The organism is Sphingomonas sp. Ant20 (assembly GCF_000783375.1).
Classification (GTDB): domain Bacteria; phylum Pseudomonadota; class Alphaproteobacteria; order Sphingomonadales; family Sphingomonadaceae; genus Sphingomonas; species Sphingomonas aerolata.
On the sequence record NZ_JRVI01000046.1, the window covers coordinates 113,928 to 170,719 of the forward strand.

At 60.5% G+C, this 56,792-nt stretch carries 49 protein-coding genes, 14 pseudogenes and 1 riboswitch (2 of these 64 cut by a window edge); of the genes and pseudogenes, 24 read left to right on the forward strand and 39 right to left on the reverse strand.

Going from position 1 to position 56,792, the window contains the following annotated elements:
* Together NI18_RS26700 and NI18_RS08240 are read right to left on the reverse strand one after the other, a co-directional pair.
* Window positions 1-469 carry the 5' portion of a cysteine peptidase family C39 domain-containing protein gene (locus tag NI18_RS26700; RefSeq protein ID WP_306286295.1) on the reverse strand. It extends 407 nt beyond the left edge of the window, so the window shows 469 of its 876 coding nt (coding positions 1-469); the start codon lies at window positions 467-469; its stop codon lies beyond the left edge, outside the window.
* Window positions 470-564: 95 nt separating this feature from the next.
* The gene (locus tag NI18_RS08240) at window positions 565-1,791 is read right to left on the reverse strand and encodes an HlyD family efflux transporter periplasmic adaptor subunit (protein ID WP_084215107.1); all 1,227 of its coding nucleotides are present in this window, start codon (window positions 1,789-1,791) and stop codon (window positions 565-567) included.
* 439 nt (window positions 1,792-2,230) lie between these two features.
* Here NI18_RS08240 and NI18_RS26705 point away from each other — a divergent pair.
* Window positions 2,231-2,509 (forward strand): annotated as a pseudogene (locus tag NI18_RS26705) (IS481 family transposase); the annotation flags it as partial.
* On the opposite strand, the pseudogene NI18_RS22225 reads toward NI18_RS26705, so the two are convergent.
* Together NI18_RS22225 and NI18_RS08250 are read right to left on the reverse strand one after the other, a co-directional pair.
* Window positions 2,501-3,613: pseudogene (locus NI18_RS22225) on the reverse strand (IS3 family transposase); the annotation flags it as partial. The pseudogenes NI18_RS26705 and NI18_RS22225 overlap by 9 nt on opposite strands.
* 29 nt (window positions 3,614-3,642) lie before the next feature.
* Window positions 3,643-4,095, reverse strand: coding sequence for a hypothetical protein (locus tag NI18_RS08250; RefSeq protein WP_128082136.1), 453 nt, complete (start codon window positions 4,093-4,095; stop codon window positions 3,643-3,645).
* 652 nt (window positions 4,096-4,747) lie between these two features.
* Between NI18_RS08250 and NI18_RS08255 the strand changes: the two are divergent.
* Together NI18_RS08255 and NI18_RS08260 are read left to right on the forward strand one after the other, a co-directional pair.
* A pseudogene (locus NI18_RS08255) lies at window positions 4,748-5,316 on the forward strand (recombinase family protein).
* Window positions 5,316-5,816: a hypothetical protein gene (locus tag NI18_RS08260; protein ID WP_306286296.1), complete on the forward strand. Its 501-nt coding sequence runs from the start codon at window positions 5,316-5,318 to the stop codon at window positions 5,814-5,816. Before NI18_RS08255 ends, NI18_RS08260 begins: the two are co-directional and overlap by 1 nt.
* Window positions 5,817-5,841: 25 nt before the next feature.
* Here NI18_RS08260 and NI18_RS08265 read toward each other — a convergent pair whose 3' ends face one another.
* Together NI18_RS08265 and NI18_RS08270 are read right to left on the reverse strand one after the other, a co-directional pair.
* Complete coding sequence (locus NI18_RS08265; protein ID WP_306286304.1) at window positions 5,842-6,231, reverse strand: transcriptional regulator; 390 nt, start codon at window positions 6,229-6,231, stop codon at window positions 5,842-5,844.
* A gap of 2 nt (window positions 6,232-6,233) precedes the next feature.
* Window positions 6,234-6,536, reverse strand: coding sequence for a type II toxin-antitoxin system HigB family toxin (locus NI18_RS08270; protein ID WP_037529302.1), 303 nt, complete (start codon window positions 6,534-6,536; stop codon window positions 6,234-6,236).
* A 155-nt stretch (window positions 6,537-6,691) separates the two neighbouring features.
* Here NI18_RS08270 and NI18_RS08275 point away from each other — a divergent pair, with 155 nt between their 5' ends.
* From NI18_RS08275 to NI18_RS23190, 4 genes are all read left to right on the forward strand, one after another.
* Entirely contained in the window at window positions 6,692-10,192 is a 3,501-nt protein-coding gene (locus NI18_RS08275) for a hypothetical protein (protein WP_198526970.1), read from the forward strand.
* A 279-nt stretch (window positions 10,193-10,471) separates the two neighbouring features.
* Window positions 10,472-10,792 (forward strand): hypothetical protein, encoded by a 321-nt coding sequence (locus NI18_RS25580; protein WP_198526971.1) that lies wholly within the window; start codon window positions 10,472-10,474, stop codon window positions 10,790-10,792.
* Window positions 10,789-11,853 (forward strand): restriction endonuclease, encoded by a 1,065-nt coding sequence (locus NI18_RS08280; RefSeq protein ID WP_037529304.1) that lies wholly within the window; start codon window positions 10,789-10,791, stop codon window positions 11,851-11,853. Before NI18_RS25580 ends, NI18_RS08280 begins: the two co-directional genes overlap by 4 nt.
* A gap of 125 nt (window positions 11,854-11,978) precedes the next feature.
* Window positions 11,979-12,971 carry a ParA family protein gene (locus tag NI18_RS23190; protein WP_084215108.1) on the forward strand — a complete coding sequence of 331 codons (993 nt, stop codon included), beginning with the start codon at window positions 11,979-11,981 and terminating at the stop codon, window positions 12,969-12,971.
* Window positions 12,972-13,037: 66 nt separating this feature from the next.
* On the opposite strand, the gene NI18_RS08285 is transcribed toward NI18_RS23190, so the two are convergent.
* Together NI18_RS08285 and NI18_RS08290 are read right to left on the reverse strand one after the other, a co-directional pair.
* Window positions 13,038-13,961, reverse strand: a complete 924-nt coding sequence (locus NI18_RS08285; RefSeq protein WP_052149077.1) for a nucleotidyl transferase AbiEii/AbiGii toxin family protein — start codon at window positions 13,959-13,961, stop codon at window positions 13,038-13,040.
* Window positions 13,954-14,835 carry a hypothetical protein gene (locus NI18_RS08290; protein ID WP_037529307.1) on the reverse strand — a complete coding sequence of 294 codons (882 nt, stop codon included), beginning with the start codon at window positions 14,833-14,835 and terminating at the stop codon, window positions 13,954-13,956. The genes NI18_RS08285 and NI18_RS08290 overlap by 8 nt, the downstream gene beginning before the upstream one ends.
* Window positions 14,836-15,182: 347 nt before the next feature.
* Here NI18_RS08290 and NI18_RS08295 point away from each other — a divergent pair, with 347 nt between their 5' ends.
* Complete coding sequence (locus NI18_RS08295; RefSeq protein WP_052149086.1) at window positions 15,183-16,442, forward strand: hypothetical protein; 1,260 nt, start codon at window positions 15,183-15,185, stop codon at window positions 16,440-16,442.
* Between the two features lie 184 nt (window positions 16,443-16,626).
* On the opposite strand, the gene NI18_RS23195 is transcribed toward NI18_RS08295, so the two are convergent.
* The 3 genes from NI18_RS23195 to NI18_RS08300 are packed head-to-tail and all read right to left on the reverse strand — an operon-like array spanning window position 16,627 to window position 17,793.
* Window positions 16,627-17,253, reverse strand: coding sequence for a hypothetical protein (locus NI18_RS23195; RefSeq protein ID WP_198526972.1), 627 nt, complete (start codon window positions 17,251-17,253; stop codon window positions 16,627-16,629).
* Entirely contained in the window at window positions 17,250-17,420 is a 171-nt protein-coding gene (locus NI18_RS25585) for a hypothetical protein (protein ID WP_198526973.1), read from the reverse strand. Before NI18_RS25585 ends, NI18_RS23195 begins: the two co-directional genes overlap by 4 nt.
* Before the next feature lie 22 nt (window positions 17,421-17,442).
* A complete protein-coding gene (locus NI18_RS08300; RefSeq protein ID WP_128082137.1) occupies window positions 17,443-17,793 on the reverse strand; it encodes a helix-turn-helix domain-containing protein in 351 nt (116 codons plus the stop codon).
* A gap of 91 nt (window positions 17,794-17,884) precedes the next feature.
* Here NI18_RS08300 and NI18_RS25590 point away from each other — a divergent pair, with 91 nt between their 5' ends.
* The 3 genes from NI18_RS25590 to NI18_RS08310 are packed head-to-tail and all read left to right on the forward strand — an operon-like array spanning window position 17,885 to window position 20,365.
* A complete protein-coding gene (locus NI18_RS25590; protein WP_198526974.1) occupies window positions 17,885-18,265 on the forward strand; it encodes a multiubiquitin domain-containing protein in 381 nt (126 codons plus the stop codon).
* Window positions 18,266-18,299: 34 nt separating this feature from the next.
* On the forward strand, window positions 18,300-18,980 hold the full coding sequence (locus tag NI18_RS25595) for an E2/UBC family protein (RefSeq protein ID WP_198526975.1): 681 nt from the start codon (window positions 18,300-18,302) through the stop codon (window positions 18,978-18,980).
* Window positions 18,980-20,365 carry a ThiF family adenylyltransferase gene (locus NI18_RS08310; RefSeq protein WP_037529309.1) on the forward strand — a complete coding sequence of 462 codons (1,386 nt, stop codon included), beginning with the start codon at window positions 18,980-18,982 and terminating at the stop codon, window positions 20,363-20,365. Before NI18_RS25595 ends, NI18_RS08310 begins: the two co-directional genes overlap by 1 nt.
* A gap of 639 nt (window positions 20,366-21,004) precedes the next feature.
* On the opposite strand, the gene NI18_RS26710 is transcribed toward NI18_RS08310, so the two are convergent.
* Window positions 21,005-21,523, reverse strand: coding sequence for a hypothetical protein (locus tag NI18_RS26710; RefSeq protein ID WP_037529310.1), 519 nt, complete (start codon window positions 21,521-21,523; stop codon window positions 21,005-21,007).
* On the opposite strand from NI18_RS26710, the gene NI18_RS23210 reads away from it, so the two are divergent.
* Window positions 21,487-22,449 (forward strand): DUF2235 domain-containing protein, encoded by a 963-nt coding sequence (locus tag NI18_RS23210; RefSeq protein ID WP_084215111.1) that lies wholly within the window; start codon window positions 21,487-21,489, stop codon window positions 22,447-22,449. The genes NI18_RS26710 and NI18_RS23210 overlap by 37 nt on opposite strands.
* Window positions 22,450-22,505: 56 nt before the next feature.
* Here NI18_RS23210 and mobF read toward each other — a convergent pair whose 3' ends face one another.
* From mobF to NI18_RS08350, 6 genes and pseudogenes are all read right to left on the reverse strand, one after another.
* Window positions 22,506-25,283 carry a MobF family relaxase gene (gene mobF / locus NI18_RS08330; RefSeq protein ID WP_037529314.1) on the reverse strand — a complete coding sequence of 926 codons (2,778 nt, stop codon included), beginning with the start codon at window positions 25,281-25,283 and terminating at the stop codon, window positions 22,506-22,508.
* Window positions 25,284-26,237, reverse strand: coding sequence for a type IV secretion system DNA-binding domain-containing protein (locus tag NI18_RS22230; RefSeq protein ID WP_306286305.1), 954 nt, complete (start codon window positions 26,235-26,237; stop codon window positions 25,284-25,286). It lies immediately after the preceding gene.
* Window positions 26,192-27,103: a type IV secretion system DNA-binding domain-containing protein gene (locus NI18_RS22235; RefSeq protein ID WP_084215112.1), complete on the reverse strand. Its 912-nt coding sequence runs from the start codon at window positions 27,101-27,103 to the stop codon at window positions 26,192-26,194. The genes NI18_RS22230 and NI18_RS22235 overlap by 46 nt, the downstream gene beginning before the upstream one ends.
* 111 nt (window positions 27,104-27,214) lie before the next feature.
* Window positions 27,215-27,448, reverse strand: coding sequence for a hypothetical protein (locus NI18_RS08340; protein ID WP_037529316.1), 234 nt, complete (start codon window positions 27,446-27,448; stop codon window positions 27,215-27,217).
* Window positions 27,449-27,766: 318 nt separating this feature from the next.
* A pseudogene (locus NI18_RS08345) lies at window positions 27,767-28,582 on the reverse strand (APH(3')-I family aminoglycoside O-phosphotransferase).
* 306 nt (window positions 28,583-28,888) lie between these two features.
* Entirely contained in the window at window positions 28,889-29,203 is a 315-nt protein-coding gene (locus NI18_RS08350; RefSeq protein WP_128082139.1) for a hypothetical protein, read from the reverse strand.
* A 293-nt stretch (window positions 29,204-29,496) separates the two neighbouring features.
* On the opposite strand from NI18_RS08350, the gene NI18_RS22240 reads away from it, so the two are divergent.
* From NI18_RS22240 to NI18_RS08360, 4 genes are all read left to right on the forward strand, one after another.
* Window positions 29,497-29,775, forward strand: a complete 279-nt coding sequence (locus NI18_RS22240) for a hypothetical protein (protein ID WP_128082140.1) — start codon at window positions 29,497-29,499, stop codon at window positions 29,773-29,775.
* 134 nt (window positions 29,776-29,909) lie between these two features.
* A complete protein-coding gene (locus NI18_RS08355) occupies window positions 29,910-30,779 on the forward strand; it encodes a hypothetical protein (RefSeq protein ID WP_037529322.1) in 870 nt (289 codons plus the stop codon).
* Window positions 30,780-30,783: 4 nt separating this feature from the next.
* On the forward strand, window positions 30,784-31,026 hold the full coding sequence (locus tag NI18_RS24230; protein ID WP_128082141.1) for a hypothetical protein: 243 nt from the start codon (window positions 30,784-30,786) through the stop codon (window positions 31,024-31,026).
* Between the two features lie 743 nt (window positions 31,027-31,769).
* Complete coding sequence (locus tag NI18_RS08360) at window positions 31,770-31,976, forward strand: hypothetical protein (protein WP_306286297.1); 207 nt, start codon at window positions 31,770-31,772, stop codon at window positions 31,974-31,976.
* A gap of 444 nt (window positions 31,977-32,420) precedes the next feature.
* On the opposite strand, the gene NI18_RS08365 is transcribed toward NI18_RS08360, so the two are convergent.
* From NI18_RS08365 to NI18_RS26720, 4 genes and pseudogenes are all read right to left on the reverse strand, one after another.
* The gene (locus NI18_RS08365; RefSeq protein ID WP_037529323.1) at window positions 32,421-33,374 is read right to left on the reverse strand and encodes a replication initiator protein A; all 954 of its coding nucleotides are present in this window, start codon (window positions 33,372-33,374) and stop codon (window positions 32,421-32,423) included.
* A gap of 43 nt (window positions 33,375-33,417) precedes the next feature.
* A complete protein-coding gene (locus NI18_RS24235) occupies window positions 33,418-33,717 on the reverse strand; it encodes a ribbon-helix-helix domain-containing protein (protein ID WP_128082142.1) in 300 nt (99 codons plus the stop codon).
* Window positions 33,718-33,720: 3 nt separating this feature from the next.
* Window positions 33,721-33,891: a hypothetical protein gene (locus tag NI18_RS26715; RefSeq protein ID WP_306286310.1), complete on the reverse strand. Its 171-nt coding sequence runs from the start codon at window positions 33,889-33,891 to the stop codon at window positions 33,721-33,723.
* Between the two features lie 98 nt (window positions 33,892-33,989).
* Window positions 33,990-34,409: pseudogene (locus NI18_RS26720) on the reverse strand (ParA family protein); the annotation flags it as partial.
* A gap of 218 nt (window positions 34,410-34,627) precedes the next feature.
* Between NI18_RS26720 and NI18_RS08370 the strand changes: the two are divergent.
* The gene (locus NI18_RS08370) at window positions 34,628-35,062 is read left to right on the forward strand and encodes a pyridoxamine 5'-phosphate oxidase family protein (RefSeq protein ID WP_037529324.1); all 435 of its coding nucleotides are present in this window, start codon (window positions 34,628-34,630) and stop codon (window positions 35,060-35,062) included.
* A 226-nt stretch (window positions 35,063-35,288) separates the two neighbouring features.
* Here the strand turns inward: NI18_RS08370 and NI18_RS08375 are convergent, their stop codons facing one another.
* Together NI18_RS08375 and NI18_RS08380 are read right to left on the reverse strand one after the other, a co-directional pair.
* Window positions 35,289-36,029, reverse strand: a complete 741-nt coding sequence (locus NI18_RS08375) for an SDR family oxidoreductase (protein ID WP_037529325.1) — start codon at window positions 36,027-36,029, stop codon at window positions 35,289-35,291.
* 105 nt (window positions 36,030-36,134) lie between these two features.
* On the reverse strand, window positions 36,135-36,533 hold the full coding sequence (locus NI18_RS08380) for a VOC family protein (RefSeq protein ID WP_037529326.1): 399 nt from the start codon (window positions 36,531-36,533) through the stop codon (window positions 36,135-36,137).
* A gap of 200 nt (window positions 36,534-36,733) precedes the next feature.
* Here NI18_RS08380 and NI18_RS08385 point away from each other — a divergent pair.
* The 3 genes and pseudogenes from NI18_RS08385 (at window position 36,734) to NI18_RS24240 (ending at window position 39,027) form a co-directional block, all read left to right on the forward strand.
* A pseudogene (locus NI18_RS08385) lies at window positions 36,734-37,512 on the forward strand (SDR family oxidoreductase).
* Between the two features lie 319 nt (window positions 37,513-37,831).
* Window positions 37,832-38,142: pseudogene (locus NI18_RS23220) on the forward strand (IS30 family transposase); the annotation flags it as partial.
* Window positions 38,143-38,352: 210 nt separating this feature from the next.
* Window positions 38,353-39,027, forward strand: coding sequence for a hypothetical protein (locus NI18_RS24240; RefSeq protein ID WP_128082143.1), 675 nt, complete (start codon window positions 38,353-38,355; stop codon window positions 39,025-39,027).
* Between the two features lie 50 nt (window positions 39,028-39,077).
* Here NI18_RS24240 and NI18_RS26725 read toward each other — a convergent pair.
* The 6 genes and pseudogenes from NI18_RS26725 to NI18_RS08420 form a co-directional block, all read right to left on the reverse strand.
* Window positions 39,078-39,877 (reverse strand): annotated as a pseudogene (locus NI18_RS26725) (transposase); the annotation flags it as partial.
* A 21-nt stretch (window positions 39,878-39,898) separates the two neighbouring features.
* Window positions 39,899-40,846, reverse strand: a complete 948-nt coding sequence (locus NI18_RS08400; RefSeq protein WP_037529328.1) for an IS110 family transposase — start codon at window positions 40,844-40,846, stop codon at window positions 39,899-39,901.
* A 211-nt stretch (window positions 40,847-41,057) separates the two neighbouring features.
* Window positions 41,058-41,766: pseudogene (locus NI18_RS08405) on the reverse strand (IS630 family transposase); the annotation flags it as partial.
* A 512-nt stretch (window positions 41,767-42,278) separates the two neighbouring features.
* The gene (locus NI18_RS08410) at window positions 42,279-43,319 is read right to left on the reverse strand and encodes an IS110 family transposase (RefSeq protein WP_037529412.1); all 1,041 of its coding nucleotides are present in this window, start codon (window positions 43,317-43,319) and stop codon (window positions 42,279-42,281) included.
* A gap of 133 nt (window positions 43,320-43,452) precedes the next feature.
* Window positions 43,453-43,719 carry a hypothetical protein gene (locus NI18_RS08415; RefSeq protein ID WP_037529330.1) on the reverse strand — a complete coding sequence of 89 codons (267 nt, stop codon included), beginning with the start codon at window positions 43,717-43,719 and terminating at the stop codon, window positions 43,453-43,455.
* A 20-nt stretch (window positions 43,720-43,739) separates the two neighbouring features.
* Window positions 43,740-44,304, reverse strand: a pseudogene (locus NI18_RS08420) (recombinase family protein).
* A 138-nt stretch (window positions 44,305-44,442) separates the two neighbouring features.
* Here NI18_RS08420 and NI18_RS08425 point away from each other — a divergent pair.
* Window positions 44,443-47,401, forward strand: a pseudogene (locus NI18_RS08425) (Tn3 family transposase).
* Between the two features lie 374 nt (window positions 47,402-47,775).
* Here NI18_RS08425 and NI18_RS08430 read toward each other — a convergent pair.
* The 4 genes and pseudogenes from NI18_RS08430 to NI18_RS08445 all read right to left on the reverse strand — a co-directional run bounded on the left by NI18_RS08430 (window position 47,776) and on the right by NI18_RS08445 (window position 51,614).
* Window positions 47,776-48,258: a cytochrome c gene (locus NI18_RS08430; protein ID WP_037529331.1), complete on the reverse strand. Its 483-nt coding sequence runs from the start codon at window positions 48,256-48,258 to the stop codon at window positions 47,776-47,778.
* Between the two features lie 12 nt (window positions 48,259-48,270).
* A pseudogene (locus tag NI18_RS08435) lies at window positions 48,271-49,505 on the reverse strand (molybdopterin-dependent oxidoreductase).
* Window positions 49,506-49,594: 89 nt separating this feature from the next.
* A complete protein-coding gene (locus NI18_RS08440) occupies window positions 49,595-50,677 on the reverse strand; it encodes a TDT family transporter (protein WP_128082144.1) in 1,083 nt (360 codons plus the stop codon).
* A 64-nt stretch (window positions 50,678-50,741) separates the two neighbouring features.
* Window positions 50,742-51,614, reverse strand: coding sequence for a LysR substrate-binding domain-containing protein (locus NI18_RS08445; protein WP_037529415.1), 873 nt, complete (start codon window positions 51,612-51,614; stop codon window positions 50,742-50,744).
* A 145-nt stretch (window positions 51,615-51,759) separates the two neighbouring features.
* Between NI18_RS08445 and NI18_RS08450 the strand changes: the two genes are divergently transcribed.
* Window positions 51,760-52,827 (forward strand): sulfite oxidase, encoded by a 1,068-nt coding sequence (locus tag NI18_RS08450; protein WP_037529332.1) that lies wholly within the window; start codon window positions 51,760-51,762, stop codon window positions 52,825-52,827.
* Window positions 52,824-53,336: an MgtC/SapB family protein gene (locus tag NI18_RS08455; RefSeq protein WP_052149081.1), complete on the forward strand. Its 513-nt coding sequence runs from the start codon at window positions 52,824-52,826 to the stop codon at window positions 53,334-53,336. Before NI18_RS08450 ends, NI18_RS08455 begins: the two co-directional genes overlap by 4 nt.
* A gap of 51 nt (window positions 53,337-53,387) precedes the next feature.
* Here the strand turns inward: NI18_RS08455 and NI18_RS08460 are convergent, their stop codons facing one another.
* The 5 genes and pseudogenes from NI18_RS08460 to NI18_RS08475 form a co-directional block, all read right to left on the reverse strand.
* Window positions 53,388-54,158, reverse strand: a complete 771-nt coding sequence (locus NI18_RS08460; protein ID WP_037529333.1) for an anti-sigma factor — start codon at window positions 54,156-54,158, stop codon at window positions 53,388-53,390.
* Entirely contained in the window at window positions 54,155-54,574 is a 420-nt protein-coding gene (locus tag NI18_RS08465; RefSeq protein WP_347574827.1) for a sigma factor-like helix-turn-helix DNA-binding protein, read from the reverse strand. Before NI18_RS08465 ends, NI18_RS08460 begins: the two co-directional genes overlap by 4 nt.
* Window positions 54,504-54,704: pseudogene (locus NI18_RS27935) on the reverse strand (sigma factor); the annotation flags it as partial. The pseudogene NI18_RS27935 and the gene NI18_RS08465, both read right to left, overlap by 71 nt.
* Entirely contained in the window at window positions 54,664-56,103 is a 1,440-nt protein-coding gene (locus NI18_RS08470; RefSeq protein WP_037529334.1) for a YncE family protein, read from the reverse strand. The pseudogene NI18_RS27935 and the gene NI18_RS08470, both read right to left, overlap by 41 nt.
* Before the next feature lies 1 nt (window position 56,104).
* A complete protein-coding gene (locus NI18_RS08475) occupies window positions 56,105-56,470 on the reverse strand; it encodes a DUF305 domain-containing protein (RefSeq protein WP_229668351.1) in 366 nt (121 codons plus the stop codon).
* A 164-nt stretch (window positions 56,471-56,634) separates the two neighbouring features.
* Window positions 56,635-56,711, forward strand: a riboswitch (Fluoride riboswitch).
* A gap of 62 nt (window positions 56,712-56,773) precedes the next feature.
* Here NI18_RS08475 and NI18_RS08480 point away from each other — a divergent pair.
* Window positions 56,774-56,792 (forward strand): annotated as a pseudogene (locus NI18_RS08480) (voltage-gated chloride channel protein) (its annotated part continues 245 nt past the right edge of the window); the annotation flags it as partial.

Here is a 56,792-nt window from a genome sequence, read left to right on the forward strand (position 1 = left end):
AAGGCGAGACCAAGGCGAATATCTGAATTACGAGGGACAGAAGTATAACCTGTGAAACCGCGCGCTTTAGGCCCCGTATCCTAGTCCATAGCTTCGACAGGCGTAGATGCTGATGGACGTCGCCCTTTTCGAATTCAGATGTTGGCTCAACCTCCAAGGCTACGCCCGTAAAGAACTTTGAGACCTCACTTAGCCGTATCCATCCGCTTTTACCTGCGGGATCATGAATTAAAGCCTTTCTATTGGAGAGCCTTTCCAGCACAACATAATGGTTCATGTTCCAATGAAGTATAGTTGGGAGCGCGAGTGCGCCTAGATCGTTCATTTCGACCTTAACCGCCCGCGACGTAAGCCCAAGACGGTCCGCGATCGTCATCAAGGATCGAAGCGAAGCACCGCGCGTCGAGGGCACGAACCTGCGGCGCATTACGGCCATGTCAATGTTGAGCCCATGGTAGCTCGCGACCATTGTCAGGCAAGCGAGCCCGCATTCTGCCACTTCTGTTTGGTGAACGTGCCGAACGCGCGCGCGCGCAAAGATACCAAGGTCGAGAGTGTCAGCTATCATTGTGCTGCCGCGAACAAGGGGTCGAACAGCCATTGGACGAGAGAACGGTTCTCAACGACGATCCGGGCGGTAAAGGTCATACCCGGAAGAAGCGCCTGTCGCCGACGATAAGCGGTCACAAACGGCGATCTTATCGAGGCCGTCGCAATGTAAATCGGCGTTGAGTTGCCTTCCTTGTCTGCCTTCATCAAAGGTGCATTCGATACGACTGCAATAACTCCCTCAACTGTGCCGAACCGTTCATAAGGGTAGGCGTCAATTGCTAGGCGGACCGATTGACCGTCTCGGACAAACCCGGCGGCTTTGCCAGGTATGTAAAGACGCGCAATCAAATGTCCGCTTGACGGCACGATCGCCATCGTTGCGTCCTCCGCGTTTACCGTATCCCCCATGTGGATATTCAATGCCGCGACTTTGCCATCAGCTGGCGCAACTAGCGAATAGCCTTCGTCGCTCCGGGAGGCTACGCGATCGCGATCCACTTGTGCGCGTGATGCGTCGAGCGCCGCCGTCGCGGCGAACGCATTTGCTGCAGCTTCGCTGCTTGCTCGTTTGGCCTGCTCTATGCTCGAGACCTTCGCAGCCTTTGTCTGTTTCAGGGCGGCCAGTTGCTGTTGACGCGACAACAAGATTTCTTCGCGGGCTGAAAGATCACGCCGACTTATGAAACCCCGGGTCGCGATCTGTGTGGCCTGTGAAAGGTCGGCTTGCGCCATGTCGATCAGTCTCTCTTCCGCAGCAATTTGAGCGTCGATATTAGCGATTTCTTCATGCAACCCGGTAATTTGAGCCGAATATCCTTGTTGTTGAGCAACGGCGGCGGTGCGCCCTAGTCCCTGCTGGTCCCGCAACCCTTGCCGCTGTTGCTCAATCGCAGACAGGATCGCGGTCTGCTTGCCGACGCCCGATCGATCGGCCTCCTCAACGCGGATCCACGCCAGCCGATCGCCCTTCCGAACGGATTGACCTTCTCGAACCGAAATGCCCTCCACTCGTCCGGATCGAGCCGGAACAATCTGCAGAATGCCGGCTACGGGTAGTATCGATCCGGATGCGATCTCGGTACGAGAATAGTTCGCCGACATTAGAAAAGTAGCTGCGGCTGCCATAATGGTAGCAAGAAACAATGCAATCAGCTGCCAACTCATGGGAATGGCGAGGTTGATAGTGCCTGGAAGGTCTTCCATCTTTTGAGTGAGAACTTCTTCGCGAAACAGATCCATCAATCCTCCGGTGCGTCTCGAGGCTACCCTCTTCCCGCTATTACAGTACCTTCAATAAGATCTTCAAATCAAATGCGAGTAATTACTTAACCCGCAGCTTAGCCATGTAGCCGCGTAGGGTGGAGGAGATTGTGCCAATATATTTTTACCGGGCGTGAGGTGCCTCGACGCTACGCGCGTCTCGGCGCCTCTGCATATTTAGGTGCGTTAATCGGCGTACTGCAACCGTCAACGAACGTAAACCGACCTTTCAACAGCCTCGATCGATTAAGGCGCGGGCGGCGGACCACCTGACTTCTCTGGTTTAAAGAGCAACTGGAGATTGGAGGCTGCAGCGGCCATGGTGAACTCTTCCGCGGCTCCAACGGGGGGCAAAGTCTAGGTGTTTGATCCCACGGTTTGATGGTGCGATCCTTTCGTTAGAATGGAAGGAAGCAGTATGGGACAGGTACGTCACGGGAGCGCCACGACCACGCACGCCGTCAGAGCAGCGATACAGCGATCGGAAGCTTCGCTCTCGACGCTGAGCCGGGAGCTTGGGATCAACCCGAAGACGGTGGCGAAGTGGCGTAAGCGAGCGACGTTTGAAGATTTGAAGACCGGGCGGAAGGCTCCTCACTCCACAACCTTGACCCAAGCCGAGGAGGCAGCGGTCGTCGCATTCCGGCGCCACACACTCCTGCCGCTCGACGATTGCCTCTATGCGTTGCAGCCGTCGATGGTTGTAGAAGGCGATCCAGTCCATCACCTCGTCCTTGGCCAGACGCCGCGTGTCGAAGCGCATGCCATGGAGCCGCTCGACCTTTAGCGAGCCGAACAGCGTCTCGGTCACGGCGTTGTCCCAGCAATCGCCTTTGCGGCTCATCGAGCTGGTCATCTTGAACGCAGCGATGAGCTTGCCGTAATCGTTGCTAGCATATTGGCTACCGCGATCGGAATGGTAGATCAGGCCCGGCGCGGGATGGCGCCGAAACCAGGCCATGCGCAACGCATCCATTACCAGTGTCCGTGTCATGCGCTCGCCCATTGCAAAGCCGACCACCTGCCGGTTGAACAGGTCGATCACCACGGCGAGGTAAAGCCAGCCCTCTTCGGTCCAGATGTAGGTGATATCGCCCGTCCATACCTTATTTGGCGCATCTACGGTGAAGTTACGCGCCAGCAGGTTCGGCGCCACCGGCAGATCATGTGCGCTGTTCGTGGTTGCCTTGAACCGCCGCTTGCCACGGGCGCGCAGGCCGCAGGCCTTCATCATTCTGCGAACGCGCTCCTTGCCTGCCCGGATGCCGCGCGTGGCAAGCTCGCGCCATATCCTGGGCCAGCCATAGGCCCCCTTCATCCCGGTGAAGACCGCTTTGATGTGAACCGCCAATGCCGTGTCGCTGAGCCGGCGGTTTGGCTGGTTCGGTCCGCCATCTGCGGCTTGGCGTAATCGGTGCTGGTGATAGCCGCTGGCGCTCACCTGCAAGACGCGGCACTGGACTATGATAGGCCAGATATCGCGATGTCGCTCGATAAAGGCGTACCTCACCGCGACTCCCTCGCGAAGTACGCCGTCGCTTTTTTTTAAGATGTCGCGCTCCATACGCACCCGCGACAGCTCCGCCTTCAGCCGCGCAATCTCCATCTGTTCGGCGGTCAGATCCTTGCCCCGAACGTCCCGGAGACGACCTGCGGCCTCTGCTTTTACCCAGTTATCCAGCGATTGCGCAGACACGCCCAGCGTCCGCGCCGCTGACGCCAGCGTCTCTCCGCCCCGCACCAACCGCACCGCTTCCTGTTTGAACTCAAGCGTGTAGCGCGCCCTCACTCCGTCCTTCATGCAAATATCCCTCTGCTGATCGATTCCTATCAGCCAAGGGAGACGTCAGGCAGGGGCAAGGTCAATTCATCGTTGGAAGAACGGGATTTTCGGAGCCTAGCCCGTCTTAAAGAGGTGATTGTCTGCACCATCGTGCGAACCAAGGCGATAGCGGAAAGGACCGCACAGGAAGCCACTACCGTAAGCTCGATCCAGAACTGAATCGGAGATTCCGATATCGTCTTGCCATGCGTGACCGTTTCGGACTGGACAGCCGACACGACCCATCCGGTAGTGGCTGCAAAACATGAGAAAAGCACCAGGTGCATCGTAATTCTGGGATGCTTAGCGAAGAACCCGTCGGGTTGCCGCTCAGGCGCGATGCTCTCTTCCACCCCCGTGGCCACATGCCATCCGGCTCTGAGTATCAGCACGATGCATATGACGATCAGGCTGCCAAACAGCCACATCAGCATTTCCGGAGATAGTTGGCCGTCACCCATGCACGTTCAATACCGGAAAGTTATAGGCTTCCGATTAATGGCAATTCGTGAACCGCGTCGGTCCTCCTCTAACGGCTACATTTAGGCGTTACCCGCCGATGATTTGGGATATCGCTAGATATGCAATCACCACAAACACTGGGCCGCATACAGCGACGGTGAGGCACGGATGACGGCGCGACCACTTGCCGAGAAGCTTCTCCCCGGCCACGCCCCCCGACTAGTCCTACGATGATATCGTCCAACATACCGCCTTCTCTCACGCTTCCGCCGAGGCGATCAACATCCATTGTTCAGGGGCCTTATCAGATTCAGCGTTCCCAATTAGGAAGGTCGAGTGGGAATCTCCAGCTCAACACCCTGAAGAGCACTGGCGTTTGGTGCCGTTTTCTCGAAATCTGTTCCCAAATCGATTTTCTCGAAATGGCCTAAACGACACGGGAAAATGGGAATTCTTAGCTGGCCGGTTTTGGCGACGCGGAACGACGTCCAGTTTCGAACCTGACCGTCCTTCATTGAGCGATCGCGGCCGTGCTTCAGTCGCGTATCTCCTAAGTTACGCGACAGTGTACTCGGCGTTTGTTCGTGCTCTTACGCTGATGTCGCAAATGTCTGTTGCACAATCTCTTTATTATGATACAATTTTTGCGACATGCTGATCGGCTACGCCCGTGTGTCCACTGACGACCAAGATCTCCGGCTGCAACGCGCTGCGTTGAAAGAGGCCGGATGCGAGCGGACGTTTGAGGAGAAGATCTCGGGCGCGAAGCGTGACCGGCCCGAACTATCCAAGATGATCGAGCAGCTGCGCAACGATGACACGGTGGTGGTGACGCGGCTCGACCGACTGGCACGCTCCACCCGCGACCTCCTCGACATTGCTGAGAAGCTAAAGGAGGCCGCGCCGGCCTGCGCTCGCTAGCTGAGCCCTGGGCAGATACGACCTCGCCGGCGGGTCGCATGGTGCTGACCGTGTTCGCCGGCATTGCCGAGTTCGAGCGCGAGTTGATCCACCAACGCACCAGCAGCGGACGGGTAGCGGCCAAGGCTAGGGGAGTGCGCTTCGGGCGCCCGCCCAAGCTAACCTTCGATCAGATCGCGCTAGGCGAGCGATTAGTGAGCGAGGGCACGTCCGTGCGGGAAGCTGCCAAGCTGCTCAAATGCCACCATGCGACGCTCTACCGGGCGCTGACCGCCGCGGCGTCGGGATTAGAAGCCTGATGCCGATCCGTCCCGAACACCTGTTCCTTTATCCAATCGACTGGCCGCAGCTGTCGCAGCTCGTGCGCTTCGTCAGGGCAAAGGGACGGTGCGAGCATTGCGCGCGTCCACATGGCCAGAGAGTCTTCCACCTGGGAGACGGGCGATGGTGGGATAGGAACCGGCTATGCTGGCGTAACGGCAGGGGCCGGCGCGTGGGGCGGCCGAAGGAGAACATTCTGATCCAAGGCCGGTGGACACCGGTGGTGCTGGCCTGTGCTCACCTCAACCATGATCCGAGTGACAGCGCACTTCGCCAGCTGGCGGCGCTTTGCCAGCGATGCCACATGATTTACGATGGCCCCGAACATCGTCGCCGACGCTGGATGAACGCGCATTATCAACGCGCGCTCGGCGACCTGTTCTACGGGCCATATCCGATGCGGGGTGCCGACTGGATCACACCGACCCCGATCAGCATGCTCGATGACAGCCGGTCTCTATACACTCAGGTACGATAGGGCCGGATCTCTCACGCGTTCCGAATTATGCCTTGGCTAGCGCATAGTCCTGAACCAGCACCTTCTCGGGCACATGCCATGCCCCAGCGATCTTGCGGATCATAGGGAGTGTGAGTGCGCGATGACGCGCTAGTATCTCAGTTGCCCGTGACTGGCCGATCAGCGCTGCCAATTCAGCACGCGTGTAGCCGTTCATCTCCATTGCCGCCTCGATCGCGCGCACCGGATCAAGAGGCTCGATAGGCCAGCGACGGCTTTCATAGCTTTCGACCAACGTGGCGAGCACGTCGAGCCGATCGCCGGCATCGCTACCTTCTTCTGCTCCCCACAGCGCCTCGATCTCTCGCAGCGCTGTTTCATGGTCTTCGTCGGTCCGGATAGGCCGAATATGCATCGCACCAGCTCCAATAGGCATCGTCAAAACAGGCTCACCGTCACGGCATCGATCTTATCGTACTCGGCATGCGTCCCAACGAACTTGATAAAGGCAATCGACCGTTTCCAATCAAACGCCACCACCATACGATAATCACCGCCTGCCACCTCGAACCGTACCCGCTCGCCGTTGAGCGACTTTGCTTTCCGGAGGTCAGCAACGACATCCAGGGGGCTTTCCCAACCAGCCGCCCCGACGACCTCATGCCAGTGCCTCAAAGAGGCTTCTGTAGTGGGGTGCTTCGTCCAGAACGCGATCAGCTTGTTCCTGGCGATAATCCTCATACCAATCACTTAAAATTTCCCGCCCCGGGAAGCAAGGGAAATTTCCCACCATGGGAAACAAGCTTGAGGCGATCGTTTGAAGCGGGCCAACCAAGGAGGATGCGCTGGTTTGACGAAGGATGCGGGGCTAGGGTCGGTTGGGGAGACAATTTGCCTTGACTGATACCACGCTGTTTACTGCCGGAAGCCTGCTTACCAGCGACTATCTGACACAAGGTATTACCGAAACTCCCGACTATGTCGCCGTCGACGTAACCGTGCTGACGGCTACGCTTGGCGCGCTGTTCGATGCCTTCCCCGCCACGACCCAGCCTAATGAAGCTCAGACGGAGGACGACCTGATCTGGCCAGTGCTCGCCGCGCTCGGCTGGACCAACGTGCTGCGTCAGCAGAACCTTACCGTGTCGGGCCGCGAAGACGTGCCCGATGGCCTGTTGTTCGCCGATGCCGCCTCCAAGGCGCTGGCCAATAGCGGTGCGCAGGAATGGCACCGGTACGGCCACGGCCTAGCGGTCGTGGAAAGCAAGCGTTGGGGTCGCCCACTCGACCGAGCCGGCCGCCGCGACGAGGCCACAGCCCCCTCGACACAGATGCTCCGCTATCTGCGCCGCATCGACGACCTGACCAGCGGCAAACTACGCTGGGGCATTCTGACCAATGGTGGGCGCTGGAGGCTCTACTGGGCCGGCGCGCGGTCGGTGTCCGAGGAATTTCTTGAAATCGATCTAGTCCGTGTGCTTGGCCGTTCGGGCGATGGCCTGTTTGCCGACCCCGACGATCGCGAGCATTGGTTGCGCGTCTTCGCGGTCATGTTCGGTCGCCCCGCATTCCTCGCCGACGCCGGCGGCATGACCTTCCACGCCCGCGCGATGCGCCAGGCCGCCTTCTATGAGGAGCGCGTCGCTGCCAGCCTGGCGACGTTGGTCTTCACCGAAGTGTTCCCTGCCATCGCCAGTGCCATCACTCGCGCCGCCCCGACCGCACCGTTGCAGGAGGTACGCGAGGCGAGCCTCGTCCTCCTCTATCGCCTGTTATTTCTACTCTACGCTGAGGATCGCGGACTGCTGCCGGTGCGCGACCGCCGCTACGACGATTATGCGCTACGTCCGCTGCGCGAGGATATCGGCCGACGCATGAGCGAAGGCGATGCCTTTTCCACCAGTGCTTCGTCGATCTGGAACAGCATCGGCGAGCTGTCGCGAATGATCGACAAAGGTGACGCCTCAGTCGGCCTGCCACCCTATAACGGCGGACTATTCTCGGCTGAAAAGACGCCGCTACTCGACCGCATCCGTATCCCCGATGCGGTGATGGCGTTGACGATCGACGCATTGTCGTTCGAGCGGACGGGGGTGCTACGCCGCTATATTAACTACCGCGATTTGTCGGTGCAACAGCTCGGCAGCATCTACGAACGCCTGCTCGAACACGAGCTGACGGTTGAGGGGGGTGAACTCAGCGTTCGCCCCAACGTCTTCGCGCGCAAGAACAGCGGCAGCTATTACACACCCGATGCTCTCGTCGGTCTGATCCTCGATCAGACATTGGAGCCGTTGATCGCGGAACGGCGCGATGCCTTCAAGACTGCGCTCACCGCGCTACGTCCGGACGACAGTGAGGATTATCACCGCCGCGAACTCGACGTGACCGATCCGGCAGAAGCCATTCTTGGTCTGCGCGTGCTCGACCCGGCAATGGGATCGGGCCATTTCCTCGTCAGCTTAGTTGACATGCTGACCGACCACGTTCTCGACGCCATGGCCGAGGTCGCCGTTGCCGGCGCCGCGCTCGATCATCGCTCGCCACTGGCGGACGAGATTGTCAAAACGCGAAACCGCATCCTCGGCAATGCCCGTGCTGCGAATTGGGCGATCGAGGAAGCACAGCTCGACGACCGCCACATCGTCCGCCGCATGGTGCTAAAACGCTGCATCTACGGCGTCGACAAAAACCCGATGGCGGTCGAACTGGCAAAGGTGGCGTTGTGGCTGCACACCTTCACCGTCGGCGCGCCACTGTCGTTTGTCGATCATCACCTGCGCGCGGGTGACAGCTTGTTCGGCCTGTGGGTGCACGACGCGATCGACCGCGCTGAAGGCTGGGGCGGCGGGCAGTTACTTTATGCCGGTCCCTTACGTGAGGCGCAATCGGCAGCGGCGGCGATGCAGATCATCGAGCGGTTGACCGATGCTGAGATCGCCGAAGCGCATCAGTCCGCCGACACCTTTTACGGCGTGCAGCAGCAGGTCGCACCGCTCGACGGCTTCATGGGCGTCCTTCACGCCCTTGACTGGCTCGACCTTAAAGGACGCGAGGACAAAGCGGCGGTTCGGGCATGGCTGGACGGCGTGTTCGGCGATCCCATCGCGATCGCTGCAGGGAAAGCGTTACCCCGTTTCGGCAAAACCGCGTTTGAGAAGGAGAAGAGCGGTGATCGCTTGCGAAATCAGGCGTTCAACCCTGGGGAGCTCCTCGAACCTGCTACCCGGATACTTGCCCGCGCCCGCGCGCTGATCGAGGACGAACGTTTCCTCAACTGGCAAGTCGCCTTTCCCGGTGTGTGGACCGAATGGTCGAGCGGCGAGCGCCGCGGCGGTTTCGATGCGGTGGTCGGCAATCCGCCGTGGGACCGGATGAAACTTCAACAGGTCGAATGGTTCGCTGCACGCCGCCCGGAAATCGCCCGCGCCACCCGAGCGTCCGATCGGGCACGTATGATCGCGGCGTTGAAGAAGGACGGCGATCCACTCGCTGCCCACTTCGCGCTAGCAGACGAACGTGCGGGGGGTGCCTTGCGGATGGCGCGCACCGCCTATCCGTTGCTGGGACGTGGTGACGTCAACATCTACAGCCTATTCGTGGAACGTGCCCATGCGCTGGTGAAGCCGAACGGCATGGTCGGGTTGCTGACTCCTAGCGGCATCGCCTCGGACTTGTCCGCTGCGCCCTTCTTTCGCGGTGTGGCCACCGGCGGACATCTTAAGGCGCTGTTCGATTTCGAGAACCGCCGCACCCGCTATGGCAAAGAGCCATTTTTCCCTGACGTCGATAGCCGATTTAAGTTCATCGCGATGGTGTCCAGCCCGCAGCGCACTTTTCCGGCAGCATTGTGCGCTTTCTTCCTTCAGGACGTTACCGAGATTGCTGATCCCGAACGTGGTTTCGCGATTCCAGCGAAAGGGTTCGCCGCGGTCAATCCGAACACCGGCACTGCACCCATCTTCCGCTCACGTCGCGATATGGAACTGACCACCGGCATCTATTCCCGCTTGCCGGTGCTGATCGATCGGTCTGGCGGCACGTCGGTAGCGGCATGGCCGGTTCGCTACGCCCGCATGTTTGATATGACCAACGACAGCCACCTGTTCCGCACCCTCACGGAATTGGAAGAGCGCGAAAGCGCATGGCCAGTCGGCGGCAATCGGTTCGGTTCGGCAACGGGGGAATGGGTGCCGCTATATGTCGGTCGCATGATCCACCAATTCGATCACCGTGCTGCATCGGTGATGGTCAACTCGGACAATCTTCACAACGCGGCATTCAGCGGCGACGTGAGCTTAGCAGAGAAGGCAAATCCAGCGTTTTTTGCCTGCGCCGCAGTTTTGGGTGCTGGATGCCGACGCCAGCGGCCATCAGTCGGTGATCGCATTCCGTGACATCGCGCGGGCAACAGACGCTCGGACGATGATAGCGGCACTGATTCCGAGCCCAGCAGCCGGCAACACGGCGCCGCTGATCCGGTTGGATATGCCGCAGAACCAACAGGCCTTGCTGCTGGGTAACCTAAACAGCATCCTGTTCGATTATGTAGCCCGACAAAAAGCACAGAGCACGCACCTTACTGGTACATCGTCGAACAGCTCCCAGTCGTCCCGCAGGCCGCCTATGACCGTCGCTTCGGCAGCCACACCGCCGCCGATATCGTCCGCGCGAGCGTGTTGGAACTCAGCTACACCGCGCATGACCTTGCCCCGTTCGCGCGAGGCCTTGGCCATGTCGATGCGGACGGCGCAGTGCTGCCTCCTTTCGCCTGGGACGAGGAACGGCGTCTGCGGTTGCGGGCGCGGCTCGATGCACTGTTCTTCATCCTCTATGGCGTCATCGATCGCGACGACGTGCGCTACATATTCTCGACCTTCCCTATCGTCGAACGCGAGGAAACGGCACGCTGGGGTCGCTATCGCAGCCGCGACCTGACGCTGGCCTGGATCAGCGCTCTCAATGCCGGACAACCCCATGCGGAGATCGACGCATGACCGCCACCCCCCAGCGCCTGTGGCTGGTCCGCCTCGGCCGCGATGGCGAGCATGAACCGGAGGCGTTAGACCAAAACCTGCTCAACATCGGTTTCAGCATGGTCCGCGACTTGTCTGGGGCGGGTACACGCGATCAGGTGCTGGACGTGGTGCGCCAGACATTCCCCGATGCCAAAACGGCTGCGCAGGGAAATTACGCCGCACAGATCAACCAGTTCGTCAACACCATCGCTGAGGGCGACCTAGTCGTTTCGCCTCTGAAGAGTCTGGGCAAGATCGGCATCGCCCGCGTCACCGGTCCTTATCGCCAGCTGCCCGACGGCCATCCCGCGCGCTCGATCGAATGGCTGACCACCGACCTGCAGCGCGACGCCTTCCGCCAAGATCTGCTCTACAGCTTCGGCGCCTTCATGACGGTATGCGAGATTCGGCGGAACAACGCGCTAGCCCGCGTCATCGCCGTGCTGAAGACCGGTCGCGACCCGGGCGATGGCGTTGAACCTGTCGTTTCCCCTCGCCGAGCGACTGCTGGCGTGCCGGTCGCGGAGGAGCCGGTGGCGGAAGAACAGCTCGATCTCGAACAGATTGCCCGCGACCAGATCGAACGCCGCATCTCGTCCAGCTTCGTGGGCCACGACTTCACCCGCCTGATCGCTGCGATCTTAACGGCGCAGGGCTACCAGACCCATGTCTCCCCACCCGGTCCCGATTCCGGCATCGACATAGTAGCTGGCCGCGGCGCTCTCGGTTTTGAAGGTCCGCGCCTCGTCGTGCAGGTAAAGAGCGGCGACGTCACCGTCGATCAGCCTACTTTACAAGGGCTCCTCGGTTGTGTGCAGGACACACATGCTGATCAAGGCCTGCTGGTAAGTTGGAGCGGCTTCAAGTCTACGGTGCGCAAACGGACCAACGATCTCTATTTCCGGGTCCGCTTCTGGGGCCGAGATGAAATCGTCAGCGCATTACTGGACGTTTATCAGCGCCTACCGGAAGCGATCCGTGCGGAACTACCATTGCGTCCGATCTGGACGCTGGTTGCGGAGGGCGAACCTGGGGCGTGACGCATCGAAGGGAGCTGCCGCGCCACCTCATCTCACGCGACAGGTTTATCTTTTTTAGGGAGCCCAGCTCGGTTGAGAGGCGATGCGCGATCGCGTAGGCCATCCTCATAATCAAGGAGCATGACGTGGCCAAAACGATCAGCATATTCAACAATAAAGGCGGAGTAGGTAAGACTACTTACCTTTATCATGTATCGCATTTGCTGTCACAGCGAGGCTCTACTGTTCTTATGGTCGACTGCGATGGGCAATGCAATCTAACCGCGTACAGCCTTTCTGATAGTGATATCAAAAAAGCATGGAGCCCGGCCGGGAACAGTATATTTCGCAATATCGAGCCCGTTTATAGGACGACTGGAGATATTCGAGCACGCGGTCCTTCGCCAGTCATAAATGCCAAAGGCGAGTTGTACATTGTACCGGGCGATCTCAAACTCAGCGACTTTGAAGACCGTCTTGGTGACACGTGGAGTGGAGCCAGAGGCGGCAGCGAGCCTGATCTGCGAGCCCAATCCGCGCTTCATCGCTACATACAATGGGCAGCTGAAAAGGTTGGTGCCGATCTTGTAATGATCGATCTTGGTCCAAACCTCGGTGCACTCAACCGCGCTGTTCTTGCTACCAGCGACTATTTTATAACACCCGTCGCCCCTGACCTATTTTCAATCCAAGGCACCGAAAATCTAGGTGCAAAGCTGGTTTCCTGGCGGAAGGATTGGGATCTGATAAATGCCTCATGGAATGATCCCGAATTATCCATTCCTCGTGGACGGCCCACATACTTGGGATATGTTGTTCAGCGCCATAATATTAGATCTAACGCAACGGGTATGACTGCTGGTTGGCAAATATACGGGAACGATCTAGAACCAGCTATTCAGAATAATATTGTAGCAAAGCTTGGTCCTTTAAACCAAGTGGCAGACTGGGAGGATTACAAGCTCGGTCAGATACCAAATCTTCATAGCTTAATTCCATATTCAATGGATGCAAAGAAGCCTATCTTTTACTGCAACTCTTCCGATGGACTGCGTGGAGCACATATCGCAACGGCGCGTGACTCCGCCGAGCACTTTCGTGAGATCGTCGAAACAATTGAAGAGGTCTCGACCTGGTAGATATTTGCAAACTAAGCATGCTTCTGAAATATTCGCCGATAGAGTATTGGATAATGATCCAATACTCTATTTACCACCAAGATCATGTCGCCACGGTAGTGAAATATAAAGATCCCTGACAATCGCAAACCGTTCCTCGAACGGGGGCAGGTCCGATATTTCAAGTTTGAGCGTATCCCAATCCGCCTGTGCTCGTTTTGCGATTTCTGGGTCATCGATCGATGCTATATCTGGATTGATACTGCGAGTGTGGCACTTCTTGATCAGCGTTGTCAGGATCTGTGTTCGATCTTCGTCGCCCAGCTCATTGGTTTCAACGAGAAAGGCGATGTCATAGACATCCTGGCGTCGGTATCGATTCCGAATAGGCTGCTGGAGCAAAGCTCGAAATTTCTCGGCGATCAACTCGTGCAGCGTGAACGCGCGCACGGCAACGCCAGCATCCGTGAGAGTCAGCTCCTGGAAGGCATAGACCTGATCGCGGAAGCTAATTTCCATATCTAACACACGGCTAGCCTGACCGATGTCGAGCCACTTTTCCTCGCCGGTCCCACGCACGGCTGAGCCGATCCGCACGAGCAAGGCCGGAAAATCATGCTCCTCAAAATTCTTGGCTTTCGGCATCTTCTTCACTGACTGCACCCGGCACCGCAGGTCAATATAACCGAGGGTAATCGCGGTCTTCGGCAAAAGCGCGTTCAGTTCCTCTACCACGAGCTCGGTGAAGGCTTCGGGGTCAGCATCGGCGCTAAAATCCACATCTCCGGTCACACGCTCGCTTTTGAAAGCCAGCGCCATGACCGCGCCGCCCTTCAGCACCAAGGTTTTCTTCAGGTTCGGCGCGACGCCGATCGCGGCCAGCACGATCTCCGTCACCTGCCGATCCCGGTAGCGAACCTGGTCCGTCTTTGCCGCTTCTACCCATGCCCGAACATCGACATCGACGATCTCGGTCCGCTCTCCTTCGGGAGCCTCATCAATTTCAGACATTCAGAGAAATCATCCATCGTTCGGAATAGGTCGGGGCATACGGGGCGTCCGGATTGAGCTTACGTGATCCCCCACGCTGCGCGAACTGCTCCCAGCCGTCGATCCGGCCGTCTTCTATCTCTAGAACCTCAGAAAGCAGATAGCCGGCACGAACCTTGACCATCTTGGATTCCATTTTGTCGACTTCGCCAATGATCTGATCCGCCCATTGCTCGGCATCTCGTTCCCATATGTCGATCACATGGCGGATACCGCCACACAGCGCTGGCTCAGAAAGCATATCACCAAAGGTGCGGCCAATGGACGTAATACGCGTCTTCTCGCCCCGAACCTCTACAGGTTTCGCGGGGTGACTGGATTCATGCACAATAACAGGCCGACGACGTAGTTCTCCCTTGAAGCCCAAGCGCAGAAGCAAGGGATGCTCACCGTCGGGTGGGCCGCCAAGATCCTCAACCATCTTTCGATCCCGCAACATGTTCCAAACAGATCGCGCGGGGGTCGTGAGGTGCAGCGCTTCGGGGCTGCGATCGGTCAAGCCATACCGCTGCATCGCTGAGAGGTGAGACACATAGCAAAAGGGATCGACGATGCAGGCGACCTCCTCGGCCGACCCGCTACGCGTGGATTGAATTACGCGCCATACGCCAGAACGAAAGTCGGCATCAGCGGTGATGGATTTGCGGGCTTCAAGACGGCGAATAGCGTTTCGAGCGCGGATCTGATCCCAGCCAGTCGGCAGTCGTTTCAGCGGTTCGCCTGCCCACTCCTTTGCATCAAGAAGCTTCCTGCCAAGCGCAAAAAATTCATAGTCGGTGACAATGGGAGCGTCATGGTCGAGCAGCGCTTTGTCGAGGCCGTCATTAAAGTTCATGTCGTATCACTACCCCTATGTCCTAAGGACATAGGGGTAGTGATACAGAGGGTCAACGGTTTTTGCTTAGATAAAGCGGTAGCTTAAAGCATTGACAAGTACGGTAGCGGAGTGCTTATGTCCTTAGGACATAAGCACTCCGCTACATGACCAGTCCGATTGTGATCTTCAGGTTTTCACCTCAACGCGGCACCGCCTAGACCGAGGAGGAAGGTAGACTTTTGCCTCGACTTGCCACGTCGGCCCGGGTGTCAAACTATAGTGGCTGGCGACAACGCATTGTTGACATCCTGTCGTGCATACCGTCGATCTAGAACAGATGTATGGATCTGGGGGCTGAGCGGCGCATGACGGCAGAGATCGCGATTCTAAATCGGACTGCCGTCGCGCTGGCGGCGGACAGCGTGGTCACGCTAGCAGGGTCTTCGGGTCGTAAGACATACGATTCCGCAGAAAAAAATCTTTCAGCTGTCGCGGTTTCAGCCAATCGGCTGATGATCTACAACAATGCTCAATTTATGAACGCGCCGCTCGAGGTGCTGGCGCGATCCTATCGACAGCAGCTTAGTTATAACGCCTTTACCCGGTTGGAAGAGGTATGGGACGGTTTTTCAGCCTTCCTCTTGGAATTTAGCCACACTGAAGAAGATGAGGACGAGCACCTGCTGGGATTTGCCGGTGCCGAGCTCGACCAGCTCCGCTCGACCCATTTCAACTACATGGTCGACGCCGTTGGAAGACGACGACGCGACCCGGACGGTGGCGAAGGCGTGGTTCGAAGAGCCGTAGCCGCACGGCGCGCAGAGGCTGATAGGGCACGCAATCCGGACTATCTACAGGACCGGACAGTAGCGGAGTTCCGCCGACGTTACGGGAGCGTAGTTGATCCCGTGATCGACGTTGCGCTAAGCGGACTCGTGCTCGACGACGCGTTCAGGTCTGAAATCCATGAAATGCTTTTTGCCCTAATCCGATCGCGGATCAGAACGCTACTTTACACTGGCTTTGTGTTCGCCGGTTTCGGCAAAGACGATATCTTCCCTACGCTGCACTGGGTCGAGGCCGACGGTGTCTACTTCGGCATGTTCCGGATCGTTGCCTCTGGCGTACGCGACATCGATCGTCGTGGTCCGACGGCGGCTGTTGTACCGTTCGCGCAGACCGACATGGCAGAACGGTTCATGTTTGGGATCGATCGAGGCTTCGAGCTCTCGCTCGGCAAGATGGTCGAGAGTATAGTGACAAAACTGGTCGAAGGACGTCCGAGGGCCTTTCCTAAAGCGACGCGCGCGCAGATCGTCGAGGCCGCTAACGAGAATTTCGTGGCCGGGTTGCAGCGTCTGAAGGATCGGTCGGAGCGAACGCTTATGGCAGTAGTTGACCATCTATCGAAGAAGGAGCTAGGCGAGGTGGCGTATTCGCTCGTGGAGCTGACATCCCGTAAGAGGCGCTATTCCGCCGATCTAGAGACGGTTGGCGGGCCAATCGACGTTGCCATTCTCACTAGAAACGAAGGCTTCGTATGGGTCCGGCGAAAGCATTACTTCAATGCTGATCTCAATCCACAATACGGGACCGCGGGCTTGAGGGGAGGCCTTCCATCATGAGCCGGCGTCCCAGTTGGTCCTCTCTTGACCCACGCGAAGCCGAACTTCGATCGCTCTTCGGGCAACTTCCCTCACAAGATGAGATCGTGCAAAGCGTTTCAGAAAGTTTTGCGAGCGATCTGGAGCGTATTTTGAGGTCCGCTCATGATCGCCGTGTTTACGGACCTGCGGCACCGCGCCGTATTCAGGGGTAGGGTCGGGGCCGAAAAACTCCGAGAATGCAGGTTGGATCGACCACGGCAATCTGTCCATGCGTCTTTCGGGTAAAACTACTACCTGGATAAAGGTCACCACCCTCGATAAAAAGGCCACGCACGGTCTGGATCGACCGGAACGGCGCCACCTCCCCGCGTGACCTTGCCTCTTCCGCTTCCGCAGTAATGTTGAGCTCAAGATGGTTGATTACGGCGCAGTCCAGATACCGAAGCTTACGGTCATGATACGGATCGCCGGGTACTTCCTTGTTGCGAGGCATCTCCAGCCCTGCGATTTGCCGCGCATCGCAAAGGCTCCGGTAGGCATCGGCTAGGAGGTCAAGGTCATCACGTAGTGTTAGATCGAGACACTGTCCAAGCATGATGACTGCACCCACAACTGAAGGCATGGAACAGCTTCCAGGCCGGGAAGCCTCCTTCTCCCGAGCCCATTCGAGCGCGCGCCGCGCGTCATTCTCCCAGAAATAGGCACCCGGTCCTAACCAATCGAAATCCTTTGTACTTGGTCGAAAGTCAGCGCCTGCGAGGAGTTGCTGAGCTACTAAACCCGAGCAGCCATGGAAACCGAGAACAATTCCGGCTTCAGGCCGGCTCACCTTTGCTCGGGCTCGGTGGGTCCGCCATAGACAGGTTTGAGGCGACCATCATCCTCATAGATGCCTTCGGAGATAAGCCACTGACGCGCGTCTTCCCGTGTACCGGTGCGCTCAGCTGACCTGCGACGAAGCATGGCGCGGACAGCATCGCGTTCTTGATCGTTCATGAGCTTCCTCCTTATCTAAGCGCTATGCGATTGGCCGCCGAAGCCGCTCGTAAGCGGCAGTGACCATCCCGATCATCATTTCGCGACTGTCATCATTGAGGCGCGTATCGAAGCTCAAGAGCGAAGTAATCTTAGCAAGCGCTTCTGGCTCAGACTTCTGACCTGACACGAATTCATCAGCGCTGAGGCCGGACCATCCGACCAGCGCTGCCAAGCTGTCGACATCAGGCCGCTTGCCTTGCGCTAACCGTGTCAGCGTCGAAGCGCTCACACCAGAGCCGGCTGCTACCTGCTTCCAGTTTAAATCCTTTGCGGTACGCGCACTGTCGAGGGCGCGATAGAACGCTCCAGCATTAAATTCCGATCTCGACACCAGATTTCACTCTTGCAATTGTGGTCTATTATCTTCATGTAAGCATCAGTTGCAGATTCGCAATCGAAAACCGCAATCGACGGAGGTCAAGATGGACACGGACAATCAGCGGAACGGGCGGCGGCGCAACGTCGAGGTGGCAGACGTCGATCTGCAGTTTCGTACAGTAGAAGTTACGGATGATACTCCGACCGGTAGGCAGGTGCTTGCGGCGTGCGATCTGGCACCCCACTCCGACTACATCATCCTGCAGTGGCTTCCGGGCGGCGACCTAGAGGAAATCAGGCTTGAGGAGCAGCTCGACCGCTCGGTGTCCGAAGCGCCTCGGGTAATCGTCGCGAAGGCCGATCGGACTTACCGCTTCCAACTCGACGATCGATCGCTGGCATGGCCTGCCAGTCAGATCGGGGGAGGACGCGTTACGACTGCTTGGCAAGGTCCCGGCTGGAGAAACTATCTTCCTCAGGCTTGAAGACGAAGAGGATCAACCGATCGACAAGGGGTCCTTGGTACCGCTGACCGGCAGGGGCACGGAGGTCTTCTATGCAAAGGCATCGGCGTGGAAGCTGAACGTCCAAGGCGTGGTCGTGACCTTCGACCGGCCACATGTTCGGGTGCGTGAGGCGCTGGGTAAAGCTGGCTTCGACACCACCGTAGCGTGGATCATCATCCTCAAGACCGCGAGCGAGCGACGCCAGGTAGAGCTGGACGATGCAATCGATTTACGAGAGCCGGGGATTGAAAAGCTTCGGCTTACGCCACGGGAGATCAATAACGGTGAGGCCATACAACCAGTGCGCGGCTTCCGACTCCTGCCTGCTGATGAGGCAGGGCTAGATCAGCGGGGTCTTACCTGGTCGACGCTGCTCGACGCTGGACGGCGATGGCTCCTCATCGAAAACATGCGCCTGCCTGCTGGCTTCGCAGCAGCTGAGACGACCATCGCACTGGAGATTCCGATTAGCTACCCGATGGCAGAGATCGACATGTTTTACTGCTACCCGCCGGTTGCGAGAGTCGATGGTTTACCGATCCCGCAGACCGAGGTGCCCCAACCGATCGCCGAACGTATCTTTCAGCGCTGGTCGCGCCATCGGGGCTATGTCGCTCCGTGGCGGCCGGGCGTTGATAATGTACTGACTCACCTTGCTCTCGTGGACGCTTCCCTAACACGTGAGGTTGAGTGATGTCGTTCTCGCTGCTGGCGCTCTGCGGCCGTGATCACGATCGGCTTCGTAACCATCTCTTGCCCGCTGACGGGCTGGAAGCGGCGGCGATCCTACTGTGCACAATCAGCGGCGGGGCCCGGCCAGGACTTTTCGTACGTTCGATAATTCTTGTGCCGTATCTGGAATGCGGCGTCCGCGAGCGCGACGCTTTAGTCTGGCCCGGACAGAAGTTGGCCGAAGCCCAAGCGCAGGCAGAAGACGAGGGTCTTGCTATGATCCTGATCCACTCCCACCCGGGGGGCATGTTTCAATTCTCGCACATCGACGATGCAAGCGACCTCCGGGTACTAGCAGCTGCGCGTGATGGTTGGTGCGGATCGCATCCCGCTACACTTGGTTCGGCCATCATGGTGCCCGACGGTTCGATCAGGGCGCGCACGTTCGAGGAAGATGGTCGCTTCGTAGCCGTTGAGGAAGTGCGGGTAGCGGGTGACGAGATCAAGCATATTTCGCCCAACCAATCGCTAAGTCGCCAGCCAATGGCGTTTGGCGACGGGATGGGAACCGAGCTTCGCCACCGACGCGCTTGCGTGGTGGGCGTTTCCGGTACTGGATCCATCATTGCCGAACAGGCAGCGCGGCTTGGCTTTGGAGGGCTGGTACTGATCGACTTCGACACTGTCGAAGATCGTAACCTCAACCGCATTCTAAACAGCACTTTGCAAGATGCGGCGCTCGGCTCGGCCAAGGTCGATATGTTCGCCCGCGCGGTGCGTGCGTACCGGCCCGACATTGAGGTGGTCAGCGTCAAGGAGTCCATTCTTTCAAGAGGAGCAGTGTTAGCTGCTGCCGGGTGCGACGTAATCTTCTCATGCGTCGACAGTTCAGAAGGGCGGCAGGTCGCTGACCTAGTTGCGCAAGCGTTCCTAATCCCGCTCGTGGACATGGGAGTAACGATCTTCACGAGACAGCTCGCCGACGGCGGTGTGGCTGTCGCCGACGCAGTCGGTAGGATAGATTACGTGCAACCTGGTGCTTCGAGCCTGCTATCTCGCTGTGTCTACACGCCGGACACTCTCCGCGCTGAATATCTTGCACGAGTTGACCCAACCGCGCATGCCGCCGAGGTGGCTGAAGGCTACATTAAAGGCGCACCTCAAGAGGCACCGGCGGTAATCTCGCTCAACATGCGCGCGGCGTCCGAAGCGATGCTCGAATATCTGGCGCGAAGCTTCCCTTACCGCCACGAGCCGGCCTCCTCGTTCGCGCGGTCCGTATTCCGCCTCGGGGATGGCGATGTAGAGCGTTTCGGTGAAGCAAGTTTCCCGCCTGATGAACTCGGGCTTACGGGTGCAGCGGCGCAGGAACCTTTGCTCGGAATGCCTGGGCTATGTGAGCCGTGACCGCTCTCTTGTCACGCTTTCGGCAATGGTTCGACCATTCTCGCCAGTGGCTTGCGCGAATCCGCGGTGGCCAACCTGCTGTCACTCTCGCGTTTCACGAGGGTGATGAACTGCCTAATCAGTTGCCTCTGAATCAACTGATCGTTGCACAGGAGGATGGCGTTCGGTGGATGGCTGGGATGAACTGTCCCTGCGGCTGCGGACAGCGCCTAGAAATGATGCTGTTGCCGGCCGTCAAGCCGCGCTGGACCCTTTCATTTGGTCAGCGTGGTGGCCCAACACTCTATCCTTCCGTATGGGCGCGGAGCGGATGCCGCGCACACTTCTGGCTTAAAGATGGAGAGGTACATTGGTGTCGGTAGCTACGACCGCTCAAGCCTAAACAGTGTCGCGTGTGCCGAGTGGCCCTCTTGAGTTAAGCGACAAACGCTTTCCATCAACAACGGATTTTAGAGTCTTTGGGCATGAGCAGAAAATTAGACTTCTTGTCTCGGCTCATCGGAGCCACGATGTATCAATTAAGTAATAACCAGCGATCATACTGTTGAGATATTGCAAGAGTTAATATAATAGGGTAAGCGCCAGCCTATTTTCGTTTGCCAACACGACCAACCAAAGTAGCTTGATTCTAACGGGAGTTTAGAAGTGCGGCGACTGATTTTCTGCTTCGACGGCTCTTGGAACAAGCTCGATACCAAGGCACATCCCACTAACGTCGTTCTGCTCGCTGAGAGCGTCTTGCCAGTAGATCATCGGGGCGTTCAGCAGATTATCTACTACGACGAGGGAGTAGGGACTGCCTCCGATGAAACGTTTCGAGGCGGAGCCTTTGGTAAAGGCCTCGTGCAGAATATTCGCGAGGCATACCGCTTCTTGATCTTCAACTATATGGTTGGTGACGAAATTTTTCGTATTCGGATTCAGCCGCGGCGCCTTCACAGCTCGCTCCTTCATCGGCTTCATACGCGCCGTTGGCATTTTGAAGGTCAACGACGCCAACCAGATCAGCGAAGCTTGGGCGTATATCAGAAATATGCCGCCCGTGACGGCGACACTCCCGACCTCCTCAAGTTTCGTGCGAATTATTGTCCGGAGCTTTGCATTACTGAAGCTGAGCGCGAGTGGCGGCAGGCGAATGGCGGCCTGCGGGTAATGCACTGCCTGTCCTTCGCATCCGCTATTGCGGCGTGTGGGACACAGTAGGAACTTTAGGCTGGAAAGCCGTGTCGGCGGTCGTGGATCGAAGCAAGGACAAATCTTACGACGATCATGACATGAACCTGAGTGAACTGGTTGAGGCTGGACGCCACGCGGTCGCCCTTGATGAACGCCGCGTCCACTTTCTCCCGACGCTTTGGCGGAATGTCTCCCAGTCGAATAAACACGTCGGCAAGCTCGAACAGGGTCGAGACGCGCCGTACCAGCAGAAGTGGTTCGCAGGCGATCACGGGTCGGTTGGAGGTGGAGGGCCGGAGCGTGGCCTATCGAACGCCGCGTTACACTGGGTTCTACGCGGCGCCATCCGGCAGGGGCTTTCTGTCAATCTCGCCGGCCGATCGCAACTCGATGACATTCGCTACAATGCCCGTGCGCCGCTTCACAATACGCAGGATGCAGGTTTGGAAGCGGGACGACTTGGTATCGGATCGGTCAAAGCCGTTTTGGGATGGGTGAAGGGTGTGGCGCTTACCGCCACCCGGTCCGGCCCCACCGATATGGAAGACATACACCCATCCGTTCTGCGGCGGTGGTTCACAAAGGCTGAGGAATTGCCGGAAGGCCGTGCTTACCGCCCGAAGGCGCTCGCTAGTCTTTCAGCAGAGATCGAGCGGGAACGATCCACCTTTGCCGCGCCAGCCGATGAAGCAGTATTCGCACGACATACCGTGGTGGAAGGCGAAAACCTGTCAGAAATAGCGCATACTCATCTCGGTGCCGGACGGCGCTGGCGAGAAATCTTCGCTCTAAACCGGGATGTGCTCGACGACGAAGATGACATTTTTCCCGGTGACCAACTACGTCTACCTCCATTGAAAGACATTTTAGGCCGTAGCAGCCCATCCGTCGACCAGACCCCACACTGATGGTGCATCGTACCGCCTTGTTCGCACGCTTTTGAGAACAACTCTAACACGCGGGGTTACCCCAGTCCCATGCCGCGGCTCTGCGCAGGCTTCTCGCTACCACTGTGTTCGGCCGCTCGCGAGGACATGATAGCCGCCTGCCGCTCGCCGGTCCGCATCTCGATCGCGTCCGCCAGCTTCTCCTTGCTATCGGTATAGATCGCGGCGTGCTGCTTCGCCCGGCTGATCGCAACATAGGCAGATTTGGCGTCCACGGTGTTCGCCCGGAAGCTCTCCAGATGCGTCATCGACCGATCGGCGGTCGCACCCTGGCTGCCATGTACGGTGCCGACCCATCCGTGCCGGACGTGCCGGTCGCCGGCATGATCGAGGCTCAACGTGTGTTCGCGCCCTCGCGCATCGATCGCGGTCAACATCCGCTTCTCGGCATCGATCCCGACCACCGCCGCGGTCGCACCGTTGACTCGGCCCGCTTCACGATCGTTGCGGGTGAACTGCACCCGGTCACCGGCTGCAAACTCACGGGTGATCTCGGCAAAGCTCTCAGATTGACCGCGGCCCCATTTATCAAGCCGCCAATCGATCGCCCGACCCTCTTGGGTGCGTAGCTCGATCCGGTTGGCGTCACGATCGACGCGGGCGATCCGGTAGGCCTGCCCCTTCTCGATCCCCTGCCGCTCATAGTCGCGCCGGAACGTCACCACGTCACCCGTCTCGTAGCTGCGCGCGTGACGCGCCTCCTCGCGGGTCAGGCCCCTGCTCTCCAGTGTAGTCGCGTTGATCGTCTCACCGCTCAGCGTTCCATCCTTGCGCAGTTCTGCACGGATCGCATGGGTCAGCAACTCGCGCCCTTCGCGCGTCGTATCCATCACCAGCGTACGGGCACGCTGATCAGGTGTGAGTGCGACATAGTCGCGGGCGATGGCACCACGTCGGTCGCCAGCATCGGCTATCTCGGCAACCTTGCCCCCACCGCGCTCCAGCGCTTCCAATGCCCGCCGGCCGTCGCCGGCGATCGTCGCTTCCACCGCTTCGCGGGTCAGGTCGTTCTCCTGACGTACGATCTTGTCGAGCACGAACGTCTTCATGCCGGCGTCCTGGAGCTGCCCAAAGGCGCGCCCGGCCTCAACAGACCCAAGCTGCTTCACGTCACCGACCAGCACCACGCGCGCATTCGCCCGCTCGGCCATGCTTAGCACGCGCGCCATGTCACGCGCGCTTACCATCGAGGCTTCGTCGACGATCCAGGCCTCACGACCGCGGCTGGCCTCGGTAACAAGCTGCTCACCGGTCAGCACCGCCTTGGCGACCGTCTCACCCTTGGCACCGATCGCATCACCCAGCACGCTCGCCGCGGCAGCTGTGGGCGCAAAAGCCCGGACCTCATAGCCTGCGCTGCGCATCCCCTCAGCATAGGTAGCGAGCACGGTGGTCGTCTTGGCGGTACCAGCATAGCCCTGCACACCTGCCACCCGGTCCTGCCCCGTCAACAACCCGATCGTCGCTGACTGCTGGCCTTCCGTCCACTTGTGCCCCCGTGCCTCGGCGAAGAACGCGGCGGTGGTAACGATGCGCGCCGCTTCCTGCCGATCGTGCGGCGTATCGGCAGCACCACGTCCGCTATGTTCGACCGCAAGCATCCGGCGCTCGGTCGCCACCGCATCGCGCGTAGTGAACCCCTGCCCTGCCGCACCGCGCTCGCGTGCGACCAACTCGCCACCTGCCTTGGCCCGATCGACCGCCGCGGCAATCTCGGTTGCGTTAGCCCGGCCGCCTGCGTGCTCGCCAGCCCGTGCCTCCAGCGCTGCGGCACCGAACACCGCCTCGCGCTCGGACAGCTGCCGTGCCGCGGCTGCCACCGCCAGCAAGGCCGCGGCTTCGGCACGACCGGTATCGGCCAGCCCGCGCGTAGGCATCTTAGCGGCACGTGCCTCGCTTTCGGCGATGGCCGCTACTCGCTCGGCCGCACTGAAGCCGATCGCATCTGCCTGCTCACGCCAGCCAGGTACCAGCGCCTCTCGCGGGATCTCCTGCTTGGCCTGGCGGGTGGCGAGGGTCAGCGTCGCCTTCTCGGCCGCGGTGGCATCGGCACGGGTCTTGCCACGTTCGGCCAGCGCTGCTTCCACCTGATTGCCGCGAGCGCTGAACTCCTTGATCGCAGCCTCCGGCACCGCGGCCAGTTCAAACATCGATCCCCTGGTTTCGCGCAAACCATAGCCAAGCTCACGCGCGCCTTGCGCCAGCGCCTGCCGGTAGACCGCGCCTGCATCCTTGTAGATGCGGTAGAAGGCGAGGCTCTCGACGCTGCGCCAGCTACCATCCTTGTCCTGGGTCGCGTTGAGGATGACCGAGTGGCTGTGAAGCTGCGGGTCCTGCTCACGGCTGGTGTTGTGACGGAAGGTCGCAACCGCCAGCTTGCCGGTCTCGATAGTGCGGATATCGCCCCCGGTGCGGATACGCGTCGCGGCGCCATGGCGTTCGACATAGGCAAGCGCAGTCTTCACCGCTTGGTCATGCACGGCGATCAGGCGCCGATCGCCGGCGACCTCGGCCATGATCGACACTGATTTTGGCGCGGAAAACGTCATGTCCCATCCCGGCCGATGCTCACGCTCGCCATTACGGATGGTGCCAAGCTGCTGGCCGTTCGGCAGCTCGCCCTCCAGCCCACGCTTGAAAGCGGCACGGTCTACCTCGCCCTCAAATCCCAGCGCCTTCGCCCCCTCTCCGAACCATGCGCTAGGTGCCTCGCCGCCTTCAGAGTAATAATCGTCGGACTCGTAATAGCTCGCCGCCTGACCTGCACTCTTCAGCCCGGCGACGCTGGCAACCACCTACAATGCTCCGCCCGCGGTACGATCCGTAGCTGGTTCCGGCACAGGTACTGGTGACGGGGCGGTGCTCGACCGTGCCGGCGATGCCGACAGCGGTACGGTTGGCTCGGCGATATCGGGCCGCTCCATATGCGCGCGGTCGATCGCCACGCGGGCGATCGGCAGGCTGGAGAGGCGCAGGAAACCGGTCAGGGGCGGCAGGTCACCGATCTCACTATCGAGCACGATTGGTTTGGTGGCGCGCGTGGTCGATAGCGATCCCTTGTCTGTCCAGGCGTCGCTGTCCAGCGACGCGGAGGAGCGATGCTCCTCGATCTCGGAGCGACCCAGCAGCTCGGTCGCCCACTTGGTACTCTCAGGGTCACCCAGCCGCATGACAAGCTGGGTGCCAGCCTGACCAACGATCGTGCCCGCGGCATTCTGCCCGTAAGTATCGCGAAGCTGGCCGATTGCCTGAAACGCGATCACTACCGCCGCACCGAACTTACGCCCTTCGGGCAGCAGCGTTAGCAGACCCGACGCACGCGGCAGCGCGGGCAGCTCGTCCAGCACCAACCACGCACGCGCCGCGCCGCGGATCGGCCGGTCGAGGATGGCTGCGACAGCGCAATCCAGCCAGCAACCAAGCAGCGGTTTCGCCGCGGCGAAATTACGCTTGCGCGAGGCGAGGAAGATCCACGGTTTCGCGCCCTCAATGGTGGGCAGGGCCTGGTAGAAATCGTCGAAGCTGATCGTCGTCCCATTACCCGGCGCCGGCTTCAGCGTGCCAACGATCTTGGCTGCTTCGGCAAGGCAGAACAGCACGCTCGCTGTCGCTTTGTCGGCATCTTTCTGGAACACGCGCGCAGCCTCGGTGCCACTCGTCAACGCCGCCAGCTCGTCGGCTGTCATGTCGCGGAGCGCACGGGTCAGCTCAGGAACATTGCCCCTGCCCTGCTCCCACAGACGACGGATGACGGCTGCAACGACAAGCCGGGCCTGGTCGTACCAGACGTCATCACTGGTCGCGTTGCCGCCCGGCTTGGCAACGTAAAGCCTGCCAACCGGTCGGCGTCGGACGCGGACCGCACGTCATCAAACGGGTTCCAGTAAGCGCAGCGGGCGTCGAACGGGTTCAGGATGAGGTCGCCGCGCTCGGGCCGGTAGTAGCGCGCGACATAGCCGCCATCCACGTCGTGGACGAAGGCATGTTGCCCGCGCCGCTCCACCTGGTCGAGCAGCGCCCAGATCGCGGTCGTCTTGCCGGTGCCGGTAGCTCCTGCAAACAGGAAGTGCCGCGCTTCCTCACCTTCCGGCACGGGCACGCCTCCGATCGTCACCGGCCGCTCGGCGGGATTAATCCGCACAAGCTGTGCAAGGTGGCCTGCCTCTACTCGCTCGGCGCCGCGCACCGTTCGGTCGCGGCCAGCGCGTTCGCCTTCCGTCAGCCAGGCGCCGCGACGCCAGCGGTAGAGCGGCACGCCGATCGCAATACCGCACAAAAGGGCAAAGAAACCCATCCGCCATAGCAGCCGCTTAAAGCCGCGGGCGGTAGGACTGTCGGGGTCCAGTATCTGATCACGGACGTTAACCCGCATCCCGGCTTCGTAGGTGCGCAGATTGCGGTCGAAGGGGTGCAGCAGCTCGGCGCCTTGCGTCTTCAGGTACAGCGCCGCCCCGCGCCGGGTGAGATCGGGTGCGGTTTTCCATCCCGCCAGCGCGCCGACGCCGGCGCATAGGAGGAACAGGATCGCCGCCACTTGGGCGCGGGCGTTAATCCCGGCCCAATGCCGGTTGCGGCTCGCCTGGCCACGGGAGAGTGTTTCCGCCCGGCTAGCCATCGTACCGAATCCACAAGGCCATGCGGACGCCCCCGTCGCACCGGTAACACGTTGCTACCGGCTCTCTCGAATTCGCATCCTTTCATCACCCCGAACGAATGACAATCCGGTCTATCGGTATCGTTCGACCACGTTCCAGAAAGCGGTCAAAATTCGCTCTGTACGGTCCGTCTTATCGAAGCCGGCCTCGTAAAGCCGGGCACGGAAGACGTTCATCACCAGGTCCATGCCGATCCCGACCCGGTCGCACTCATCCAGCATCTCACGAAACTCGGGCGGAAGGACGGAGTCTCCCTCCGTTTTGAGGAAAGCGGCACCGGCCTCATTGTCGTTCGCACTGTCCATGACGAAATCTTCTTCAGCGATAATCGTGTCGCTTATCCTAATCGCTTTCGATCAGAGCCGCAGCCCCTCCTGAAAGCCCGCCAGGGTGGGGATCGGTAGGGCAAGGTGCTGGTTCGTCATCCGGCGTGCCCCCGGGTCTCCGTCGGCGCTGTATTCGCGACGATCGTACTTTCGCTAGAGCCAGACGGATGTGCTCCTTTGAAGAGCGACGGGCAGGTGAATCACGGAACGGCATAGGACGCCTCCTGATGAGGTGCCCTATGTAAGCAAGACAGCTCGTGATTTCCATCCCATCCCCAAAGGCTGGATTAGGCTTCTTCAGAAAAGCTCATCGAGCATCAGGTGGAATTGCAGCTTGCGCGGATCGGGATCGGCAATGCCGTATTGTTCGAAAAAACGGGCCTGCAACGACGGACCGAACTCTCCCAGGCTGTTCCACGCTATCGCCAGATCCTGGTAGCGATCGGCAATCCCGACCCGCCCCGTGTCGATGCAACCAACGACCTTGCCCTCATGGATGAGGAGATTGTCGAGGGAGAAATCGCCATGCGTTACCACCGGATCGGGCGTGAGCGGCAAAAGCTCCTGGATCGCGCTCCAGACCTGTTCGGCGGTCTAGCCCTGCCGCTCCTCATCGAACTCATCGACCCCTACGAGGCCTGCATCGATCCGCATCCCGGCGCGGTACAGCCTGAGCGCATGATCGCTGTTGAAGGGGCATTCACCGACCGGGATCGCGTGGAAGCGCCGCAAGAAGGCCGCCAGCGCATCGACAACGGCAAAGCGGCTATCGGGGCTGGATGCCAGCGCCTGATACGCTGTCTGCCCCTGCATCGCCGTCATCAGCAGCCATGACTGATCAGGGGTCCGGACGAACTGAACCATGGAGGGTACAGGAACATATCCCGCCAGCCAGCGCAGCCTGGCCATTTCGTCGGTTATGTCCTCCGCAACGGCACCATCACCGTGCTTGAGAAACAGGTCAGGAGCGCCAGGCTTGCCGTGGAGCCGATAAACTACCCCGCCGGACTGCCCGACAGCATCACGCGCCCACTGATAGCCTGCCACGTCGGCAACCATAGTCGCAGGAACCAGTATCGGGCTACAGTTTCGCTCCCGCACACCATCCGTCATGTGATTGCCTGCGCCACGCTGATCAGATCCCCCCACATCACAAAAAAAGGCCGGCAAGCGACCCAATAAGTTTAGGAGAGGATGCCTGAAAGGCACAGCCATGCTCTGCTGATCACTACTTTCATGCAAGCCTTTATTGTGCATCGCAGCAGGACTTTTCAGGCGGAGGTTCGTGCTATCGAGGAGGAATAGGCGGCACGTCCCTGCCACCTTCACCCTCCCTGTTTCTCGCTGGGTTCCTGACGTGCCCTGGCAAGCTGCCGATCGAATATCTGATCGGCATCCCGCGTGATCTGCGCCTTGTGTTCAGCGCTTTCGCCCGGCCCCGCTAGCGCCGCAGCATAGGCCGCCCCCGGCCGCGTAGAGAGTCCGCTGGGTCAGCCTGTCGCTCAGCTCGGCACGTTGTGACAGTCGATCGATCGCCTCGCGCAGAGCGTCGATCTCGCCGGCAGAAACGCTGGCCGGTGCCGCCTGAGCCGGCTCAGCTCCCCTGCCCCCGACCAGTGTCGCGATGCCAAGTTCGAGCGCGCGGACGGTGGCTTGATAGACCGGCAAACCAACATCGGCCGCGTAGCTTTTCAGCGCCGCAGCTTGGGCATCCGTTACTCGACCGGTCAGCATCACACGCGCCATCGACAAGTCCCCACCGTATGCGCTGGAGAATACGATGTTTTCACCCTAAGTATAGCGTTGACGAACGCTTTGCGGTGTGATGCCATAGCCATATCCAACGATGCGACCACGCATCGACCACGCTTTGGGGGCTGCACGCGTGCGTAAGGTGTGGAATAAACTGAGCGAGACATCGTCTCGCCTCTTCTTGCCTTCTGCCTTCTTCTTAGCGGTACTGTCGTGGCGCTGAGCGGCTTCGCCTCGGGTGCGCTCGTAGCGGCGCCAATGGCGGCCGTGCTGACATGGCTGGCGGTATCGTGGCAGAGCCACGTCACGTGCGGGTGGAGCGTGACACCGCCGTCGTTCGCGCCGATCGTGCCGCGTTTGATGCCGGCTTCGATCGCGACTGGTCGGCCGCATCCGGACAGCCTCGCCCCGCCTGTGATCCGAATGCTGCGGCTGAGATTGCTCGCTTACGCAAACGTGCAAGCGACCTGGAAGCCAGGCTCGCCGGATCGACTGCCGAGCTGGAACAGGATGCGGCAGCCCTGCGGAACCTGATGGTGGAGGAAAAGCGATGATCCGATGTCGTCCCGTTACCCCTTTCGTACTCGCTTTGATGCTGACGGCATGTGGCGGAGGCGGCTCGTCCGTATCCGGTTCGGCATCGGAAACAGCAGGCTCCAGTTCGGGGTTGTCCAGCCTCTGGGAGCGCGTGAAGAGCCTCGGGATCGAGACCGGCAAGACCTACGAAATGCCAGCGCTCGGCATTATGGCAGATGCCTTCATGAGCGACACCAACTCGCGGCATGTTGCTCCTGATGCAATTCCCCAGTTGGTCATGCAACGTCGGGAAGGCGGTATCGCCCGTTTTGATCAGGCGATCGACGGTCTGATCGAGCCGACGCGCAAGGACGTGGCTGCTGTCCCGCCTGCCGAGCTGGCGAAGGTTACTCCGCTCGATGCCGCGCACATGATCTACGCGGGTCCGATCGTCGTCGCCATGCAGCCGCGCAAAGGCTGGGAAGTCGATGCGATGAAGCCTGGGCCAATACCCGCCGCGCTCGATACGCCGTTCTTTCGCGCGCACCGTCAGTCGTCGACCTACGACGAGGATGTACACGTTCGCTACATGGAGATGCTGGCGATCTCGGCGATCTACACCAACACCGTGTTCGGTATGATCGATGAGAAGATGGGCACCGCTCGCCTAGCCGATCCGAATGCTGCACGGCAGCAAGTTTTGACGGCGTTTCAGGCTATCCCTGCGCCCATGCTCAAGGCAGCGCTTGCCGATGCCGCCCGGCAGGTTAGCGGCGGAAACTTCAGCACCGATTTGACCGGCTCGGGCAATATCCACTTCACCCACACACCCGCCGGCGACTTCGTCGCAGATCCGCGCGGACTGACCTGGACCAAGGCTGGTGGCATCTGGTTTGGCGACGGCCGGATCAACGGGCAGACGGTTAACCTGCGGCTCGCCTCGACCTCATCGCTGTCGCAGCGGCAGGCGCAATCGGGAACGCAAGGCACGAACGCTGATGCGAAGGTGGAGGGAACAGGCAATGTCGGACCGGGGAAGTAGCATTATGCTGGAAAGCTATGATCCGGAGGCACCGGAAAAGTTCGAACAATGGTCGCGGGAATATCGTACGATTATGGCGAACCCGTTTCGATTGCCGCATCAGACTTTGCGGGCAAAAGCCCTTACCGGCGCTATGCGTGAGGCGATCAGTGCCGGATACTCCGACCCGAACTGTTATGTTCGCTGGCAGCTCTCTTACACGCTCCTGGAAGCCGACAGGTCGATATCTGGGCCTGGTTGCCAATGATGCCGAACGACGCTGGTTTGGACGACTGTCGGGCGGCGATCGCCCAAGTGCATGACTATGTTGAGAGAGTGAAACAGCGACGTGAAATTTTCGCGGCTTGCCGGCGGGCAGATGTCATACCGCAATATGTCCGTTCACTACCAAAGCTCACTTGGGGCACACGCTGGGCTATGTTGTGCTTCAGGCTTGGTCGCCTCCATCGCAGGTACAAGGGCTATCGCTCTGTCAGAGCAATGGACGGGTGAACCGAGCTGCAGTTGAGCGAACTCTCTTCGGGGTACTGTCGCTGGGTTCACGATCGGCGCACACGCACACCCCGCCAATCTTTTTGCCGCTGTTCGCGCTTCACGTTTGCCTACCCATCTTGTCGTGATGGGCGATGGACCTTGGCGTCATCGTCGCTCTGGCGGCGTTGTGAGGCCACACCGACCGCTATCTATTGCTCTACACCAGCAAGGCCCCATTCGGGTCCGGTAACGGCGCTGAGAGCCCTAGGAGCGCCCCTATGGAGCCTGACAGGGTCTTCGGGTAGTGGACACCCACGGCAGAGCTTATCGGGGCTCCACAGTCCGAATTCGGGCGTTAGGGCATCTACCTACCGCGAATGGCGTCTCCCGGGCGAGGTTTGCGCTCGGATCGATTACCCCACCGACGCCGAATATCAGGGAACTTTCGATCCTGATCGCTACCTTACACACTCTGCCCTCATCCATCTTGTTTTCCGTGTCTTAACCCCGACTTTCATGACTGAACGCTATCGGGAAGTCGTCATGGCAAAGAACACAGGCGAAGGTCACCGCGTCGGCTCGGTCAAGGACCGCACCCAGACCGAGACACCGAACGGTAACGAGGTGAAGCGCAACATCGATACCGGCCAGTTCATGGATCAAAAGGAAGATGGTAAGCCGTTCAAGGGCGTGGCCAAGGAGCCTGACGGTCGTCGTAAATAGGCTAGGTATCCGTAGGCACCCGCCTTTCTTCCCGCATAGCATGCGGCCGTTAGGCCGCTTTGTGACAGCTAACGCCGTCACAAAGCGAAGACGTATTGGCCGTCAGGCCAATTTCATTCTGACTGAAGCCTTCGAGTTTCTGGCGGCGGGTAGCCGTTATAGATTCTGTTAAATATGAACTGTTAAGAAGGTTAAGCTCGAGAAAAAGCTTAGAAAGCTGTTTCTTTTCATGAGTTTACGCGATCGTGTGGTGTGTGATCCCACGTGATTCGGTGTGTGATCCCACGATAGCCCGGTGTGTGATCCCACGACGTTCCGGTGTGTGAAACCACGACAATTGAAGCATAACAGTCTATGATTGTTGCTTGCCGACCGCCTTCCGGTGCATCATCCAGAACGCCTTGAGGCGTCTTTACCGCCTACGGGTGTGTGAAACCACGATAGTCAGCCCCCGCGAGCTAGCTTGTCCATGAGGTCATCGACCTCAGCAACACGCCGACGATCTGCGTCGAACCGGCTCCGTCGCTCCTTCTCAGCTTCAAGCTTGGCGGTTAAGGCAAGCGCTTCGGCTTCACCCCTGAGGCGAAACAATACCGCAGGACTGCCGTCAGCAGTTGCTACCAATTTCAACGCATAATCGGGAAGCTGGTCGGCTTCCACTACCTTGCGTAGCATCCGATTGAACTCTTTGGGCTTGCTATCACTGCCCGTTTTGTCGCGCAGTACTTCCACACGACATGTCCACCCTCCCCTCTGGTTCCCGGCATGCTTACGCGCGATGCGGTACAAAGCCCTCTCTAACCCACCAGTCAGCAAGAAATAGTCTTGGTGCATAGTAAGCAACGACCGTTCGCCCACGATGCCTTCATAAACCCAATCAGACAGCGTGATCGTCATGCCCCGTGGCTGATCTGTCTCAGGGTCTACTTCCAGTGTCCATTTATCGAGCCAGTTGAAACCGGCCTTTGTGCGTCGCCTGGGTGCGCGGATTGAGGTTGATATCGAAGTCGTCTGGAGCCGTTGCAGCGCGGCTTGCAGTTCCTGATACGCTCGGCCGCTTGTGTCTCGCTTGATACCCCGCAACAGGTCGTAGGATGTCGTGTGGAGTGTCCGAGGAAGGTCATTGACCCCCTGCTCGCGCATACGGTTCAACGTCGAGGCCGCCCAAATCAGAATATCGGCATCCCAGATCGTCGCCATTCCGTAGGCTGGAATTGCCTCAATTTTTACCCATGTCTCGCCATCGGGACTTTTGTACTCGATCGGCTTCACGCGCTTGCGCTTTTGAAGCGAAAAGAATGGTCGTTCCATAACCTCCCGCTGATCCTTGAGCGGAAGCTCGCCCATCAGCGGGATAAACAGGTCGAACTCTGGATTAGGATTCTGGCGTTTGGTCATACATCAATCCTGCCTTTCTGACGGTATGCAGGTGTGCACATCATCACACGCGGCCGAATTGTTTGTCCGCATCGTATTTCGCGACCAACTCGCTGATTGCTTCCGCGAGAAGATCCTGATGACTGCGCCTGGTACGTGCTGCCAGCACTCGGAATGCCTCGGCTGTAGGATCGTCTGGCTCAAAGTATGCGCCCAAGTGGTACTTGCCCGGACGCTTGCCGCCTGATCGTGCGGCGCTGCTCAACGGTGTCGATGCCGCCGCAACCGGTACGTTGTCCGGCTCAACCTGCTGACGTTGTTGAGGAGCCACCGCCGGCCCCAACAAGGATGTCCGCTTTGCCATTGTTCAAGCCTTCAATTTTGCAGGTGTGCAATTCATCAAATCTTCAAATAGGTGTTTTTGCAAAGCTGCAACCTCTAAAGCAGCTTTGCCTTTGGGCTCATGCTCAACCACGCCCAAACCGTAGGGCCATGCAGCACGATAAGCGCTACGCTCACGTAAGACGACACGCGCCACCCGCAGGCCGGTTGCCTCGGCAAGCTACGAGCGTCCTCCAATAGCGTTGTGGCAGTCGGAGGAGCTGCGTTCAGTACCACCACTCCCGTCCGTCCGGTGCTGGTAATAAGCTGCGCTGTACGCTTGATCGCATCCAAATCGATCAATGACGGCCGACATGGGATGACGACGACGTTTGCACGCTGCGCGGCTGCCGCTGCCTCTGCTCCGGCCGCCGGGGGAGTGTCGATGATCGTAAGCATGAAACCATTAGCTGCTGCTGCGTCAATCGCTTGATTGAGCCTGCGTGCGCTGATTGGCTCGACATGGGGATACTCAGCCGCCCGTCGCTCACTCCAAGCTGTCGCACTCTCCTGCGGATCAAGGTCGAACAGTGCCGTCTTGATGCCAGCTGCTTGGGCGGCAACCGCAAGATTAACGGCAAGCGTCGTTTTTACCAACACCCCCCTTTTTGAGCTGCAAGTGTGATAATCTGCATGTGTGCACACCTTCAATGCTGTCGATGTGCTAATATGCACATTGCCAAACTTGCACAACAGGTTTGTAGGCTGCGGGTGGCTTCACTTATGGCCTGGCAGCCTCCGGTTGGGATTGGCACTCCCAATCATTCCTCGTCCAATTGAAATGCACCAGTCCCGCGTTCCTGATTGCAGGGGGCTCGCGCGACCAACACGTCCCTACGTTCGTTGCAACTGCCCGGGCAAACGTCATGGCCCCACATTGAAGGAGCAACATTATGTCGGGCCTCAGCCTACACGACCTGTCAAAAAAGATGGCGAAGTTGGACTTTACGATGATGGCCACTCGCTCATCCAACGGCACCCTGACAGCCCGCCCGATGAGCAACAATGGCGATGTCGAATATCAAGGCGACAGCTACTTCTTCGCCTACCAAAATTCGCGGAAGATTACCGAGCTGCGCGCTGATCCGCACGTCACCCTTAGTTACACCGGTGCCGTTGGCATGCTCGGCGGGCCCCCACTGTTTGTAACTGTCGAAGGCGCCGCTGCGCTGATCGAGGACAAAGCCGCGTTTGCTGATCACTGGACCAAGGATCTCGATCGGTATTTTCCCGAGGGCATCGACACTCCCGGTATCGTGATGATCCGTGTCGATGCAAAGACGATCCGTTACTGGGATGGTAGCGACGAGGGCGAGATCGCCATCTGATCGACGCATCCGAAACGCCTTCCACACAGGACTTCCGTGCATTGTCGCGGAAGTCCTAGATTCCGGACGTTTCGAATGTCGTCATTTTCGCGACACTAGAATGTCTGCTCTGAGCAGGAAGGGGACCGGCTGGAGGATGTTTGGAATCGTACGCTAAGCTGCCCGAGCGTTCCGATTGGGATCGTGAACCCGGAAAGTCAGGTCGCCGGCTATCACTGGCCGTTACTCACGCGCTCCAACCGCCATCGATATTGTAGGTCGCTCCGGTCACAAACCCTGCCTCGGGTGAGGTGAGATATGCCACAAGGCTCGCAACCTCGTCTGGCGTGCCATGTCGGGGGATAGCAAGCGGGTTTCGATTTGTGACGGCGTTCGGACCATCCGCAGGGTTGCGTTCGGTATCGATCGGCCCCGGCTGAACTAGGTTCGCGGTGATACCACGCTCGCCTAAATCCCGTGCTAGGCCGCGTGTCATGCCTCCCAACGCGGCTTTGCTCGCCGCGTAGAGCGTGCCGCCAGCGCCGGGCATTCTGTCCGCCACGATGCTTCCGATCGTCACGATCCGCCCGCCTTCGGTCATCAAGCCTGCCGCCTTCTTTGCTGCAAGGAATGGCGCTCTGACGTTCAACGCAAAAGAGCGGTCAAACGCATCGTCCGGGTAATCCTCAAGCGGCCCTACGATTGCCGTTCCAGCTACGCTCACCAAAATATCAAGTCGGCCAAAATGCTGCACGATCTGATCCATCACGTCGTTGAGCGCGCCCGCATCGCTAACGTCTGCCTGCACTATAAGGGCATGACGGCCTGCCGAACTCAACTCACTTGAAAGACGCTCGGCGTAATCCGACCGGCTTAGAAATGTTGCCCCAACCGATGCGCCATCAGCCGCCAACCTTCGGCTGATCGCTGCACCGATGCCACGCGTTCCACCAATGACGATGGCAACCTTCCCGTCGTGAACCCGCATAGCTTTCCTCGGTTAACGTCTCGGTTGCGTTACACGGTAGCCGCCTCGCGCGCACCGCCACAACATTGCCGTTCAATCTTTGCGGAAACGATGGTCAATCGGGAATCACTGCTCGCCGGTGATAGGCTCGATCAGATCCCATCGGTTGCCATAGAGGTCCTCGAAGACAGCCACGATGCCATATGGTTCATGGCGAGGCGCTTCGACGAAGCGGATACCTCGCTGCGTGTACGCGAGGTGGTCACGGGCGAAGTCATCCGTTTCAAGAAACAGGAAAACTCGACCTCCGCTCTGATCGCCGATCGCTTCACGTTGCCTATCCCCGATAGCCCGCGCCAGTAGCAGTCCACTCCCCGCGCCGTGCGGCGCGACCACCACCCACCGTTTGCCATCTGTCAGCGAGGTGTCGTCACGCAACTCAAAGCCAAGCTTATCGACGAAAAAGGAGATGGCGGTGTCATATTCGTCGACGAGGAGGGCGGTCAGGTTCAAGCGCTGAGGCATCCGGTGACGCTGCCCTAACTTGGACGATGAGCCAACGCCCGCTTCTCTCAGGTGGGTTTTGGGAATTGCAGCCGATCGATCGTTACCGTAGCATCGTGACGTCCTCGGGAGCCTTTCGAAATGATCCAGCGTCACCGCTAAAGCGGCAAAGCATACGCCAGCGGAGTAATCCGCCGACTGGGCTCTGTTTCGAGAACATCATGCAAAGACTGAATAACAAGACGTGCGTCGTCACCGGCGCTGCGCGTGGCATCGGCCGCGCAATCGCAGCTCGCTTCCATGACGAAGGTGCGGTCGTCATTGTCACCGACATCGACGAAGCAACAGGAGCGGCAACAGCGACTGAAATCGGGTGTCGGTTCGAACCGCTCGATGTACGCGAGGAAGCTGATTGGTTGCGGTTAGCTGCCATCGTTCCCGTAGCCGACGTGGTGGTCAACAATGCCGGCGTGACGGGGTTCGAAGCCGGCATGGCACCCCACGACCCAGAACATGCCAGCCTAGCGGACTGGCGCGAGGTTCACCGTGTCAACCTCGACGGGACATTCCTCGGTTGTCGCTATGCAATAGGTGCGATGAAGGTTGTGGGGGCAGGATCTATCATCAACATATCTTCCCGCTCGGGACTGGTCGGCATCCCTGGCGCTGCGGCTTATGCCTCGTCCAAGGCGGCGATCCGCAACCACAGCAAGACGGTCGCGCTCTACTGCGCTCAACAGGGTTGGAAAATCCGCTGCAACTCGGTCCATCCGGCCGCCATCCTCACGCCGATTTGGGAGCCGATGCTGGGCACCGGTCCCGATCGGGACGCCAAGATGCAGGCGCTAGTCGCAGATACGCCGCTCAAGCGGTTCGGTATGCCCGATGAAGTCGCGGCCATTGCGGTAATGTTGGCCTCGGATGAGCGACCTACGTCACAGGGACAGAAGTGAACATCGACGGCGGGCTGCTGGCCGGTTCTGCCGCTTCACCCGGTTAATGCCAGCGACGGGCGTGGTCGATCACGCCCGTTCGCCTTCCCGCCAGCGAAAGGCGATCGAAACGGCTGAGGCTTTTCCCAAAAGGATGGTATAATGAGAAAGGCATGATTAACCCTTGAAAGCCGTCTTTCGTTGATAAACGCCGCGTACGTAAACCTCGCTTTCGTGTAGTGACCCCGACAAGGCGACACCGTGCCCGCGCGATCACGTCACGGTGCCGGGCCGGGCATCAAGAACGGACCGGCGCTGGCCGGACACGGCGCCCAAGCCGTTCGGAATGCCATCACGCGCACCATACTATCTTGCCGGCAGAGCTGTCGCTCGCTGACCTGGGATCAAGGTGCGGAGGTGGCGCAGCATGCGCGCCTGAAGGTCGACGCGCGTGAGGTGTATTTCTGCGATCCGCAAAGCCTTTGCAGCGTGGCACGAACGAGAACACTAACGGGCTGCTGCGCCAGTATTTCCCTAAAGGCACCGACCTCACCGTGCATAGCGCCGACGCACTTGCGGCCGTTGCCGCGACGCTCAATGGCAGACCACGCAAGACGCTGGGCTGGAAAACACCAGCCGAGGCGCTTGACCGATGCCTTGCACAGATAGACAAACAGCGCGTTGCGACGACCTGTTGAATTCGCCGCAATGAGTTTCAAATTAACAAGGAAACGATGTCAGATGAGTCTCGCTTATTTCCTTGGTGTTCTTCTAGCCACCCAGCCTTATGCGCTAAGTGACATGGCAGTTATGCCGGAGCTCGAAAAACGCTGCGCGCGAAAACCATCAGGTTCTGCGAGCCAGTCCGTTCAACGGAACGTGGATTATGGACTTTCAGCCTAGCAAAGATGCCGAACCGGAAATTTTTATCGCTTGAACGTGGCGTTTTCTCGCGCGGCGATGCAAAGTCGAAAATTAGTGTGAAAGCTGATGGCCGCTCTTACCCTGTACAGGACGACGGTTATGTCGATTCGATCGAGGTCGCGGCCATCGGTTCCCGTGAGGTACGCGAGCGCGATTACTTTAGGGGAAAGCTTGTCTATTCGGTGAACTACCGCGCATCTGCGGATGGCGATAAGCTCACCAAGACGGTCGTAAACCATAGCAAGCCGGACCATCGGGCGATCATAAGCACGATCACGAGCCGGCGGATCGGCGGGCTGCGGCACTCCGGTTCAGCAGTCGCCGGCACTTGGAAACTAGTCGGAATTGAAACGACGCGAGGCCACCGAACCGAAACGATTCTGCTGCGAGGTTCTCGGTTCACGTCCGTTACGCCAGGAGGTTCAGGTTTTGACGCGACGATCGGCGGACCGCCAGTCCCGGTCAGGGGCGATGCTGCGGATGGCCGGATAGCCGTTAGCATGCCGAACGAAAGCGTCATCGTGATCGACATGTCGAGAAACGGAAAGGCAACTGTCCACAAGACGATGACCCTTTTACCCGATCAGCGCACGATCGCCGTTTCCGCACGACGTCTGAACGACGGCGTCAATACCGAGTGGATATTGCGAAAACAGTGATTGTGGCTAAAACAGCGTAATTACTCACGGGGGGGCTCGCAGTGACCTGATTAGGCGACGGCGAACTTGCCATCAACAAGGTGGCGCATGGCCGGGAGCGTAGACTTGCCGCTGAGGCGGGCGGTCCCGGTGACGGAGCGGTATCCGGCATGGATCTGGGCACCCCAATCTGAGCGGAAACCGTTGGTCACCTTACGGAGCACGACTGAGGGGCGGATTTCGCGCTAGAAAATGTTGTTGGTGGCGGGCACGCTACGATTGGTGAGGAAGACGAAGAACATCCGTTAGGCTTTGATCTGTTTGAGTAGCGCCTTGCCCGCGGGGTGTGCGACAGGCTTCTGCATCAGCCCGAGATCTGTTTTTGCGGCATAGCTCACCAAGTACTGTCCTTGAGATTGTGTCGTCGCCTGCCAATCCCGCTCGCCCATCGCAGATGGTCGCGGTTCGTGGGTGCGAAGATCGTATCACCGCTGTCGATGGCATACTGAACGTTACGCAGGACATGGGCGAGACAGACTTGATGCGCTCCCGCCAGATCCTGTTGGCCCTGCATAGCGGTCAGACACCCAGACGTCGGGCTGGTGACCCCCCAAGACTTCCTCGGCGACATGGCGGGCCCGGCTTGAGGCAACCTTGTACCACCGCCTAGTCTGAGATGAACACTCATTACCACTGGATTACGCCGTTGGTCGGCGTGGTCGTTTCATCCGAGGCGATGATCCGCGCGCCGCGCAGCTTGTCATGGATCACGCTCGTCACGGTGCCATGTGCTGACCCATCTGTCGAAGATGTTGGCGATGGAGCCTTCCGAGATGGTCAGGGCGAACACTTCAACCGCAAGCCGCGACAGACACTAGAGTATCCGTTATGATCAAGCGGCCTTATTAATCCATTTGCGGTCGGCTTTGAGCAACGTATTTGCGAGAACGATGAGCTTGCGCATGATTGCGGTGATAGCGACCTTGGGCGGCTTCCCGGCGGTGACCATCGTCTGATATTTGGCTTTCAGATCGACGTTGAACCGCGTGGCGACGAGGGCCGGCATGTAGAGCGCTTGGCTGAGAACGGCGCGCCCACCGCGGATGTGGCGTTTTCCGCGATACTGCCGGCTATCGCGGGCTTGTGGGGCGAGACCAGCGAGACTGGCGACCTGCTTGCTCTCGAGTTGACCGAGTTCAGGCATCTCGATGAGCATAATCATAGCGGTGAGTGCACCAACGCCGGGTATGGAGATGAGTATCTCGAAGCGCGACACCAGCTCAGGATCGGTCTGCAAACGCGCGTTCAGGGCAGCGTCGATGGCGGCGATCTGACGATCGATCCGTGTTAGCCGTTGCGCAGCATGTCGCTTCAGCAATGGCGACCGACACGCATGCTCACGGTTCCTGGCAGCGGTACGATCCTTGATCAAGGCGAGCCGAGCAATGTGAAGCTCCCTCATGTCATCGATAGCTTCGCTAGTAATCTGTCTCACCGGCGGTGTCAGAAGTGCGCCCATGCGGGCCAGCATAGCGGCATCGATCGCATCGGTTTTGGCGTGTGCGCCAGCGGCTTGGGCAAAGCGCCGCGCCTGTAGCGGATTGACCTTCGCCAAAGGGAGCCCTGCGTCGCCCAGTCGCCGCTCCAGCCGATGATGATATGGCCCAGTCGGTTCGAAGACGATACGGGCGATGTCACGGTCGCCAAGCCAACCGAGCAACGCCTTGATGCCATTGGCGTCGTTGGCAAACTGGCGAGCGATGCCCGCCGGGTGAAGATGCACGTCGAGTGTCGATTTGGAGATATCGACACCGACATTCTGCGCTACGATGGTCTCCATCTTTTCCAGGTCCTCTGCTTGTCATGCGGGCCAAGGCCCACGTATCCGTTCAGGCCACGGGAAAAGAGGAGGGCGATCAATCTCTAGCTCGGCCCATTACGGCCTGCGGTTTTGCGATCTGTCCCTTCCCTCGTCGACGAGTTTGCGGCTCGTCGGCGACGGCCTTTCTTGCCAGAAAGATTGCCACCTTCATAAGACAAGCGGTTTCCGATCAGTCTGCATCGTAACCAGCGGCTGCGGAATAGTTCGAGCATTCCTGGGGCGAGTAGAGGTCGACGATGCGGCCGATGGCATCCCAGAGGGCGTGTATGGTCCGCTCGGCCGCTTTTCGCAGATGCGCCTTCAGCTTGGAGAAGGCCATCTCGATAGGGTTGAAGTCCGGGCTGTAGGGCGGATGGAACAGGAGCCGGGCACCTGCCGCTTCGATGGCGGCGCGCACGGCCGGCGCCTTATGGCTGGACAGGTTGTCCATGATGACGACTTTGCCGGGTGAGAGTTCGGGCACGAGGACGCGGGTCACGTAGGTGGTGAAGGCATCACCGTTCATCGGCCCGTCGAGCACCCAGGGTGCGATCATGCCGGTGCGGCTCAGCCCCGCCACGAACGTGGTGGTTTTCCAGTGCCCGTGCGGCACACCGGCCCGCAGTCGTTCGCCACGTGGGGCTCTGCCATAGCGACGCGCCATTTTCGTCGATGCCCAAGTCTCATCGATGAAGATGAGCTGCTCGGGATCGAGAACGAGCTGACCGTCGAACCATTCCTCGCGCCGCTTTAGGATGTCGGGACGATCCTACTCCGTGGCGTGCGCTGTCTTTTTTTGCGCGTGATCCCGCGCCGAGCGAGAACCGCCATATCGTGCCAAGCGCGACCTCGGTGCCGTGATCGGCCAGAAGTGCCTGCAACTCGGCTAGAGTGGTATCGGGCGTCGCTTTGTAAGCGTTCAGGATCAAGCCGGCAGCGCAGCCACGTCGCGCGTAATATGATTGCTTACGGATAGCGGCTTTACACCAGGAGTTGCGATGGTTGACGCGATACGAGAAGAATATTGCTCGGACCAACGCCCCCTTCCAAGCCGAAGCGACTTTTTTCAACAGCCTCGAACGGTTATGACCCTCGGAGGGAGGGCGGCGGTATTCGACCATGCCGGGGGTCACTGCATATGTGGACGGCTCCCTCTTGCAAGATATGAGCGGCGGTATTTTGATCGCTTGCGTTCATATGTACGGCCTTTGGGTGCGGCCACATATGGTCGCTGGCCAAGCTGGTATCCGCAGCACGGGTTCTTAACACGAAAACGCCTTTGACGGCCAATGTAGTGACCAGAGTGTCCCGAGCCTTAGATCGATCGATCACACCAACTGCTGTTCTTGCAAGATTTCCTTTCAATTAGTACAGGATCGTCGATAGCTACCGACGCTGTACAATCGAATTTCTATACTGGTAATAGCTCTGGCGCGGTTGATCTACGCGAGTAGTTCTCCCCGCTGACCATAAGCTTCCATGCAATTCTCGCCATTTTATTGGCGAGGGCTACCGCTATTATCTTTGGCTTCTTCCGCTCGATCAAGCCAAGCAGCCAAGGCGTGGCGTGGCGCCCGTTTTTCTGGCGTACTTGCCGGATCACGGCAGTCGCACCGACGACGAGCGTACTTCTTAGCAGCTCATCGCCAGCGCGGGTTATACCTCCTGATCTTACCTTGCCTGCGGTCGAATGATCTCTCGGCGTCAGCCCGATCCAGGCGGCAAAGTCTCTCCCGGATTTGAATAGGCGGGGATCCGGGGTTTTCATCATGAGCAAAGATGCGCCGATTGGGCCGATGCCGGGGATATGCGCAAGGCGTTGGCTGCACTCGTTTTCACGATGCCATTCCATCAGCTTCTTCTCTACCCGTTCAATCTCGGCTTTCAGCTGCATGTACTCCCCGGCATGCAGCGCGAAGAGCTCGCGTGCCAAGCTGGGGACAGCGTCATTTTCGGCAATGCTGTCGAGCAACGGCTCGATCCGACACATGCCGGTCGCCGCGGTAATGCCGAATTCCGAGGCGTATCCCCGAATGGCGTTGGCAAGTTGGGTTCGTTTGCGGATCAACCGGGTCCGCATCCCCATCAGCATCAGAGCCGCCTGCTCCTCGGCAGTCTTCACCGGCACAAAGCGCATGGTCGGACGGCTTGCCGCCTCGCATAGCGCCTCGGCATCTGCGGCATCGTTTTTGCCGCGCTTGACGTATGGCTTCACCAGTTGTGGCGCGATCAACCTGACCTCATGTCCCAGCGAAGTCAGAAGCCGCGCCCAGTGATGCGAGCCAGCACAAGCCTCGATAGCTACCAATGTTGCGGGCAACTTCTCGAAAAACCGGATCATTTCCTTGCGCGCCAGCTTCCGGCGCAACACCGGCCTTTCCGCGGCATCGACACCGTGCACCTGGAAGACACTCTTTGACGTGTCCATCCCAACTCTGATAATCTTCTCCATGGGCGGCTCCTTCATATGAGGCTGGCAACGACCTCATCGTGGCACATTGCGATGCCGTTGGGAGCCGTCCACCCCAACACGAAAGTGAAGTTTACGTACGCTAGGATCGAACGAACGGCGAACGCGGACGGTCCTAACGTCTGAAGGGAATGACGACAGCCTGATCGAGGAAGACGCGCATGCCTTCTTCTTTAACGGTCTGGCGGAAGGCGGCATGAGCCGCATCGTCGGTCGCGAAGAGGTCATCCCACACCGTGGACGTTCCATTCTCATTTTCCACTTCGAGCGACCAACCCGGCTCATTCTCGAGCCTTATGATATTTACACTCACGGTGATGCCCTGCTCTGTAACGACGCCGGATAGGCTCGAAGTGACGATGTTGGGGTCGCGTTCGTGCATCACTCTTTCCTCATGCTTTGCTACGGTTTGGCAGCGGCGCCTTCGAGCGCCTTGTAGAGCGCTGTTTTACCGACTTTGAGCCGCGTGGCCGCCTCCCGGACCGTCAGGCCTGCCGCGATATGATCGCGCGCCTTGCGCAATTTGTCAGGCGTGATGACCGGACGCCGACCGCCAAGGCTCCCCCCGTTCCCGCGCAGCCTTCAAGCCGGCGTTGGTGCGCTCGCGGATCAGGTCGCGCTCGAACTGGGCGAGCGAGCCGAAGATGTTGAACACGAGCATCCCGCCCGACGTGGTGGTGTCGATCTGCTCGGTGAGCGATCGGAAACCAACGCCACGCGCGGCCAGTTCGCCGACCTTTTCGATCAGGTGGCTCATTGAGCGACCGAGGCGGTCCAGCTTCCATACAACTAGCGTGTCACCGCCACGTAGATAGGCCAGGGCCTCGGCAAGCCCCGGCCTATCAGTTTTAGCGCCGGACGCATGGTCGTCGAAGATGCGCTCGCATCCGGCCGCGTTGAGCGCGTCGTTCTGTAGCGCCAGCTTCTGGTCGCCGGTCGATACCCGCGCATAGCCGATCAGCGCCACGGTCGGTTCCGATCTGTCCGTTGTCCCATCGATTTGCATTCTTGTCCGAATCGCCATCGCGGGTCCAGAGTTGACGGACATATTCATGCTGGCCGCCAGAGGACCGTCTGACGGACAGTGCGGGAAAGGTCGTGACGCATGGCAAGACGGCAGTTGCTGACACGCGAAGCGCTCGGCTCACATTACGATCCTCCAACCGACGAACGGGAGATCGCCCGTCACTTTACCCTCAGCCGTGAGGATCTCGATCTTGTCAGCGAACGACGTGGAGCGCCAAGCCGCCTCGGGTTCGCGCTGCTGCTGCTTTACATGCGTTGGCCGGGCCGCGTGCTGGAAGCCGGTGAGAAACCGCCGAGTGCCATCCTCGCCTTTGTCGGCGATCAGGTCGACGCGCCGGCAAAGGCGTTCGACGATTACGCCCGTCGCGATGAAACCCGCCGCGGGCATCTCGCCGATCTCATGCAGCGGTTCGGCTATACCGCTTTCGACCGTAACCACTTTCGCGAGATCGTGGCGTTCGCGATGCCGGTCGCGCAGACCGTCGCGCAGCCTCTCTTGCTTGCCGGCACCGTGATCGACGAGTTGCGTCGGCGACGGGTACTACTGCCGCCCCCCGGCTGTCATCGAGGCAATCGTCAGGCACGCGCGCCAGCAGGCCGAACAACTCACCCATGAAATCCTGACCAGCGGCATTGAGCCTGACAAGCTCACGATGCTCGATGCCTTGCTGACCCGGCGGTCGGATCAGGGAACGACATGGCTGGCCTGGCTGCGCAATGCGCCGCAATCACCGGCACCGCGCAACATCCTGCGGCTGCTGGAACGGCTCGATCATGTCCGCAACCTCGGCCTCGACCTTGCGCGCGCCGCCATGATCCCATCAGCGACATTCGACCGGCTTGCCGACGAGGCGGTACGGATCACGCCGCAGCACCTCGGCGAACTGACCCCGCTACGCCGCCATGCGACACTGGCGGCCGCAACAATCCGCCTTGAGGAAAGCCTCACCGACGCGACGCTCACCATGTTCGATAAGCTTCTCGGCAGCATGGTACGCCGGGCGGAAAACCGAACGCGCGACAAGGCAATCAGGACGGTGCGCGAGATGCAGGGGCATCTGCGCACCCTGACCAACAGTTGCCGCGTGCTCATCGACGCACACGCCAAGGGTATCGACTCCCTCGCGCGTCTCGGCCCGTTCGACTGGGAACGGTTCGGCTCCGCCGTCGATCAGGCGGAAGTCCTGGTCCGCCCCGAGACGATCGACCGCACGGCCGAACTTATTGAGCGGCATCGCACGGTGAAGTTGTTCGCCGGGCAGTTCCTGCGGGCGTTCGAGTTTCGCGGTGCCGGGCCGGTGCAGGGAATTCTCGACGCGCTCGCCATCATCGCTGATCTCTACCATACTGGAAAACGACGCCTGCCTGACAAGGTGCCGCTGCGCTTCGTGCCGGCGGGCTGGCGTCCATTCGTAATCCGTAACGGTGTCGTTGATCGCGCGGCCTATGAACTCTGCGCACTGTCTCAGCTTCGCGATCGGCTGCGGGCCGGCGATATCTGGGTGGCAGGTAGCCGACAGTTTCGGGATTTCGACAGCTATCTCATTCCGCCCGCTACCTTCGCAGCGTTGCGCGAGAAGGGGCCACTTCCGCTCGCGATCGCGACCGGGTTCGTATCTCATATCGAGGATCGCCGTGAACGCCTGAACCGCGCGATCGAACGGGTAACGGTGCTGGCCCGGCAGGGCGAACTGCCGCAGGTCCGGCTCGACGAAAACGGGCTGATGATCTCCCCTTTGAAGGCGATCACACCGCCCGCCGCAGAGGTCGCCCGCCGCACCGCCTATGACCGTCTCCCCCGCGTGAAAATCACGGATATCCTGCTCGATGTGGATACGTGGACCGGCTTCGGCGACTGTTTTACCCACCGGCGATCAGGCCGTCCGGCCGACGACCGTAATGCGTTGCTGACCGTGATCCTTGCCGATGGCATCAATCTCGGCCTGACCCGCATGGCGGACAGTTGCCGTGGTGCCAGTCTGCGCCAACTCGCGCATCTGCATGACTGGCACATCAGCGAAGCCGCCTATGGCGAGGCGCTCGGACGACTGATCGAGGCGCATCGCGCGATGCCGCTTGCCGGATTATGGGGCAGCGGCATCAGCTCGTCGAGCGACGGACAGCAATTCCATGCCGGCGGGCGGGGCGCTGCGATCAGCGATATCAACGCGCGCAACGGCAACGAACCCGGTGTGTCGTTCTACACTCATATCTCGGACCAGTATGACCCGTTCGGCTCGCGCGTGATCGCCGCGACCGCGGGCGAGGCTCCCTATGTCCTCGACGGTTTGCTGTATCACCAGACCGGGTTGTCGATCGAAGAGCATTATACCGATACGGGCGGCGCGTCCGACCATGTGTTCGGGCTGATGCCGTTCTTCGGCTACCGCTTCGCGCCACGCTTGCGTGATATCAAGGAGCGCCGCCTGCACCTCCTGCCCGGGCAGGAAGCGGGGCCGTTGCTTGCCGGCATGGTTGGCGATCCGATCGCGCACGACCACTTAGCCGCGCATTGGGACGAACTGCTGCGGCTCGCCACCTCGATCCGAACCGGAACCGTCACCGCGTCGGCTATGCTGCGCAAGCTGTCCGCCTATCCGCGCCAGAACGGTCTGGCATTAGCGCTGCGCGAGCTCGGACGGCTCGAACGCTCGATCTTCATGCTCGACTGGTTGCAGGACATTGATCTGCGCAGGCGCACCCAGGCGGGGCTGAACAAGGGGGAGGCGCGCAACGCGCTTGCCCGCGCATTGTTCTTCAACCAGCTCGGCGAGCTGCGCGACCGCCAGTTCGAAAATCAGTCTTACCGCGCCTCCGGCCTCAACTTGCTGGTCGCCGCGATCATCCTGTGGAACACACGCTATCTCGAACGGTCACTGGCCGACATGGGAGCGCCGGACGATATTGCCCGCCATATCGCACCGCTGGGCTGGGAGCATATCGCGCTCACCGGCGACTATAGCTGGGAGCGGGACGATAGGCCGGCACCGGATCAGCTCAGGCCGCTACGCATCTCGCCCTCGCTCTTGGCAGCTTAGCCCTTTGTATGACCTGATACGCCCAAGTCGGTGATAGCGAGTAAATTGACCGTTCTCGAAAGCGGACATTTCGAACCACGGTTCTGACACTTCGCGCCGCGCAAGAATACGTGGGCCTGCGGCAGCTTCACAACCGTCCGAGGCTGTTGAAAAAGTCGCTTCGGCTTGGAAGGGGCGTTGGTCCGAGCAATATTCTTCTCGTATCGCGTCAACCATCGCAACTCCTGGTGTAAAGCCGCTATCCGTAAGCAATCATATTACGCGCGACGTGGCTGCGCTGCCGGCTCGCCGAGTTTTTCAACAGTCTCGTCCGGTTATGACACCAGCGACTTTCCCGATTGAGATGGTATTTTGGGATTATGGAAGTGGCTCGGTTAGCCGGTTCCACCTGAAACATCGGGAGCCACCTTGGGGTCGGGGTCCTGCGCCTTGCCGGTTGCGGGTGCCGCCTTCTGATGCGGCATGGCGGTGAGATAGGCGACGATTGCGTCGACGTCCTTCTCGGCCACCGGCGCCTTATACACCTCGCGCATCTTGGTGACGGTCGCCTTCCACTGAGCCGCCGATAGCGCAGGCTGGGTCAGCGCCATACTGGCCGAGTGGCATGAGGTGCAGTTGGCGTTGATGACGTCGGCGTGCGGACCATCGGGATAGCTCGCGTCGTCGACCGGCAGGTCGACGCTGGTCGAGGTAAGCGAGAAGCCGCGGGCCGACACGCTGACGGGGGGCGCCGGCTCGGACGTCTCGGAGATCGGGGCAGACGCCTTGCGGCTGCTCGGCGCACCTATCGAGATGAGGATGATACCGGTCAGGCCGATCAGGCCAGCGGCCATGATGCCGGGAGACGGGGTCTTCATGCTACTCGCTCCTCAGGCCGCAATGATGGTGGTGGTTTCGATGTTGCCGCGCATGAACCCGCCGGGGTTCCAGATCGGCTTCATCGGCTGGGCGACACCGTTGGCGTTCCAGCAGCGCACCATGATGGGGTTGGGACCGCGCCTAAGCGGCACGCGACCAGCCCAGCGCCGGAAGCTATACTTGCCCTCGTCCGCTCCGAGCGTCGTCCTGTACCAAGTGCGGCCACCATCGGATGAGACATCGACCTTGGCGACGCCGCAGTCGCCGCCCATCGCGATCCCGCCAACCGGGATGGACGCTTCATAGGCGATCGCCTGGCCATCCGGCAGGCTGGTCATCCAGCTGCGCGGGATCATGCGATTGATCGGCACGGTCGGGAAGTCCTTGGCACCGGGCGCGACATTCGCGCCGGGTGTAGCCGGTATCTTGTAGGCCTTGGCCATCCAATACTGGTCGTCAGGGCCGGGCAGTACCTCGATCGCGTTCAGCATCTTGACCCAGTAGGTCGAATACCAGCCCGGGACGATCAGCCGGCAGGGAAAGCCGTTGAGGAGCGGCAGCTGCTCGCCGTTCATGCCGAAGGCGATCATCACTTCGCCGTCGCGGGCATGGTCGATGTCGAGCGCCTTCTCGAAGTCAGGGGCGCCCGTCACAACCGGCTGATCGAGCGCGCCGAAGCGCACCTGTACCGCGCCTGCCTTGACCCCCGCGAGGTCCAGCACGTCGCGCAGGCGCACGCCGAGCCATTTGGCATTGCCCATCGCGCCGTTGCCCCATTGCGCGCCGGCGACACGCGGCTGGAACAACCCACGGCTGTTGCCCGAGCACTGATTGACCGCTGCCATCTCGCGCGCGGCAGGCGCAGCAGTTGGGCAAGGCTGATCGACAGCGGTCTGTTGACGTGGCCGAAGACCTTGAGGCGAAAGCTCTCGACGTCGATCGAGGTCGGGATGTCGGCCCAGTGCCAGCGGACGAAGAACTGGTCGTTGGGCGTGAACACCGACTTGTCGAACACGTCCATCGGCGTCTCCAACAGCGGAGGATGGATGCGTTGGAGGATCATGCTGCCCTTGCCAGGAAAGGCGCTGGTCATCGGCCGCTCGGCATTGCCGCCAGGCAGCTTCAGGTCGACGAGCTGCTGCGCCAGCGCAGGTGCTGCGGCAAGGCCGGCGGTGCCGAGCGCCGTACGCCTGAGAAAGCGGCGACGGCTGGTTTCACTCGCCAGCGCGGCGTCAAAATTGTCCATGACAAGGCTCTCCTGTGGCCAGCCACGCTGGCGGATCGAAGGGGCGTTCTGCAAGTGATCGGACCGACTGATCCGATCATCAGGGTGGATCAGTTCGGGGTAGCGATGCAGGGCGAGACGAACAGGTTGCCGCGCCATGCTCCGGCGAGCGTCTTGGCACCGACCAGCAGCCACATCGCCGCGAGCGCGATCGTCAGCACCGTGCCGACGATACCGAAGAAGCCGAGGTTCAGCGTCGTACCGAGGCGGAAGGTGGCGACGGTGTAGACGCCGAGCGGGAAGGTATAGCCCCACCAGCCAAGGTTGAATGGGACGCCGGCGCGCCAGTAGCGGATGGTGATGAGCGTCGCGAGCGCCAGCCACCACAGGCCGAAACCCCACAGGCAGAGCCCGGCGACGACGCCGATCCCTTGCGCGACGGTACCGACACCGACCAGCCCGTGCGCCGCGAGGATCGCCGGCGCATCCGCCCCAAGCACCAGCATACCCAGCGCCCCGGTGCCGATCGGCCCCAGCGCGAGCCAGGAGGATGCCGCCATGCTCTCGTGCGGGAGCTTGTGGAGCGCCATGCGCAGGATCAGAATAGCGAGGATGCCAAACGCGACCGGCACCGAATAGGCCCACAGCACATACGAGGTCGCGAGCGTCACGATCTGCGCGTGGGGATCGGTCAGATGCGGAGCGAGTAGCCCGCCGCTGGCACCCGCCACTTCCGCTGCGACGACCGGCAGCAGCCATACCGCGGTCATGCCGTCCAGGCTGTGCTCGTGGCGGGTAAACATCAGGTAGGGGATCAACACGCCGCAGGCGAGCGACATGGCGACGTCGATCCACCACAGGACGTGTGCGACCGGCACGATGCCGTTACCGAATCGCGCGATCCCGAAGGCGAGACATCCGTTGATGATCGTCGCCAGGCCCATCGGGATGGTCCCGATGAACATCGACACGGTGTTGTGGCCGAAGATGCGCCGTGCCTCATGCCCGAACATCGCCCAGCGCGCGCCATAGAGACCGGCGAACAGGATGAAGAGCGCGATGTTGAAGAACCACAACACCTCGCCAATCGGTTTGAGCGCGGGGCCGATGCCGGGCACCTGCGGCAGCGCGAGAGCGAGGATGCCGGTGCCCATGGTCGCGGCAAACCAGTTGGGTGTGAACTGGCGGATCATCTCGCGCGGGTGATCGAGCTGCTTAGCGGCTTGAGGCCGGTCAGGGCCGAAGGTGCGTCGGCAGTCATGCGACCTGCTCCTTGATGAGGTCCGTCAGCGCGTCGGCCGCGCGGGTGCGATAGCGTTCCTTGTGGCGCAGCGCGTGGAAGGCGCGATCGGGTAACTCAAGCGCCAGCTCGACCAGATCGCCGGCCTTGAGCGCGCGTGCGACGACCAATCGCGACAACACAGCGGCGCCGGCACCGGCCTCGACCGCGGTACGCACCGCCTCGTTGGACGGCAGCGTCATCGCTACCGTCAGCTGGGCCGGATCAAACCCGCGCGTTCGCAGCACGTCCTCGAAGGTCGAGCGCGTGCCCGAACCCTGCTCGCGGACGATCCAGCGTGCAGCGCGAAGCCAGTCCTCGTCGACACGCTCGGCGTCCCTGCGTCCGACCAGCACCATCGGATCGCGTCCGACTTCCCAATGCGCCAGCGCTGGTTCGTCCACTTCGCCTTCAACGAAACCGAGTTCCGCCGCTCCGCTAAGGACCTGCGCTGCCGCGCCTTCGGTGTTGTCGATCGCCAGCTCGACCGCGATCTGCGGGTGGCGCTCGTGGAAGGCGGCAAGCCTTGCGGGCAACCAGTAGCTTGCGATCGTCTGGCTGGCGACGATCCGCAACGAACCACGGGCAAGCCCGGCATAGTCCGCCAGCATCGTCTCGGCATGCGCTGCCCGCCCCAGCACCGCGCGCGCTTCCTCCAGAAAGCCGCGGCCCGCTTCGGTCAGCTGGATGCCACGCCCGACGCGGTGAAACAGAGGAACCCCGTAGCGCGCTTCGAGGGCCGCGACCGCGCCGGAGGCAGCGGACTGCGTGACGTTCAGCACCTCTGCTGCCTTGGTGACGTGTTCGCGCTCGGCGACACCGACGAAGATTCTGAGCTGCTCCAGGGTCATGCAGCTTGTATCGCGGAAACTGATCGATACGACCAACCGTTTGATCTGTTTGTTCCATCTGGATATCGGAACGATTGGTAATCCTTCGTCTGCGATAGTCTTGAAGGCTTGAAGCGATCCGCGCGCTTGCGGCGTTGGTTCGTCCATGACTGATATGATCGAGCGCAAATCCGATCCCTACAACGCCGAGCCGACGCCCGGCGCGCTGATCGAGCGGTTCCTGACGCCGCAGGCGCTGTTCTACGTGCGCAGCCATGGTGCAGTGCCCGATCTGCCTGCCGATCACCGGATCGAAGTGAGCGGGACGGGCATGGCGAGCCGCTCCTTCTCGGTGGAGGAACTGAAAAGCGCGTTGGCCACGCGGACGGTGACGGCAGTTCTCCAGTGCGCCGGCAACCGGCGCACGGATCTCCAGCAGGTCGCTAAAACGTCCGGCGACCCCTGGGACGTGGGCGCGATCGGCAATGCGGAATGGACCGGCGTACGACTGTCCGACGTACTGGATGCCGTCGGTGCGCCGAATGCGTCCGACCTGTTCGTGGCGTTCACCGGCGCGGACGAGGTGGACGTCGAAGGCGAGGAAGCATTGTTCGGGGTCTCGATCGCCATGGACAAGGCGCGGCAACCCGACGTCCTTATTGCCTGGGCGATGAACGGCGAGCCGCTGACGCCCGAACACGGCGCACCGCTCCGCATGGTGGTGCCGGGCTATGCCGGGGTGCGGAGCGCCAAATGGCTGACACGGATCGAGGTGCGCGAGACGCCATCCGACGCACCGATCCAGGCGCACGACTACAAGCTCTTTCCTGCCGATGTGACGAGCGACACCGTCGACTGGAGCCAGGGTCTGACCATCAATGCCATGCCGCTCAACGCCGCGATCTGCGTGCCCGGCTCTGGCGAAAGCCTGCCGGCCGGGGAGGTGCGGATCGAGGGCTATGCCATCGCCTATGATCGCCGCGTCTCTCGGGTCGAAGTGTCGGTAAACGGTGGTCGCGACTGGCAACAGGCGACGTTCACCGATGATCCGGAGGCGCACTGGGGTTGGCGGCGCTGGACCCTCGACGCCACGCTCGCCAAGGGGCGCCAGCACCTTGTCGTGCGCGCCTTCGACGAGACTGGACAGGGTCAGCCCGAGCGGCCGGATACGGTGTGGAACTTCGCCGGCTATCTGTGCACCGCCTGGCATCATGTGCACGTGCTGGTCGAATGATCGAAGCATCAGCGGCATCGGACCTCGGCTTCTGGATCGATGCGATCGGGCGGCTGGTGGTGGCGACCGCGGCTGGGATGGTGCTCGGCTGGGAACGCTCGCGCGAGAACCGGCAGATCATGGGATTGCGAACGCTGGGTCTGGTCGGTCTGGCGAGCTGCATCGCCGTGCAGGCGATCGTGCACAGTGGCTTGCCGAACGTAAACGCCGATGCCGCAGGACGGGCGATGCAGGGCATTCTGTCCGGCGTCGGCTTCATCGGTGCCGGCGCGGTGCTGCGGGTCGGCCAGGGTCAGGAAGTGCATGGATTGGCGACCGCCGCGTGCATCTGGGTCACGGCCACGATCGGCGCGGCAGCAGGGTTGGCGGTGTGGCCGCTCATCATCGGCGGGTTGAGCCTTGCGATGCTCGTACTGTTCGCGGGCGCTCCGCTCGAACGTCGCATTCGCGAGCGGGCCAGGCTGACTCCGGCAGAGGCCGACCGGAAGGATGCCGAGCGCAAGCCGTGATCCCGCTGGTCCGCCCAGTGCCTGTCGGCGCTAAGAAGCGGCCAGGCGCTATCAGGAGACAAGCCCCGCATCGGCCTGGCGCCGGACCTCATCGGCGATCGGATGCAGCTCGGCAGCGGGTCGCTCGCCCACTACACTATAGCCGATCCCGTCGACAGCCCATGTGACCCGGCCCATGGTCCCGCTGGACGTGCTGGTCATGCTTGCGCTCTTGTCGATTTGCATAGGCCTCGTCAGCACCGCGAGCTTTGACGCTTGCGGTCCATCGTAGAGGAGAAGAACCGCAGGGCCGTGGGGCGTCGCGACCAATCGCCCCCCGCCATAGCGGTAACCGGCTGTGCTGAGGTCCGGGATGGTCACGCGCTCACCCAATCGGGCGGAGGTCCACCGGATCAGCATGGCGCGCTGGTCGGGGCCGATTTCCGCCGGTCGTATCCGGTCGGCGGCATAGACACGGAAATTGTCACTCGCCTCGTTGGCCAGCGCCGCGATGCCCGCGCGGGGTTCGCCGCTCCAACGCGCACTCGACCAGCCCCCGCCAAACCCGACCGCCAGCAGAAGCGACGCGGCGATGGCGAGTTGCCAACGCGGTTGGCGTTGCCGTCCCCTGATGGCTGCGACGCGCATCGTCGCCGGGATAGGTTCATCCGCGATTGGAGCGAAAAGCGATGCAAGGGCTCGCGCCTGCTCCGCCTGCTCCCGCAAACGGGCATGCACGTCCGGCTGGCCTTCAAGGTAAGCGTCGACCAGACGCTGCCGCTCGGGCGACAGCCTGCCATCGATCCACGCGGCCAGATCGTCCTCTCCGATCGGGCTGGTCATCGAATACTCCTTAATCGTGGCCGTTCACCCTCCCGGAGGAGCGTCGCCAGACGGTCGCGCCCCCGCGATATGCGCGACATCACCGTTCCCAGCGGCACACCGACGACGGCAGCGACTTCCCCATATGACAGACCTCGACGAAATGAGGAGCAGCACCGTCCGCTGCTCCTCGGGCAACGCATCAAGTGCGCGCAACAGGTCTCGGTGGTGCAGGCCTGCGTCCTGATCGGCCGGGCGACCGAGCGCAACGTCGTCCACGAGGTGGAGCGGAACCGCCGTACCTCGCCGGACATGCTGCCGCTTATGATCGACCAACAGATTATGCAGGATTGCATAGACCCAGGGGCGAACCTCCGTCCCGCGTCGTTGCCGCCAGCGCCCGACCGCGCGCTCAAGGCAATCCTGCACCAGGTCATCCGCCATCGCCTGATCGCGCAACCACGACCGGGCATAACGGCGCAGACCGGGGACCAGGGGCTCGATCGCGGCGGCAAGCGGGTCCATCTCAGTCGCGCTGCACCTGCACGATGCGGCCCGGTGCGCCATTCACTACCTCGGCGACCGCCAGAAAGCGCCGGGGGGCCGCTGCACTGCCCTGAACGATCTGCCGGATCGGACCCGATGCGTTGACGATCGCCGCACCTGCCGGATTGCTCATGAAGTTCGCAAGCGGCTCTACCGCACCGCTGCCGTCCGCGTTGGCGGTGAGCACGAGCATGTAAGGCTTCTTGGGCTGCAAACCGGTAACGGCACTCTGCACGACCTGAATGATGCCCTGGTCGAAGAGGGTAATGCTGCTTGCCGCACCATTGCCGCCAATCGGCCCCATGTTCAGATGCACCGCCTTGCCTGCCGTACCGAGCGGTTGGAGATTGTCGGTGCCGGGGCCTGTCGGAACAGCGTTCGGCACATAGGCGATCGCCTGCGGTGCCTGTCCGACCGGCACGGTGGCAACGACCTTGTTGCCGGCGGTGTCGATCGCGGCAAGTTCATCGGCATTCTCCAGCCCGACATAGATGCGCCGGCCGTCGCCCGATGGCCAGACGCCGTGCGGCATCTTGCCGACCGGGATGGTGGCGACAAGCGCGAAGTCGGACGTGCGGAACACCTTCACCGCGTTTTCCCCGCCCACCGTGACATAGGCGAACTGTCCCTTGACCGTGCGGGTGAAGTTGACGTGATTGGTGATCGGTCCGGTATCCAGCACCTTGAGGATCGCGAAAGGCGGCTTGGCATCGAATGCGACCGTCTTGCCGATGTCCTTCAGCGTGAACCAAACCTGCTTGCCGTCCGGCGTCGCGGCGATGTTGGGACAGAACGGACTCGGCTGCGCCACCTGTCCGACCTGCGCGTGGGTCGAGACATCGAACACGGCCAGCACCGGATTGAATGAGGAACAGACATAGCCGTATCGGCCATCGGGAGAGAAGATCGTCATGCCCGGACCACCGGGCGTCTTGATGCGACCGGTCTCCTTGTACGTCGTGGGGTCGAGCACGGCGATGTAATCCTCGCCGCGTACCGTGACCCACACCTCCTTGCCGTCCGGCGTGAAGAACGCCTCATGCGGACTGCGCCCGACATAGGTCGTGTGCTTGACGGTGTTGGTGGCGGTGTCGATCCACGACACGGCGTTGGATCCGATCGACACGACCGCCAGTGTTTTCCCGTCCGGCGAGAAGCCGAGGCCGTGAACCAGCACCTGCCCCTTGTAGAGCGGGGAAAAATTCATCGGCTGCGGATCGCCGAGCTTGATGACGCCGAGCAACCTGTTGTCGGCCGGGTCCGTTACCGACACCGTGTTGGAGAATTGTTCGGATGCATAGACGCGGTCGCGGTGGCTGACAGGCACGTCCTTGGCGTTCCACGGCGCCTGCTGAGCCATGGCAATGCCCGGTGCGGCGCTCATCAGCAAGGCGGCCGAGAGCAGGAAGGTCCGGATCATGTCAGTGCTCCATATGGCTGTGGTGGTCGCCGCCCTGCGTCGGGGCTGGCGTCGAAGGGGGTAGCGGCTGACCGATCGCCAACTTCATGGCGGCGATCTCCTGCTGCTGATCGATGATGATCTCCTGCGCGATGCGCTTGAGCTGCTCGTTATGGCCGTAGCGCAGCTCTGCCACCGCCATATCAATGGCGCCCTGGTGATGCGGAAGCATCATCGCGACGAAATCGCGGTCGACGTCGCCGGACGGCTTGACCATCATGCCCGCCATCATCCGGTCCATCGCGGCAGATACCATGCTGGCGTAGCCATCGGCGGGGGCGGCCGCGACTGCGCCGGTGAGCATGGCCGAAGCAGTCAGACCCAGCATCCAATTTCGTCTACGCATAAGCCTCCTGCGGATCAGTCTCGAAAGGGTAGACGACGCCCGTCGGGGTTTATTCCATGGGTGAGCCAATTATTGATCCTCAGCAAAACAATCGTCTCATCGTGACCCTGCCGTTGGTTGACCAGGTCGCCGTCGGACAGCATATGCTCGGGCACGGCGATGGATTTCCGCCGGGCCATTCGGCCGAACCGCCCTCGCAAGGGCCGATGATTCCTACCAGGCGCCGTAAGGCAGCAAGGAGGAATCGTGCGCGCGACATTTCGCAATCTCTACGACCAGTTCAACATGGCAGCGTTCATTCGCG

Bases quoted from the DNA above. Each gene is read 5' to 3' on its own strand.
- NI18_RS25590 (WP_198526974.1), top strand. From the start codon at position 17,885: ATGGACACGGACAATCAGCGGAACGGGCGGCGGCGCAACGTCGAGGTG.
- NI18_RS08310 (WP_037529309.1), top strand. From the start codon at position 18,980: ATGTCGTTCTCGCTGCTGGCGCTCTGCGGCCGTGATCACGATCGGCTT.
- NI18_RS08295 (WP_052149086.1), top strand. From the start codon at position 15,183: ATGACGGCAGAGATCGCGATTCTAAATCGGACTGCCGTCGCGCTGGCG.
- NI18_RS08450 (WP_037529332.1), top strand. From the start codon at position 51,760: ATGACTGATATGATCGAGCGCAAATCCGATCCCTACAACGCCGAGCCG.
- NI18_RS22235 (WP_084215112.1), bottom strand. From the start codon at position 27,103: ATGGCTAGCCGGGCGGAAACACTCTCCCGTGGCCAGGCGAGCCGCAAC.
- NI18_RS08350 (WP_128082139.1), bottom strand. From the start codon at position 29,203: ATGCTGACCGGTCGAGTAACGGATGCCCAAGCTGCGGCGCTGAAAAGC.
- NI18_RS08475 (WP_229668351.1), bottom strand. From the start codon at position 56,470: ATGCTGGGTCTGACTGCTTCGGCCATGCTCACCGGCGCAGTCGCGGCC.
- NI18_RS08460 (WP_037529333.1), bottom strand. From the start codon at position 54,158: ATGACCAGCCCGATCGGAGAGGACGATCTGGCCGCGTGGATCGATGGC.
- NI18_RS24240 (WP_128082143.1), top strand. From the start codon at position 38,353: ATGCCGAACCGGAAATTTTTATCGCTTGAACGTGGCGTTTTCTCGCGC.
- NI18_RS08260 (WP_306286296.1), top strand. From the start codon at position 5,316: ATGCCGATCCGTCCCGAACACCTGTTCCTTTATCCAATCGACTGGCCG.
- NI18_RS24230 (WP_128082141.1), top strand. From the start codon at position 30,784: ATGCTGGAAAGCTATGATCCGGAGGCACCGGAAAAGTTCGAACAATGG.
- NI18_RS08365 (WP_037529323.1), bottom strand. From the start codon at position 33,374: ATGACCAAACGCCAGAATCCTAATCCAGAGTTCGACCTGTTTATCCCG.
- NI18_RS08470 (WP_037529334.1), bottom strand. From the start codon at position 56,103: ATGATCCGGACCTTCCTGCTCTCGGCCGCCTTGCTGATGAGCGCCGCA.
- NI18_RS08445 (WP_037529415.1), bottom strand. From the start codon at position 51,614: ATGACCCTGGAGCAGCTCAGAATCTTCGTCGGTGTCGCCGAGCGCGAA.
- NI18_RS08360 (WP_306286297.1), top strand. From the start codon at position 31,770: ATGACTGAACGCTATCGGGAAGTCGTCATGGCAAAGAACACAGGCGAA.
- NI18_RS08410 (WP_037529412.1), bottom strand. From the start codon at position 43,319: ATGGAGAAGATTATCAGAGTTGGGATGGACACGTCAAAGAGTGTCTTC.
- NI18_RS24235 (WP_128082142.1), bottom strand. From the start codon at position 33,717: ATGGCAAAGCGGACATCCTTGTTGGGGCCGGCGGTGGCTCCTCAACAA.
- NI18_RS08280 (WP_037529304.1), top strand. From the start codon at position 10,789: ATGACCGCCACCCCCCAGCGCCTGTGGCTGGTCCGCCTCGGCCGCGAT.
- NI18_RS08340 (WP_037529316.1), bottom strand. From the start codon at position 27,448: ATGGACAGTGCGAACGACAATGAGGCCGGTGCCGCTTTCCTCAAAACG.
- NI18_RS08290 (WP_037529307.1), bottom strand. From the start codon at position 14,835: ATGAACTTTAATGACGGCCTCGACAAAGCGCTGCTCGACCATGACGCT.
- NI18_RS08375 (WP_037529325.1), bottom strand. From the start codon at position 36,029: ATGCGGGTTCACGACGGGAAGGTTGCCATCGTCATTGGTGGAACGCGT.
- NI18_RS22240 (WP_128082140.1), top strand. From the start codon at position 29,497: ATGGCTGGCGGTATCGTGGCAGAGCCACGTCACGTGCGGGTGGAGCGT.
- NI18_RS08430 (WP_037529331.1), bottom strand. From the start codon at position 48,258: ATGAAGACCCCGTCTCCCGGCATCATGGCCGCTGGCCTGATCGGCCTG.
- NI18_RS08400 (WP_037529328.1), bottom strand. From the start codon at position 40,846: ATGGAGACCATCGTAGCGCAGAATGTCGGTGTCGATATCTCCAAATCG.
- NI18_RS08285 (WP_052149077.1), bottom strand. From the start codon at position 13,961: ATGTCTGAAATTGATGAGGCTCCCGAAGGAGAGCGGACCGAGATCGTC.
- NI18_RS08270 (WP_037529302.1), bottom strand. From the start codon at position 6,536: ATGAGGATTATCGCCAGGAACAAGCTGATCGCGTTCTGGACGAAGCAC.
- NI18_RS08265 (WP_306286304.1), bottom strand. From the start codon at position 6,231: ATGCCTATTGGAGCTGGTGCGATGCATATTCGGCCTATCCGGACCGAC.
- NI18_RS08240 (WP_084215107.1), bottom strand. From the start codon at position 1,791: ATGGATCTGTTTCGCGAAGAAGTTCTCACTCAAAAGATGGAAGACCTT.
- NI18_RS08415 (WP_037529330.1), bottom strand. From the start codon at position 43,719: ATGCACGAACGCGACCCCAACATCGTCACTTCGAGCCTATCCGGCGTC.
- NI18_RS08455 (WP_052149081.1), top strand. From the start codon at position 52,824: ATGATCGAAGCATCAGCGGCATCGGACCTCGGCTTCTGGATCGATGCG.
- NI18_RS08465 (WP_347574827.1), bottom strand. From the start codon at position 54,574: ATGACCTGGTGCAGGATTGCCTTGAGCGCGCGGTCGGGCGCTGGCGGC.
- NI18_RS25585 (WP_198526973.1), bottom strand. From the start codon at position 17,420: ATGAACGATCAAGAACGCGATGCTGTCCGCGCCATGCTTCGTCGCAGG.
- NI18_RS08440 (WP_128082144.1), bottom strand. From the start codon at position 50,677: ATGATCCGCCAGTTCACACCCAACTGGTTTGCCGCGACCATGGGCACC.
- NI18_RS08380 (WP_037529326.1), bottom strand. From the start codon at position 36,533: ATGCCTCAGCGCTTGAACCTGACCGCCCTCCTCGTCGACGAATATGAC.
- NI18_RS08370 (WP_037529324.1), top strand. From the start codon at position 34,628: ATGTCGGGCCTCAGCCTACACGACCTGTCAAAAAAGATGGCGAAGTTG.
- NI18_RS08250 (WP_128082136.1), bottom strand. From the start codon at position 4,095: ATGGGTGACGGCCAACTATCTCCGGAAATGCTGATGTGGCTGTTTGGC.